Genomic DNA, 57671 nt, shown 5'->3' with positions numbered 1-57671 from the left:
TTCTGGAAGTAGGGCAGGCCGTACTTGGCGGTCATCGCGAACAACCGCTCGGCGTTCTCCGACTCCCACGGGAAATCCTCGGTGATGTTGTAAGTCGGGATGGGGAAGGTGAAGGCCCGGCCCCGCCGGTCGCCAGCTGTCATCACCTCGATGTAGGCGCGGTTGATCAGGTCCATCTCAGCCTGCAGCTCGCCGTAGGCGAAGGGCATCTCTTGGCCGCCGATAACCGGCACCTGTTCGCGCAGATCCTGCGGGCAAACCCAGTCGAAGGTCAGATTGGTGAAGGGCGTCTGCGTTCCCCAACGGGATGGCACGTTGAGGTTGTAGATGAACTCCTGCATGCCTTGGCGCACCTGCTCGAAGGACAGGCCATCCTTTCTGACGAAGGGCGCCAGATAGGTGTCGAAAGAACTGAAGGCCTGCGCACCGGCCCACTCGTTCTGCAAAGTGCCGAGGAAATTCACCATCTGCCCGAGGGCGCTGGAGAAGTGTTTCGGCGGGTCGGCTTCCGGTTTGCCGGGCACGCCGTTGAAACCCTCGTACAGCACCTGGCGCAGCGACCAGCCGGCACAGTAGCCGGACAGCATGTCGAGGTCGTGGATGTGGATGTCGGCATCACGGTGGGCTTGGCCGATTTCTGGTGGATAGACGTGGGACAGCCAGTAGTTGGCGACGACCTTGCCGGAGACGTTGAGGATCAGCCCGCCCAGCGAATAGCCCTGGTTGGCGTTGGCCCGCACCCGCCAGTCGGCGCGGTCGACGTACTCGTCGATGGCAGCCGCGACATCGACCAAGGTCCGCCGATCCTCGCGCAACCGGCGGTGCTGGTCGCGGTAGGCGACGTAGGCGCGGAAGGTGGCCAGGTGATTGGCATCGACCAATGTCTGCTCGACGATGTCCTGGATCTGCTCGATAGTCGGCGCCGAGCCGCCATGGCGATGGCGCAGCACCTTGAGGACGCGAGCGGCGAGGAGCTCGGCCTCGTCGTCGTCGAACTCGCTGCTGGCGGCTCCGGCGCGCGCCAGAGCCGAGGCAATTCGCCGTGCCTCGAAAGGCACATCGGAACCGTCGCGGCGGACGACGCGGGTCGGCAAGGCCGGCGCGAGCGGACGCAGCGCGGAAGGGAGGGATTCGGTCAGGTTCATTGGCAGGCCTCGCAGTCAGGATTGTCAATGGAGCAGAACTTGGGTTCTTCTTGAACCACCGAATCATCCCGCCCACCGGCCTTCTCGGCCTGGCTGGCACCGAGCGTGCGCAGGTAGTAGGTCGTCTTCAGGCCACGGACCCAGGCGAGCTTGTACAGTTCGTCGAGTTTCTTGCCGGACGGCAGCGCCAGGTAGAGGTTGAGCGACTGGGCCTGGTCAATCCATTTTTGACGGCGGGCAGCGGCCTCGATGAGCCATTTGGGGTCGATTTCAAAAGCTGTCGCGTAGCGCGCCTTCAACTGCTCCGGTACGCGATCGATGCGGGCCAGCGAGCCATCGAAATATTTGAGGTCGGCGACCATCACTTCATCCCACAGGTCGAGCGCTTTGAGATCGCGTACCAGCGCTTCGTTGACCACGGTAAATTCGCCGGACAGGTTCGATTTGACGTAGATGTTCTGATACGTTGGCTCGATGCTGGCCGATACGCCGATGATGTTGGAAATGGTCGCTGTCGGCGCGATAGCCACGCAGTTCGAGTTGCGCATGCCGTACTGCTTGATGCGTTTGCTCAGAGCGTCCCAGTCCAGGCGGCTGTCGGTGTTCAATTCGAGGTAACCGCCGCGCTCTTTCTGCAAGAGCGCAAGGGAATCCAAGGGCAAGATGTCCTGGTCCCACAAGCTGCCGGTGAAGCTCGAGTATCTGCCGCGTTCTTTCGCCAGTTCGGTCGAGGCCCAGTAGGCCTGGTAGCAGACGGCTTCCATGCTGCGGTCAGCGAAGTCGACGGCATCCTGCGAGGCGTAGGGCAAACCTAGGGCATACAGGCAGTCGGCGAAACCCATGATGCCCAGGCCAACCGGGCGGTGGCGCAGGTTGGCGTTGCGCGCCTTGGGCGTAGCGTAGAAGTTGATGTCGACGACGTTGTCCAGCATGCGCATAGCCGTCTGGATGGTCTTCGCCAGCTTGGCCTGGTCAAGTTCGCCATCTTTCAGGTGGGCGAGCAGGTTGACCGAGCCCAGGTTGCAGACGGCCGTTTCCGAATCCGAGGTGTTCAGGGTGATTTCGGTGCACAGGTTGGAGCTATGCACGACACCGACATGCTGCTGCGGGGAGCGCAGATTGCAGGCATCCTTGAAGGTAATCCACGGGTGCCCGGTTTCGAACAGCATGGTCAGCATCTTGCGCCACAGTTGCACCGCCGGAATCTTCTTGTGTAGCTTGAGCTGGCCGGCGGTGGCCTTAGCCTCGTAGGCGACATAGGCCGCTTCGAACTCGCCTCCGAACTTGTCGTGCAGGTCCGGCACATCGACTGGCGAGAACAGGGTCCACTCGGCATTCTCATGCACCCGCTTCATGAAGAGGTCGGGAATCCAGTTGGCGGTGTTCATGTCGTGCGTGCGACGGCGTTCGTCACCAGTGTTCTTCCGGAGATCGAGGAATTCCTCGATGTCGAGGTGCCAGGTTTCCAGGTAGGCGCAGACGGCGCCCTTGCGTTTGCCGCCCTGGTTCACCGCCACCGCCGTGTCGTTCACCACTTTCAGGAAGGGAATGACGCCCTGACTCTGCCCGTTGGTGCCCTTGATGCGGCTACCCAGGGCGCGTACTGGCGTCCAGTCGTTGCCGAGGCCGCCGGCGTATTTCTGTAGCAGCGCATTTTCCTTGATCGACTGATAGATGCCTTCCAGGTCGTCGGCTACCGTGGTCAGGTAGCACGACGAGAGCTGCGAGTGCAGCGTACCGCTGTTGAACAGGGTGGGCGTCGAGCACATGAAATCGAAGCTGGAAATCAGATCGTAGAACTCGATGGCACGGGCTTCTCGATCGATTTCGTTCAAAGCCAGGCCCATGGCGACGCGCATGAAGAAGATTTGCGGTAGCTCGATGCGCTTGCCTTCGATGTGCAGAAAATAGCGGTCATACAGCGTCTGCAAGCCGAGATAGCCGAACAGCTTATCTCGTTCGGGCTTCAGGGCCGCCGCCAAGCGCTCCAAGTCATAGCTCTTCAGGCGCGGGTCGAGCAGTTCGGCGCCGATCCCTTTCTGGATGAAGGTCGGCAGGTATTCTGCATAGGTTTGCTGTAGGGCCTCGGGTGCCACTGGGTGGCCGAAGATTTCGGTGACCAGGCTGGCCAGCAGCAAGCGAGCAGTGGCGAAATCGTAGCCCGGTTCGCGTTCAATCAGCGTGCGCGCTGAGAGAATCAGCGCCTGTTGCACATCGGCCATGCTCACGCCGTCGTAGAGGTTCTTCAGGGCGTGGTCGAGAATCAGTTGCGCGGAAATCTCGCCGGAGATGCCAGCACAAGCGGCTTCGCAGATTTTGAGCAAGGCTGCGGTGTCGAGTGGGCGGCGTTCGCCATGAATCATGACGTGCAGCGTTATTCCGTGCGCCTCAGCGAGTTGTGAGGACTGCTCTGCCCGCTCGGTCGCCCGCCGTTCCCGGTAAAGCACATAGGCGCGAGCCACGTCGTGTTCGCCGGAACGCATCAGCGCCAGTTCGACCTGATCCTGGATGTCCTCGATATGCACGGAGCCGCCGTCGGGTAGGCGACGGGTGAGAGAGCGGAGCACCGTATCGGTAAGTTGGGTCACCACTTCGCGCACCCGAGACGACACTGCGCTTTGGCTGCCTTCAACTGCCAGGAAGGCCTTAGTGAGGGCGACGGTAATTTTTTCCGGGTCGAAGGGAACGACGGCGCCGTTGCGGCGAATGACTTGCAGGGCTGCAATGGAAAAATCGAATTTGTCTCGGTCCATGGTTACGTCCTTAGGAGGGGAATTGCTAGAAAGAGGTTGAAGATTCCGGGGGTAAGGGAATTGGGTGGCCATCGTCATCGACGGCAACGAAGACGAAGTCGGTGCGGGTGCATAGGCGCTGCTCACCGGCCTGCGGGCATTCGGCGGTCATGGCGGTGGAAACCGTCAGCGAGGTCCGTCCGATCGCCGTGACGCGGGCCGTGGTTTCGACGATGTCCCCGACGCGCGCTGGCGCCACAAAATCGAGCGTCTTGCTCGACGCCATCACGACGGACTGCCGTGCCCGGCGGCTAGCGGCCACAAGTGCGGCCTTGCCCAGCCAGTCCAACGCGAAACCGCCGTGCAGAATGCCGCGATGATCGGTTTGTCCTGGAAACACGATTTCGACGACGCGAACAACACGAGGATCATCATCGGACTGAAGTAGCCGCACCGGCTCGGCAACCGCATCGCCTTCCTGCCCGACCATCACGAAACGACCGGATAGGCAGGAGGTGCGTTTCCCCGTCAGCATGTCTTCGGCCACCAGTTCGGCCTCGATCTCCACAGACCGGCGTCCGGCTTTAACGATTTTTCCGTCAACCTCGGCCAAGTGCCCGACGGGCACAGGTGCGCGAAAATCTGTTTCTGAGAGTGCCGCCGTCACCACTGTTCGTCGGAGAAAGCGGCTGGCCATGACAAAGGCAAACTTGTCCATCATGGCCAGCGCAGCCCCGCCAAAAAGCGTACCGTGGTGGTTCGCCTGGCCAGGAAAAACAACGTCAACGAGCCTGAACAGGCCGGAGAGTTGGGAAACGTCGTCTGCTACAGGAAGGGGGGTTTCGCTTGCCAACTGCCATCTCCGCTGTGACGAGCGGGGATGGCATACCCTGGCCCTAGAGCCAAGACAGCAGCGACAGTTTGCGGAACACGCATGTTCAACCTCACGTCAGGGACACCCCGCCCCAATTGAAAAAAAGACATATCGGGGCAGGTCTCCTGACTCTCGGGTCATCGCGCTTCTCCAGCCTTCCCGGAAAACCCAGTGGCATCGTTTGGCGAAGCGCTCGCCGATTACAGTTGCGGGGGCAGTCCCGGGTTTCCAGCCATCGGCCGGGCACCGGGTTCCCTTTTTAATCCCTCGTAGGGGAACCTTCGATGCTTGAAAGTCTAGTTTTTGGGGAATGCTCTGTCAAGGGGTATCTACTATATCTAGTCAACAAAAATTAGATTGGCACTACATATAGTATGTTGTGAACTTTGGCTTTAAGTGACTCCAAGCATGACCACGTACTCCTTCGCTCATTAACAGGAGCAGTGGGAGTTGGCGGCGGCAGGCTGTAATAATGTATAATTGATCCGTTTCAGGTGCTGCGGCCAACGTTCGTTGGTCGCGGTTAAACGGGAAAGCGGTGCGTCTCCTTGCGAGACTAACCCGCTGCTGCCCCCGCAACGGTAAGCGAGTGCGGGCGCGCCACAATGCCACTGGGTTCATCCTGGGAAGGCGGCGCGTCAAGACTTGCGAGCCCGGAGACCGGCCTGCGACAACAAGCGAAAGTGCTACGGGGAGGTGGCACCGGCTGTTGTTGTGGCCTGTTATTTCCCCTCGCACTGTTTATTCATATACGCCGGCATGCGGGGACGCCTGTCGGAGAGGGGAAAACAATGCATACCCGCCTAAAGCCTCTGGCAGCGTTGCTGCCGCTATTGTTTGTTGGTGATCTTTACGCTCAGCAGGCACTTGATCCAGTTGTTGTCACTGCCACCCGTCAGGAAACCCGTGTTTCCGAAGTTCTGGCAAACGTAACTGTCATCGACCGCGAAGAGATTGAGCGTAATGCGGCAAGTACGGTGATTGACCTGCTGTCCCGCCAGTCCGGTATCCAGGTTGCTACCAGCGGCGGACCTGGTACCACTGCCAGTCTCTATATGCGGGGGGCCCGTCCTGACCAAACCAAGATTCTGGTCGATGGTCTGCCCATCAACTCGATCGATTTGGCTGGGTCGCCCCTACGCTACATCCCCCTTGCCAACGTCGAGCGCATCGAAATTCTGCGCGGCCCCGGCTCCACTATGTACGGAGCCGATGCTATCGGCGGCGTCATCCAGATTTTTACGCGCCAAGGCACCCCGGGTCTGAAGGCTGATGGATTTATTGGTTACGGCACTCAAAACACTTTCCAAGCCAACGCCGGTGTTTCCGGCGGCAATGAACAATGGCGTTTCCGCCTTGAAGCCAACCAGGCATCTACCGACAGTGTTTCTGCACAGAAAAATGCCACCAATCGTGATGCCGACAAGGACCCCTATCGCAACACTGGCGGGGCCGCTTCTTTGTCCTTCCTCCCCGCGCAAGGCCATGAAATTGGGTTCGTTTATCGCCAAAACGAAGGGCGTACCCATTACGACAGCGGGAATGTCCCGGCGAACGGCACCTTTGATGATTACGTCGATTTCCGAACCGAGCAATGGCAGCTATTCTCCCGCAATCGCATCACGGAAAACTGGACCAGCAAGCTCCAGTATGGTCAGACGACTGATTGGCAAAAGAACTACGCATCCTGGGCTCCTCAGGGAAGTGTCCTGAAAACGGAAAACAGTCTGCTGAGTTGGCAAAACGATATTGCACTTCCTCTTGGCAAGGCTTTGCTGGGTGCTGAGCACTTGGCTCAAAAGGCTTCCCCGAAGGACAGTTTTACTGGCGATGACTCCATTACCAACAATGCTATTTTCGCCGGCTGGAATGCCAATTACGAGCAGCACCGCTGGCAAATCAGCGGACGTAACGACGATCATTCCCAGTTTGGCAACAAGGGGACTTATGCCTTGGCCTATGGCTACCAGTTGACTCAGCAATGGAGACTGCAAGGCAGCTATGGCACCTCATTCAAGGCACCGTCGCTTTACCAGCTTTATGACCAATGGTCTGGCAATGCGAAACTGAAGCCTGAAGAGGGTAAGAACGCCGAGGCCGCAGTGGTATGGGAAACTGGAAACCAGACAGCGTCGGCAACCTATTACCACAATCGTGTCGAAAACATGATCGACTGGTCAGCCTCTACCTTCAAGTACCAGAACGTCTCACGGGCAAAGCTGGAGGGCGTAACGCTTGACTACAACGCCAGGTTTGGCGATTGGGGCGTACACGCTGCCTATGACTGGTTGAATGCCATTGACGAGGACACTGGATTCCAGCTTGGGCGTCGAGCCAAGAACAAAGCGCTGGTCGGCCTCTCCAAGACCTGGGGGCCGCTGGAAACCGGCGTCGAACTGGTTGGTGCCGGGAGCCGGTACAACACCAATACCGAAACGGGACGGATGGGGGGCTATGGTTTAGTTAATTTGACCGCTCGCTATGCCATTAACAAGACGTTGTCCGTGGAAGGACGTGTCAACAACCTGTTCGACAAGAACTACGAACTGGCACAAGGCTATAACACCCTTGGGTTCAATGCCTTCGTCGGTATCCGCTACACGCCGCAGTAACAACAGGACAGTACCGGCTGAATGTCAGCCGGTACTCCCGTTGTTGGAGCCCCATCATGTTGCGGACGGTTTCCACTCTGTTCCTTTGGGCGTGGATCGAGATTTTCTCTTCGGGCAAGGTGTATTCAGCGCAACGTGTGATTTCGCTAGATCTTTGCACGGACTGGATGTTGGCTCGTTATGCCGATCGCAGCCAAGTCGCGGCGCTCTCGCCGATGCATCGCCAATACCCCGTGGCCTGGCTGGATAAAGGCTGGCCAACCCACGACGGTACGCTTGAGCGAATCGTCGAATTAAAGCCGGATCTGGTAATCACCGGCCAATATAACGCACCACAACTGCGCAGCCGCCTGAAAACCCTCGGATTTCGTGTCGAGATACTGCCTCTCCCAAGCAATCTGGAAGCTGTCAGCGAGTACGAAAAACAGCTTTTGTCCCTACTTGGCAAACCTCTTTCCCTTGCCAGTCTCCCGCCTTCTCCTGTGAAGTCGCATGTTCATCCGAAGCGATTGCTGTTGCTCGGAGCCAACGGCATCGGTACTGGCCGTGGCACATTTGAAGACGGTATCCTGGAGCGGGCAGGCTGGACCAACTACCTGCGCGATGAGGGCTATCTGCGCCTGGATCTGGAAAACATCGTGACCGATCCACCCGATGCCATCCTATGGGCGGCCCCCGCCAGCAAGGCCTTGGCGAATCGCTTTGCGGAACATCCTGTGTTGCGGCAAGCCGTGCCACGAGAACGCTGGCTGACCACCGACTACTGGCGCTGGCAGTGTCCGGGTCCCTGGACATGGGAACTGGTGGGGCAACTAAATCGGTGGCGCCAGTGATTTTCCCGCTTTCTCTCATGGCCTTAATTGGCGTGGCCTTCTTGTCCTTGGCGACCGGACCGACGCCAGTCGCCGTCCTCGCGGGATTGGGCGACTGGATGCAAGGAATCAATAGTCCTGCAGCCATGGTTATCGGGGAAATTCGCCTGCCGCGTACGCTACTGTCCCTGGCGGTTGGCGCTTCTCTGGGACTCAGCGGGGCGGCGCTGCAGGGACTGTTGCGCAACCCGCTTGCCGACCCCGGCCTGACCGGCGCCAGCCAGGGCGCTGCACTGGGGGCCGCTGCAGTTTTCTATTTCGGGCTGTTTCCCGCTGCTGGCGAAGTTGCGCCGGCCTTGGCCGGTCTGCTTGGGGCCGGAGTCGCGTTGCTCCTCATGCTTAGCCTTGCCGGTTCAGCCCGCTCGTCCATGGTCATCATGGCCGGGTTGGCCATATCGACCCTGACCGGCGCTGCGCTGGCCACCGTGCTGAATTTCGCACCCAATCCCTTCGCCATGCAGGAACTGGTGTTCTGGCTATTGGGCTCGGTTTCGGAACGTAGCCTGAAGCACCTGGGCTTCCTGTTGCCGGCGCTGCTGCTTGGCGGCATCCTGATCTGGCGACAACGTAACCTGCTGGTTGCCCTCAGCCTCGGCGAACAAGTCGCTCAGAGCATGGGACTGGCCTTCGCCCAAGGGAGTCGTCTCATCATCCTCGGTACCGCACTGCTGGTTGGAGCGTCGGTAGCGATTGCCGGCAATATAGGTTTCGTGGGTCTCCTCGTCCCGCATCTCATTCGTCCATTGGTTGGCCACCGCCCCGACCGCTTGCTGCTGCCTTCGGCGCTGTTTGGAGCAATGCTGGTCGGACTCGCCGACATCTGCGTTCGCCTGCTGCCCCCGGGGCGGGAGATCAAGTTGGGCGTGCTGACCTCACTGCTCGGCACACCGCTCTTCATCTGGTTGATCTGGAAGGAGCGACAACGATGGCTCTGATCGACGTTCGCAACCTGTCCCTGCCGCCACGGCTCGCCGACATTGATTTCTCACTGGATACCGGTGAAGTACTCGGCGTCATCGGCCCGAACGGCTCAGGGAAATCGACCCTGCTTCATTGCTTGGCAGGCCTGCTGCCGTACTCCGGTGAGTGCTTCTTTGAAGGTCAGGAAATTGGGGAGATGGCTCCTCGTCAGCGAGCAAGAAACATCGGACTGCTTCCCCAATCGTGCGACAGCGCGTGGTCGCTGAGCGTCGAAGATGTGGTCAGCCTTGGGCGGCTACCCTGGGGGGATTGCGAGGCCTCAGTGGTTAACGAGGCGATGAATCAGGCCGGCGTCAGCCAATTCCGCAAACGGAAAGTGGACTGTCTCTCCGGCGGTGAACAAGCTCGCGTTTGGCTGGCCAGGGTACTGGCAGGTTGCCCCCGCCTGCTGCTCGCCGACGAGCCGATTGCAAGCCTCGATCTGTTCTACCAGCGCAGCGTCATGGAAACGCTAAGGTCCTACGCAGACCTTGGTCATGGCGTTGTGCTGGCAATCCATGATTTCGGCCTGGCGGCTCGCTACTGCGACCGCCTCTGCTTGATGGCAAACGGCAGGATTTACGCTTTCGGTACGCCTGCGGAAGTGCTGACCGAAGATGGACTGACGGAAGTTTTTCAGGTGCCGGTCCATGTCGATTTGGCGGCCCAGCCTCCAGTCATCACCACGAAATGAGGAGAGAAATACATGAAACCTGGCCGCAACCGCGATGAACTCTGCTATCCCTTCATTTACGAAACCTCGAACCTCTGCGATTTCGAGGTAGTCACCGACGAACTCTGTGGCCACATCGGTGCAGCCTACTCCCTGCTACCCCCTGACATGCCCGACATTGCGGCGGACCTGGATCGGGTTCAGCCATTGGCGTTTCACGTTAATGGCTCGATTCGCGGTCGCCTCGCCATCGAGGAGGGCGACCTGGCGTGGCTACAAGAGCGTCTGCACCATTACCATGAGGAAGTGCGCGACAGGCTCGAAAGCTTCGTCCTGCCCCGGGGAATACAGCCAATTCCACAGTTACACCACGCCCGCTCGGCGGCCAAGAAAGCGGTTCGTCTCATGGTGCGTATCGAGCAGGAGGGAAAGGACATTCCCATGGTTCTGCCCAGGATGTGCAACCTGATGTGCAACTTTTTCTTCGTGCTGACACTGGTGATCAACAAGCGACGCGGCATCGACGAAATCCCGTTTGTCAGCAAGAGTTATGGCCGATAAACCTCTTCCCTTCGATGCACAGAAATTTTCGGAGACCGTCAGGGCGTCTCTGATTGCTGGTACGCCCACGGGCCGATTGGATGAAATGCTGAAGCAGATGGCCACAGAATCGGAAGAAATTCGGTTCCCGCGACTATGCCTGATTGTGGCCCAGACCTGCCTGTCCATGGGGAGAACCAAGCAGGTTCGCCATTGGCTTGAACAACTGCTCCAAGAGGTTGTGGACGAAGATCTCTTGGCAGCCATCGAAGTAGCGGTTGGTAGCAGCCAGGCTGAGCTGGCCGTCGATTTGTATCAGAAGTTGCTAAAGAGCAATGTCTTGCCTGCAGCAAAGAAAAGCCTTGCGGTCGCAGAAGCCACGATTGCCTTGGCGTTGCGCTTGCGGCTGCCGATGCGTGGTGAAGCCTGGGGGCTGCACCGAAAATTGTTAAAATCTACAGGCCAGCTTCTAGTTGGCGTCATGCCAGCTTTGGATACTGATGAAAAACGTGCTCAGGCTTGGTCTTGCCTCGCACAGATTTATCGCCTGCGGGGACTGGCGCAATCCCAAGTGGATCAGGCCCTGGCAGAGACCGCACGCTACGGTCGGGACGATTCAACGAGTCCTTAGGTAAAAATCAAGTTGCGTATCTCGGCGCTACAGTTCGCTGCGCGCAAGTGTCACCGCAACTGTAGCGGAATCCACATGGTGTGCCATGGGAGGGCTGACCTTCGAAACATGGACTTCGATAGTTTCGATAGCAGGATGTGCGACGAGCAAAGCCCGAGCGATCGTTTCCGCCAAGGCTTCGAGGGTGCGAAATTTCTTGGATTCAGAGATGCCCGATACGTCTCTCGCCAGAACGTCATAACCGACGGAGTGATCGAGCCGGTCATCCAGATGGCTCCGAACGTCGGCGAGTTGGCATCGGATGGTGAAAAGAAACTTTTGTCCCAGGCTTCGCTCTTCGTCACAGAGGCCGTGATAGCCATAGATTTGCAGGCCTTGGACTGAAACAACGGTGCGCATACAGGGATTCCGAAAAAGCATCCGACAACGTCAGCATTGCCGGATGCGGTTGATGCAACTCAACGGTAAACAGGAAATCGCCGCGTCAACTCGGCCACCTTGACGCGCACTGCCGCCAGGTTGCCTTCGTCGTACGGATTGTCGAGCACGTCGGCAATCAGGTGTGCGGTCTGGCAGGCTTCCTCGTTCCTAAACCCGCGCGTGGTCATGGCCGGGGTGCCGATACGCACGCCACTGGTGACCATGGGCTTTTCCGGATCGTTGGGAATGGCGTTCTTGTTGATGGTCATGTGCGCCTGTCCGAGGACAGCCTCGGCTTCCTTTCCGGTCAGACCCTTGCTGCGCAGATCGACCAGCATCACATGGCTCTCGGTGCGGCCGCTGACGATACGCAGGCCGCGCTGGGTCAAAGTTTCGGCGACGATCTGCGCATTCTTCACCACCTGCTGCTGGTAAGCCTTGAACTCGGGCGACAGCGCTTCCTTGAAGGCCATGGCCTTGGCGGCGATGACGTGCATCAGCGGGCCGCCCTGCAGGCCGGGGAAGATGGCGCTGTTGATGGCCTTTTCGTGCTCGGCCTTCATCAGGATGAAGCCGCCACGGGGGCCGCGCAGGCTCTTGTGCGTTGTGCTGGTGACCACGTCGGCATGCGGCACAGGGTTGGGATAGACGCCGGCCGCGATCAGACCGGCGTAATGCGCCATGTCCACCATGAAGATGGCGCCGATTTCCTTGGTGATACGAGCGAAGCGCGCGAAGTCGATGCGCAGCGCGTAGGCCGAGGCGCCAGCGATGATCAGCTTCGGCTTGTGCGTGCGAGCCTTGTCCTCCATCGCTTCGTAATCCAGTTCCTCCTGGGCATTGAGACCGTAGCTCACGACGTTGAACCACTTGCCGGACATGTTCAGCGCCATGCCGTGGGTCAGGTGGCCGCCTTCGGCCAGGTTCATGCCCATGATGGTATCGCCGGGCTTGAGGAAGGCGAGGAAAACGGCCTCGTTGGCGGAGGCGCCGCAGTGGGGCTGGACGTTGGCTGCGTAGTTGTGTTCATTCGCTCCGAATAGCTGCTTGACGCGGTCGATGGCCAACTGCTCGGCAACATCGACGAATTCGCAGCCGCCGTAGTAGCGCTTGCCGGGATAGCCTTCGGCGTACTTGTTGGTCAGTTGGGTTCCCTGGGCCCACATGACGGCCGGCGAGGCGTAGTTTTCGCTGGCGATCAGCTCGATGTGCTCTTCCTGGCGGCGATGCTCGGCCTGGATGGCGGCGAACAGATCAGGGTCGCTCTGTTCGACCAGAATGCTGCGGTGATACATGGCGTGTCCTCAAAGGAGCTATCCCGGGCTGTGCCGGGATAGTGGGATGAGTAGGTTTCCACAGCCGCCGCGCCGACAGATGCGGCGGCTGGGAATCAGGCAAGTTCGGCGCGCAAGGTCTTGGTGGCGTCGACCATGTTCCGCAGGGCGGCGGTGGTTTCCGGCCAGCCGCGGGTCTTCAGGCCGCAGTCCGGATTGACCCACAGGTTGCCGGCGGGAATCGTCTCCAAAGCCTTTTTCAGCAGGCGCAGCATTTCTTCGGTCGAAGGCACGCGCGGCGAGTGGATGTCGTAGACGCCGGGGCCAATCTCGTTCGGGTACTTGAATTTGCCGAAGGCGTCGAGCAATTCCATGTCGGAACGGCTGGTTTCGATGGTGATGACGTCGGCGTCCATGGCAGCGATTTCCGGCAGGATGTCGTTGAACTCCGAATAGCACATGTGGGTGTGGATCTGCGTGTCGTCGGCCACACCGGAGGCGGACAGACGGAAAGCGCGGGTCGCCCAGGCCAGGTAGTCGCGCCAGGCTTCGCGGCGCAGCGGCAGGCCTTCGCGGATCGCCGGCTCGTCGATCTGGATGATGCCGATGCCGGCCTTTTCCAGGTCGCAGACCTCGTCGCGGATGGCCAGCGCGATCTGCGCGGCGGTGGTCGAGCGTGGCTGGTCGTCGCGCACGAAGGACCATTGCAGGATGGTGATCGGACCGGTCAACATGCCCTTCATCGGCTTTTGCGTCAGGCTCTGGGCATAGGTGCTCCAGGCCACGGTCATCGGGGTCGGGCGCGACACGTCGCCGAAGATGATCGGCGGCTTGACGCAGCGAGAGCCGTAGGACTGGACCCAGCCATTGCCGGTGAAGCAGAAGCCAGCCAGTTGCTCGCCGAAATACTCGACCATGTCGTTGCGCTCGGCTTCGCCGTGCACCGGCACGTCGATGTCCAGTTTCTCCTGCTCGGCGACGGCATGAGCGATTTCCTTTTTCATCGCTTTTTCGTAGTCGACCGTGGAAAGTTCGCCGCGTTTGAAAGCGGCACGGGCAGCGCGGATTTCGGCGGTCTGCGGGAAGGACCCGATGGTCGTCGTCGGCAGCAGCGGCAGGCCAAAGCGCTGGCGCTGGGCAGCCTGACGGGCGGCGAAGGCCGAGTGACGGCGATCGGCGGCGGCCGGCAGGGCGGCCAGACGCTCGGCGACCGCCGGATTATTGACACGGGGGCTGGCGCGGCGCGACTGGATAGCCTGGCGGGACAATGCCAGGGCGTGCTCGGCAGTTGGCTCCCCGGCTAAGGCTTGCTTCAGAATGCTCAACTCCCCAATCTTCTCCATCGCAAAGGCCAGCCAGCTACGCAACTCCTCATCCAGGCCCTGTTCACCGGCTACGCTGAACGGGACATGTAACAAGGAGCATGACGGCGCCAGCCACAGGTCATGCCCACGCAGTTCGCGCAGGGCACGCAGCAGCTTCAATGTGGCATCGAGATCGGTGCGCCAGATATTCCGGCCATCGACGACGCCGAGCGACAGAACCTTGTGCGTCGGCAGCCAATCGGCAACCGCTGCCACCTCGCTCGCGGCGCGGATACCATCGACGTGCAAGCCTTGCACCGGCAAGCGGCAAGCCAGACCGAGGTTTTCCTGCAAGGGGGAAAAATAGGTGGCCAGCAGCAAGGAGACCCCGGCGCCCGCCAGTTGGGCATAGGTGGGCTCGAACGCCTGGCGCCAGTTCGAGGGGAGATCCAGGCCGAGGATCGGCTCGTCGATCTGAACCCACTGCACGCCTTGTGCTTTGAGACGGGCAAGAATCTGCCCATAGACCGGCAGCAGGCGCTCAAGCAGCCCGAGGCGTTCAAAGTCGGAGGTTTTTTCCTTGCCCAGCCAAAGGAAACTCAGCGGACCAAGAAGGACGGCCTTGACCGAATGGCCGAGGGACAGCGCTTCGTCGACTTCGGCGAACAGACGTTCATCGGCGAGCGAGAACGTGGTGTCCGCGGTGAATTCGGGGACCAGGTAGTGGTAGTTGGTGTCGAACCACTTGGTCATTTCCAGCGCCGGCACGCCTTCGCCCGAAGTCCCGGCTTCGCGTGCAATGCCGCGAGCCAGGGTGAAATAACGGGCCAGCGGGGCTTCTTGTCCGGAAAAGCCGAAGCGCGGGGGCTCGCAACCGAGCAACTGGATATGGTTGGCGACATGATCGTAGTAGGCGAAGTCGCCAACGGTAACGAAGTCGAGGCCGGCGTCGCGCTGGAGTTGCCAGTGGCGAGAACGCAACTGGCGGCCGACCGCCTCCAGTTCGTCCGAGGAAACCTCGCCGCGCCAATGGCGCTCAAGGGCGAACTTCAGTTCACGTTGCTCGCCCATGCGGGGAAAGCCGAGGGTATGTGTCTTGGTCATGGGTGACTCCATCAATAGCGAATAGGTGGCGGCATCGTAGCCACACGAATCAATGAGGTAAAATGATCTTATTTCAGAAATCAATGAACTACGATCATGGATACTTTGGAGCGAATCCACCTCTCGATCATTCAGGAAGTGGAAAAACAGGGCTCGATGACGGCTGCCGCCGATGTCCTTTGCCTGACTCAGTCGGCGCTCAGCCACAGCATCAAGAAGCTGGAACAGCAACTGGGTACGGACATATGGCTGCGCGAAGGGCGTAGCCTCCGCCTGACCCAGGCCGGTCAATATTTGTTGGCAATCGCCAAACGCGTCCTCCCTCAATTGGCATTGGCTGAAGAGCGACTGCGGCAATTCGCCCAAGGCGAACGCGGTACCCTGCGCATCGGCATGGAATGTCATCCCTGCTACCAGTGGCTACTCAAGGTTGTCGCTCCCTACCTTGCCGCTTGGCCCGACGTCGATGTCGATGTCAAACAGAAATTCCAGTTCGGCGGCATCGGCGCCTTGTTTGCCTATGAGATCGACTTGCTCGTGACGCCTGATCCGCTCTACAAGCCAGGCCTGTATTTCGAGCCCGTCTTTGATTACGAGCAGGTGCTGGTAGTCAGCAAGCAGCATCCTCTGGCGCGAAAGGCCTTCATCGAACCGTCCGACCTGACCTCTGAAGTGCTCATCACTTACCCGGTTGCCATCGAGCGTCTGGACATCTACAACCTGTTCCTGTTGCCGGCCGGCGTGGGCCCGAAACGTCACAAGACGATTGAAACCACCGACATATTGCTGCAGATGGTCGCCAGCGGCCGAGGTGTCAGTGCGCTACCGCGCTGGCTGGTCGAGGAATACGCCAGCAAGCTCGATGTCGTTGCGGTAAAACTAGGTAAGCAGGGGGTTGCCAAGCAGATATTTCTAGGCGTCCGAGAAAGCGAGCGCGGAATCGACTATTTGGCTGCGTTTATTCAACAGGCCAAGCAATTTGCGGAATTCCACACCCGTTTGCAGTGAATTTCAAATTAAAGCGGCCTTAAAAGTCTCGCTTTGTTCAGCTTGTTTTCTTTGCTTCTCAATCAGTGCGCTACCTCGCCTTTCCTGAAGCCTCTGATCTGCCCGCAGAAAAAATCCATAAGCAACGCCACGTCTTGACTCGCAGTGAGCGGATAGCTGATTCAGCGCATTCTCGACATCCGTTCCTGAGCTGATCGATTGGCTCAATTGTGCCCACAGTCTCTCGGAAGCCTGCATTTCCGGACTGTCGAACAAAGGGCCGAATGCGAGGCGGAGTTTTCCGACCAGGCGCTCAAACAGCTCCGGCAGATAGGCATTGCCTGCGGCGTCGCCCAGGCTCCGCTGAAGACTGTCGCCGATTTCAAAATGGGCACGCGCTTTGACTCCTTCGCGCAGGGCAAAGGTCTCCAGCAATTCGAGCAGATCGAACAGCTTGAGGACGTCTTCCCAAGTCAGGCGAGCGACGAAGCAGCCGCGCCGGGCTTGTAATTCGACAATACCTTCGCTGGCCAGAACCTTGAGCGCTTCGCGGATCGGGGTCCGGCTGACGACGAAGTGCTTCGCTAGCCGGAATTCGTCAAGCGGCTCACCCGGGGCGAGTTCGTGCTTGAAAATCTGTTCGCGGATCGCATCCGCCAGGGCTTCGTAAAGCATACGTGGGCGCAAGATTTCGATGGGGGTTTCCTGGTTCATGACAACTCCAACATAAGATCCTTGGCATCGACCCGGTCGCCCGGGGCCACATGGATACGCACAACGGTCGCATCCCGTTCGGCCGTAATCGCCGTTTCCATCTTCATGGCCTCGACCGACAGCAGCGGGCTGCCCTTGGTCACCTTCTGCCCGGCCTTGACGGCAACGGTCGCGATCATGCCGGGCATCGGTGCCGCGACATGGGCGGTGTTGCCTTCATCGGCCTTGGGCCGGGCACGTTTCGTCGCCTGTTGGCCGGCGCGTGCGATGCGCATCGGGCGCGGCTGACCGTTAAGTTCGAAGAACAGCTTCACATCGCCGTCGTCCGGCGCCTCGCTTTCGCCCAGCAGGCGTACGACGAGGGTCTTGCCGGCTTCGATCTCGACCGCCATCTCATCCTTCTCGCCCAGGCCGTAGAAGAACACCGACGTCGGCAGGACGGAGACGTCGCCGTACTTGCGCCGGTGCTCGGCAAATTCGGTATACACCTTGGGATACATCAGCCAACTGGCTAGATTGGTGTCGTCGATGTGGTGGCCGACGGCCTTCTCGGCCTTTTTCCGCTCGCTTTCCAGGTCGACCGCAGCAAGGTGGGCGCCGACACGGCCTTCGATGGGCGTCTTGCCCTTGAGGATGCGCGCCTGGATGGCGGGTGGAAAACCGTCGGCCGGGTAACCGAGTTCGCCGCGCATCATGGCGACGACAGACTCCGGGAAACTGATTTCCTTGTCCGGATTTGCGACGTCTTCCGGTGTCAGTTCGTTGGCCACCATACATAGCGCCAGATCGCCAACGACTTTGGAAGATGGCGTCACCTTGACGATATCGCCGAACAACTGGTTGGCGTCGGCGTAGGCTTGCGCCACTTCGTTCCAGCGGTGATCGAGCCCCATCGAGCGAGCCTGCTCGCGCAGGTTGGTGTATTGACCGCCGGGCATTTCGTGACGATAGACGTCGGAGGTGCCGGAACGGATGTCGGCTTCGAAGGGCGCGTAGTAGCGCCGTACACCTTCCCAGTAGCGCGAGAACGGGGCGATGCGGCCAGGCGTCAGGCCGCTGTCGCGCTCGGTATGCTCCAGGGCGGCAACGATGGCACCAAGGCTGGGCTGGGAGGTCAGGCCGCTCATGGCGTCCATCGCGCCATCCACGGCATCGACACCGGCCTCGACGGCTGCCAGCACCGTGGCGATGGCGCCGCCGCTGGTGTCGTGGGTATGGAAATGGATGGGCAGACCGATTTCATCCTTCAGCGCCTTGACCAACGCCCGGGCCGCCGCCGGGCGGCAGACGCCGGCCATGTCCTTGATACCAAGGATATGGGCGCCAGCCTTTTCCAGTTGCCGGGCCATGTCCACGTAGTATTTCAGGTGGTACTTGCTGCGGGCCGGGTCGTGCAGGTCGCCGGTATAGCAGAGGGTGCCTTCGCACAGGGCCCCGGTCTCGATGACCGCATCCATGGCGACGCGCATGTTCTCCACCCAGTTCAGGGAATCGAAGACGCGGAAAATGTCCATGCCGTGAGCGGCTGCCTGCTGCACGAAATGGCGCACGACGTTGTCGGCGTAATTGGTGTAGCCGACCGCGTTGGAGGCGCGCAGCAGCATCTGGAACAAGACGTTGGGGACGGCCTCGCGCAACCGATCGAGGCGCTGCCACGGGTCTTCCTTGAGAAAGCGCATGGCGACGTCGAAAGTCGCGCCGCCCCAGCATTCGAGCGAAAACAGGTCGGGCAGCAGGCGGGCGTAATGCGGCGCCACGGCCAACATATCGGCGCTGCGCATGCGGGTGGCGAAGAGGGATTGATGCGCGTCGCGCATCGTCGTATCGGTAAGCAGCACGCGTTTCTGCTCGCGCATCCAACGGGAGAAGCCGTCGGCGCCCAGTTCCTGCAGTCGGTCCCGACTGCCCGGCAGGGGCAGAATGCTCAGTTCGGCCTTGGGTAACTGCGGCTTGCTCAGCGGGTAGGCCGGTCTCGTACGTCCCTTCATTTCCGGATTGCCGTTGACCGTTACGTCACCGACGAAGCGCAGGAGGCGGGTCGCCCGGTCGCGGCGCGGCTTGAAATTGAAGAGTTCCGGCGTGGTGTCGATGAAGCGCGTGGTGCATTCGCCGTTCCTGAACGACGGGTGGCCGATGACGTTCTCCAGGAAGGCCAGGTTGGTCGACACGCCGCGGATGCGGAATTCGCGCAGCGCCCGGTCCATGCGGCGGATGGCTTCGTCGGCATCGTGGCCGCGGGCGGTGACCTTGACCAGCAAGGAGTCGTAATAAGGGGTGATGATGGCGCCCGTATAGGCGGTTCCGGCATCGAGGCGGATACCGGCGCCGGCGGCACTCCGGTAGGCACCCAGTTTGCCGTAGTCGGGCGTGAAACCCTTTTCCGGGTCTTCAGTGGTGACCCGGCATTGCAGGGCATGGCCGGCAAGGCGGATGTCCGCCTGGGCCGGCAAGAAGTCGCTCTGGCCGATGTGTCCCCCCTCGCTGACGACGATCTGCGCCTTGACGAGGTCCACGCCGGTGACTTCCTCGGTGACGGTATGCTCGACCTGGATGCGTGGATTGACTTCGATGAAGTAGAAGGCACCGGTGTCGGCATCCATCAGGAACTCGACCGTCCCGGCGTGCGTGTAATCGACACCGTCGGCGAGCTTCAAGGCGGCGGCGCACAAGGCGTCGCGCTGCTCCGCTGTCAGGTAGGGAGCCGGGGCGCGTTCGACCACTTTCTGGTTGCGCCGCTGCACCGAGCAATCGCGCTCGAAGAGGTGTACGCGGTTGCCATACAGGTCGCCGAGGATCTGCACCTCGACATGGCGGGCACGGACCACCATCCTTTCCAGGTAGACCTCGTCATTGCCAAAGGCGGCAGCGGCTTCGCGGCGAGCCACCTCGATGGCTGGTAGTAGTTCGCTCTCGTCGCTAATCGCCCGCATGCCACGGCCGCCACCGCCCCAACTGGCTTTCAGCATGATCGGGTAGCCGATGCCGGCAGCCAGCTTGCGGCAGGCTTCGTCATCGTAAGGCAGGGCACCGGTTGCCGGCACCACCGGCACGCCGACCTTTTCGGCCAGGGCACGGGCGGCGACCTTGTTGCCGAGTTCGCGCATCACCGCCGGCCGAGGGCCGATGAAGACAATGCCGGCCTGGGCACAGGCCTCGGCGAAATCCGGATTTTCCGACAGGAAGCCGTAGCCGGGGTGAATGGCATCCACCTTGGCCTGCTTGGCGATGCGGATGATGTCGGCGATGTCGAGATAGGCGGCGATCGGCTTCTTGCCGTCGCCGACCAGGTAGCTTTCGTCCGCCTTGAAACGATGGAGCGCGAAGCGGTCCTCGTTGGCGTAGATCGCCACCGTACGCATCCCCAGCTCAGCGGCCGCCCGCATGATGCGGATGGCGATTTCGCTGCGGTTGGCAACCAATATGCTTCGGATTTTCTTCATCGTAACCTCGCTTTCGGGACAAACGATCCCTGCCGGGGTGGTGTGCCATCCCGTTCATCTCATCAAAGGAAAGCCGGCCGCACTGGGCAGCCGGGGTCAATCAGCTATAGCGCTTGTCGAGGGCATCCCACTCGGGCTTGCCGACCAGACGCTGGCGCTCAGCGAACGGCGTGACCAGCCCACTCGACTCGGTCACTTCCTTCTCGTCGCGCAGCACGGTCAGGGCTTTTTGCATACCCATCACAGCCCCCTGCAAAGCGGCATTGGCATAGAGCACGATGCCGAAGCCCAGTTTGCCGAGTTCGTCGGCATTGAAAATCGGCGTCTTGCCGCCAATAACCATGTTCATCAGTTGGGGCGTCGCCAGGCGCTGAGGCAGCGCGCGGATTTCCTCGGCGGTGGTGACGGCTTCGACGAAGAGAATGTCGGCACCGGCCTCGGCAAACTTATGGGCGCGCTCGACGGCGGCCTCGAAGCCCTGGACGGCGGCGGCGTCGGTACGCGCCATGATCAGAAAGTCAGGATCGCGGCGGGCGTCGACCGCTGCCTTGATCTTGCTGACTGCTTCCTCAGTCGAAATCACATCCTTGCCGGCGAAGTGGCCGCAGCGCTTCGGCGCCACCTGGTCTTCCAACTGAATGCAATCTGCCCCGGCACGCTCCAGCGTGCGCACCGTGTGATAGACATTGAGCGCGTTGCCGAAGCCCGTATCGGCGTCCACCAGCAGCGGAACCTCGACCGCATCGCGGATGCGCGCCGTGTGGTCGGCAATTTCGGCGAGGCCCATGAAGCCCTGGTCGGGCATGCCGAACCACATGTTGGTCACACCGGCGCCGGTGATGTAGATCGCCTCGAATCCCAGATCGGCGATGACGCGGGCGGACAAGGCGTTGAACGCGCCGGGCACGATGACGCCGCGCTTGGCGGCGACCAGTTCTTTCAGTTTCTTGCGAGTAGACATATTGAATCCTTTAATTCTTGAAATTCTTGTGGCGTCAGGGCAATTCAATGGCTGTCGGACGCCCCTCGGCATCGATGGCGACCATTTCAAAGCTGCCGCCCAGCACTTCCGCTGCCGGTGAGCCCGGCTTTTCGGCCAGGCCGCTGACCTGCACCGTCAGCGAACTGCGCCCGACCCGAACGACCCGGCCTTGCAGCGTGAGCACATGGCCGATGGGAATGGGCGCGTGAAAGCTGATGCCGTTGGCGCCTGCCATCACCACCTCCTGCTTGGCCAGGCTACGCGCCGCCATAAAGGCCACCTTGGCCATCAGTTGCAGGCCCTGGCCCGCGAACAAGGTGCCATGGTGGTTGGCCAGCATCGGCAGCACCAGTTCGCGAATCTCGACGGTTTGCGCTGCTGGGGGCAGGGGCATGGTCGGCTGTCCTGGCATCAGAAAGCGTCGCCGGGGACACGAACCCAGCCTTCCATCAGGATGCGGGCGCTGCGGCTCATGATGGCCTTCGTCACCGTCCACTGGCCGTCCACGAGCTTGGCCTCGGCACCGACGCGCAAGGTGCCGGACGGGTGGCCAAAGCGCACGGACTGCCGCTCGCCACCGCCGGCGGCGAGGTTAACCAGCGTGCCGGGCACGGCTGCCGCGGTGCCGATGGCGACTGCCGCCGTCCCCATCATCGCGTGGTGCAGCTTGCCCATCGACAGGGCGCGCACCAGCAGGTCGACCTCGCTGGCCTTGACCGTCTTGCCGGCAGACGACACATAGTCGATCGGCGGCGCGACGAAGGCGATCTTCGGCGTGTGCTGGCGCTTTGGGGCATCTTCGAGCTTGGCGATCAGGCCCATTTTCAGGGCGCCGATGGCGCGCAGCGTCTCGAAGCCGGCCAGCGCCTCGGCGTCGCCGTTGATCGCGTCCTGCAACTCGGTGCCGGTGTAGCCGATGTCCTCGGCATTAACGAAGATAGTCGGAATGCCGGCGTTGATCAGCGTCGCTTTCAGCTTGCCGCCGGCAACCAGCGATTCGGGCGCGTCGAGTTCGTCGACCAGCTTGCCGGTCGGGAACATCGAACCGCCGTCCTCGCCCTCGTCAGCCGGGTCGAGGAATTCGAGCACGATTTCGGCAGCCGGGAAGGTCACGCCGTCGAGCTCGAAATCGCCGGTTTCCTGCACTTTTCCATCACGGATCGGCACATGGGCAATGATGGTCTTGCCGATGTTCGCCTGCCAGATACGTACGATGCACACCCCGTCCTGTGGGCTGCGGGCCGGATCGACATAGCCGGCATGGATGGCGAAGGCGGCGGCTGCCGTGGACAGGTTGCCGCAGTTGCCGGACCAGTCGACGAAGTCGCTATCAATGGCGACCTGGCCGTAAAGGTAATCGACGTCATGCCACGGCTGCGTGCTCTTGGAAATGATCACGCATTTGCTGGTGCTCGACGTCGCGCCGCCCATGCCGTCGATATGCTTGGCATAGGGGTCTGGGCTGCCAATGACGCGCTGGAACAGCTTGTTACGCGCTTCGCCCGGGACGCGACACGACTCCGGCAGGTCTTCCAGGCGGAAGAACACACCTTTGCTGGTGCCGCCCCGCAGGTAGGTGGCGGGGATGCGGATTTGGGGTACTTGCGACATCAGGCTGCTTCCTTTTCTGAGGCCAAAAAGTCTTGCGCAAAACGTTGCAAAACGCCGCCGGCTTCGTAGATCGACACTTCCTCGGCGGTATCCAGGCGGCAGGTCACAGGCACTTCCGATGTCTCGCCATTCTTGCGCTGGATGACCAGCGTCAGGTCAGCGCGCGGCTGGCGTTCGCCGATCACGTCGTAGGTCTCGCTGCCGTCCAGACCCAGTGTCAGGCGGGTGGTGCCCGGCTTGAATTCCAGCGGCAGGACGCCCATGCCGATCAGATTGGTGCGGTGAATGCGCTCGAAGCCCTCGGCAACGATGACTTCTACACCGGCCAGGCGAACACCCTTGGCCGCCCAGTCGCGGGATGAGCCCTGGCCGTAGTCGGCGCCGGCGATGATGATCAGCGGCTGCTTGCGCTCGAGATAGGTCTCGATCGCTTCCCACATGCGCATCACCTTGCCGTCCGGCTCGACGCGGGTTAGGGAACCCTTCTTCACCACGCCGTCGACAACGGCCATTTCATTGATCAACTGCGGATTGGCGAAGGTGGCGCGCATGGCGGTCAGGTGGTCGCCGCGATGCGTCGCGTAGGAATTGAAGTCCTCTTCCGGCAGGCCCATCCTGGCCAGGTATTCGCCGGCGGCGGAGTCCGGCAGGATGGCGTTGGACGGCGACAGGTGGTCGGTGGTGATGTTGTCCGGCAGCACGGCCAGCGGGCGCATGCCCTTGAGCGTGCGCGGATTGGCCGCCAGCGCGCCGACGCCTTCCGTGTCCCAGTACGGCGGACGGCGGATGTAGGTGGATTGCGGACGCCAGTCGTAGAGCGGGCTGATTTGTTCCGTTTTTTCGCGGTTGACCGCAAACATCGGTTCATAGACTTGGCGGAACTGCTCCGGCTTGACGCAGGCAGCGACGATGGCGTCGATTTCCTCGTCGCTGGGCCACAGGTCTTTCAGGCGGATTTCCTTGCCATCGACCACGCCCAGTACATCCTGTTCGATGTCGAAACGCACCGTGCCGGCAATCGCGTAAGCAACCACCAAGGGCGGCGAGGCCAGGAAGGCCTGCTTGGCGTAGGGATGGATACGGCCGTCGAAGTTGCGGTTGCCGGAGAGCACGGCAGTCGCGTACAGGTCGCGCTCGATGATTTCCTGCTGGATTTTCGGATCGAGGGCGCCGGACATGCCGTTGCAGGTGGTGCAGGCGTAAGCGACGATGCCGAAGCCGAGCTTTTCCAGTTCCGGCAGCAGGCCGGCTTCTTCGAGGTACAGCCTGGCCACCTTTGAACCCGGCGCGAAGGAGGTTTTGACCCAAGGCTTGCGCACCAGGCCGAGGGCGTTCGCCTTCTTGGCCAGCAGAGCGGCGGCGACGACGTTGCGCGGATTCGAGGTGTTGGTGCAACTGGTGATGGCAGCGATGATGACCGCACCGTCGGGCAAGCGACCGGCACGTTCGTCGATCCAGGCTTTGTTCAGTTCGGTTTGCGACTGGGCGGCAATGCCGCGCTCCTTCAAGGCCGCAGTCGGTAGCCGCTTGTGCGGATTGGACGGACCGGCCATGTTGCGCACGACGGTGGACAGGTCGAAACTGAGGACGCGCTCATACTCGGCGGTTTGCAGCGCTTCGCCCCACAGACCGGTAATCTTCGCATAGTGCTCGACCAACGCCACCTGCTCTGGCTCACGGCCGGTCAGCTTGAGATAGTCGATGGTCTGCTGGTCGATGTAGAACATTGCCGCCGTGGCACCGTATTCCGGGCACATGTTGGAGATGGTGGCGCGGTCGCCGATGGACAAGCTGTCGGCCCCTTCACCGAAAAATTCCACCCAGGCGCCGACGACGCGTTCCTTGCGCAGGAATTCGGTCAGCGCCAGGACGATGTCGGTGGCGGTGATGCCGGGTTGGCGCCGACCGCTCAGCTTGACGCCGACGATGTCCGGCAGACGCATCATGGAAGCGCGGCCGAGCATCACGGTTTCAGCCTCAAGGCCGCCGACGCCGATGGCGATGACGCCCAGCGCATCGACGTGCGGCGTGTGGCTGTCGGTGCCGACGCAGGTATCGGGGAAGGCCACGCCGTCACGGACCTGGACGACCGGCGACATCTTCTCCAGGTTGATCTGGTGCATGATTCCGTTGCCCGCCGGGATCACGTCGACATTGGCGAAGGCCTTCTTGGTCCACTCGATAAAATGAAAGCGGTCCTCGTTACGGCGGTCCTCGATGGCGCGGTTCTTGGCGAACGCATCGGGGTCGAAACCGCCGCACTCGACAGCCAGCGAGTGGTCGACGATCAACTGGGTCGGCACCACCGGGTTGACCTTGGCGGGGTCGCCGCCCTGGTCGGCGATGGCGTCACGCAGGCCGGCGAGATCCACCAGCGCGGTTTGGCCGAGGATGTCGTGGCAGACGACGCGAGCCGGGTACCACGGAAAATCGAGATCACGCTTGCGGTCGACGATTTGAGTCAATGCGGCCGTCAGCAGCCCCGGATCGCAGCGGCGAACCAGTTGTTCGGCCAGTACGCGGGAAACGTAAGGCAGCCCAGCGTAGGCACCGGGGCGGATGGCGTCGATGGCAGCGCGGGTGTCGAAATAATCGAGCGCGGTACCGGGAAGCGGTTTGCGGTATTGGGAGTTCATGGGCATCCCTGCTTATTGACGCTGCTCGATGGGGACGAACAGGCGGTCTTCCGGCCCGACATAATTGGCGCTCGGACGGATGATCTTGTTGTCGATGCGCTGCTCGATGATATGCGCAGCCCAGCCGGAGGTACGGGCGATGACAAAGAGCGGCGTGAACATCGCGGTCGGCACGCCCATCATGTGATAGCTGACGGCGCTGAACCAGTCGAGGTTGGGGAACATCTTCTTGACTTCCCACATCACGGCTTCGAGGCGGGCGGCGATGTCATACATCTTGGTCGAACCAGCTTCAACGGAAAGCTGATGGGCGACGCCCTTGATAACCTCGTTGCGTGGATCGGAAACGGTATAGACCGGGTGGCCGAAGCCGATAACCACTTCCTTGGCCTCGACGCGGCGACGGATGTCGGCCTCCGCCTCGTCCGGCGTGTCATAGCGTTTCTGGATTTCGAAAGCGACTTCGTTGGCACCGCCATGCTTCGGACCGCGCAGGGCGCCGATGGCACCGGTGATCGCCGAATACATGTCGGAACCGGTGCCGGCGATGACGCGGCCGGTAAAGGTCGAAGCGTTGAATTCGTGTTCGGCATAAAGGATCAGCGAGGTGTGCATGGCCCGCTCCCACAGGGCAGAGGGTTTCTGGCCGTGAAGCAGGTGCAGGAAATGGGCGCCGATGGAGTCATCATCGGTTTCGACCTCGATGCGCTTGCCGTTGGTCGACCAGTGATACCAATAAAGCAGCATCGAACCCAGGGAAGCCATCAGGCGATCGGCTATGTCGCGGGCGCCGGGGATGTTGTGATCGTCCTTTTCTGGCAGGGCGCAACCGAGCGCCGAGACACCGGTACGCATGACATCCATCGGATGGGCGGAGGCGGGCAGGCATTCCAGCGCCTCCTTGACGCTCGTCGGCAATCCGCGCATCGCCTTCAGCTTGGCCTTGTAAGCCTTCAATTCCGGGGTGGTCGGCAGCTTGCCGTGTACCAGAAGGTGTGCCACTTCCTCGAATTGGCAACGCTCGGCGATGTCGAGAATGTCGTAACCGCGGTAGTGGAGGTCATTGCCGGATTTGCCGACCGTACACAAGGCGGTATTGCCGGCAAAGACGCCGGACAGTGCGACGGATTTCTTGGGCTTGAAACTGGTTTCTTGGACAGCGCTCATGGTTTGCTCCTCGAATAGTTGGAAAAGCCGCTCGCCGAATTCCACTTGCCAGCGACGGCGGTTTTTCGCAATATACGCACCGAGAAAATACTGGATAGGCCTGAAATAGCGTAGGTTTGCGAATTCAATGTTGTGAATTTGCAAATGTTGCGAATAAACTGGAGCGGATTATGAAAAAGGCTTTTATGGGCGTTCGCCTGAAACGCCTGCGCGAAGAGCGCGGACTGACCCAAGTCGCCTTGGCGCGTGCGCTGGAGTTATCCGCCAGCTATTTGAACCAATTGGAGCAGAATCAGCGGCCGCTGACCGTACCGGTTCTGCTCAAGCTCAATGCGGTCTTCGGGGTCGATGTACAGCGCTTTTCGGAGGACGACGAGGCGCGCCTGATCACCGACCTGCGCGAACTACTGGGCGAGCAGCCTGAACGCGACGCCATTGCTCTCGCCGAAATCCGTGAATTGGCCGCCAACATGCCTGCTGTCGCCCGCACCTTGCTGCGCCTCGCCAAAAACCAGCGTGCCAGCCACGAGCGCGAGGAGGCCTGGGCAGCCCGTCTCGGCCTTGATCGCAGCGAACTGGGGGCAGCAAAGCCCATGCCGTTCGAGGAGGTTCGTGACTTCTTCTATGCCCGCCACAACCATATTACCGAACTCGACGAACTGGCCGAACGACTCGCTGGCGCCTGGCTGATACGCCCAGGGGAGGCGGCTGAGGCGTTGGAGAAACGACTGGAACATGCTCACGGGGTTCGCGTTGTGCGCAGCGCTTGGCAGGAGAGCGGTGCAGAAGTACAGCGGCGCTTCGATACCGTTCAGAAGATACTCACGCTATCGCCTCATCTAACCAATGGGCAAGCCGCCTTTCAGATGGCAACGCAAGTAGCCTTCCTCGAGGCGAGCCCTCAAATCGACTCGATCACCATGCAGGCCCGATTGTCCAGCGACGAAGCGCGACGCCTGGCTCGCATCGGCTTGGCCAACTACTTCGCCAGTGCCCTGATCCTGCCTTACGGGCAGTTTCTGGAACAGGCCGAGCAGTTGCGCTACGACATCGAGTTGCTTGGCCGGGCCTTCGGCGTTGAATTTGAAACGACCTGTCACCGCTTATCGACCTTACAACGCCCGGAGGCGCGCGGCATACCGTTTTTCTTCGTTCGGGTGGATCGCGCCGGCAATATCTCAAAGAGACAGTCGGCTACTGATTTCCATTTCTCACGTATTGGCGGCACCTGTCCGTTATGGAACGTCTATGAAGCCTTTGCACAACCGGGGCGTATCCTGACCCAGTTGGCCGCCATGCCCGATGAACGCGCCTACTTGTGGGTCGCCCGTACGGTCTCGCGAGGTTACGGAGGATTTGGCGCAGCCAGCAAAACGTTTTCCGTGGGCCTAGGGTGCGATCTGCGCCATGCTGAGCGCCTAGTATATAGCAAGGGGCTCGACCTTAAAGACAAGAGTGATTTCACGCCCATTGGCGCGGGGTGCAAGGTGTGTCCGCGAGGGAATTGTCCTCAAAGGGCATTTCCTGCGATTGGAAGCCACCTTGTTGTCGACGAAAACCAAAGTCGATTTGCCCCCTATCCCGTTGGATAAAGCTCGGTTTCATACCACTCCTAAAGCGGGACCCTGGTGAATACGGGAGTAAGAACAAATAATCAACCATTATCGCGTCTTATAATTACGATTTCTGCGGCCTTGAATTTCATTGAATTAGTATGTAATATCATATTACGTAATACAGTACGAAATTCGAGGATGCCATGGCCAGAGCCGGAATCTACAAGTCAGAAGTGGTGAGAGCGCGAGACAACCTGTTGGCGATGGGGCGTTACCCGTCGATCGATGCCATCCGTGGCGAATTGGGCAACACCGGCTCGAAAGGCACGATTCACCGCTACCTCAAGGAGATCGAGGAAGAGGAAGGCGGGAACACCGGCACCCAGGTCGCGGTCAGCGATGCCATTCAGGATCTGTCAGCCAGGCTGGCCGAACGTCTGCATCTGGAAGCCGATCAGCGCATGACCGCACTGACCGACAAACACAAAGCGGAAATCGCGTCTCTGAACGACGTCATGACTGCCTTGCGTAACGAGGTCGAATCGTTCCGTGGACAGGTCGAACGTCAAGCCCTCGATCTGTCCAATGAAAAAACCGCTCATGCGAACACCGTGGCGGCGCTTCAGGAAGAGCGGATTGCCCGTGCTCAAATGGCTCAGCGCATTCAGGACATGGAAGGACAACTAACCAAGGAGGAAACGCATCGTCTTTCCCTGGAAGAGAAGCATCAACACGCCCGCGAAGCGCTGGAGCATTTCCGTACTGCAGCCAAAGAACAACGGGAGCAGGATCAACGGCAATCCGAACAACAGATTCAGTTCCTGCAGGGCGAATTACGTTCTGCCAAGGACTCGGTGAATACCAAGCAGCAAGAATTGATCAGTAGCCACGAAAGCAATGCCAGGCTATCAAGTGAGCTTGGAAATGCACGCAGTGAACTTCATCGACAAGAGGGCGAGTTACGATCACTGCGTTCGGCCAAAGAGCAGTTGGCCGTTGCCGAGGTGAAAAACCAACAGTTGTTAGCGCAATTGGCGCAAGCCAATGCGCGGGTGACCGATCTGGACAAGGAAAACCAAGCGAACGTCAGCAAGCTACAGGAGACTGCGGAAACGGGGCAGCGGCTGGAATCCGAACTGATGGCGGCGAAAGCCGTTGTCGTCAGCCACGAGAAAATCTTTGAAAGGCTCGCGGCATTACAGGCGCCACAGGCAAAGAGCGTCAACGCAAAGAAGAATAGTGTTGACAGTCAAAATTCGCTTTTTAATTCAGACAAGTAGGCTATTTTCGGGGAATTTTTCATGATTCCCGGCCGACCCTCTCCTTGAAATGCGCGGCGAGCAGCCGCCGACCATTGTCAGATCATAGCCGCCGGGGCGCGTTTTATCAATGGGCTTTGTCCGCTGTCCGGTCAATTCTGTCCGCTATCCGTGACTTATTGATGATTACCCGATTAATGTTGAATAATACGGGCGAGGGTGCTAAATTGGGTTCAATTCGCGTATGTCAGCAAAATTAGGTCAAAACGCATGGTCGAACGAAAAGATCCAACCCCGGCGGCGGACGCCCCCGCACCACCTATTCAGGCCACTCCGCCAGCCGCGCCGGCCCCGGGGGTCGGCAGCGCCCGCGCAGTCATGTTCCAGCCGCGGCAGCTTATCGCCGCCGAGACCGACGAACAGGCCATCGAGGCCTGGCTGCTGCAATGCTCCTCCGCCGCGACGTCGGCGAATTACCGAAAGGATGCGGATCGCTTCCTCATGTGGATCAAGGCGCGCGGCCGCAATCTTCGGACGCTGGTGGTGGAAGACCTGGCTGCGTACAGCAGTTTCCTGAATGGCTTGGAGGAGCTGGCACCGGCCGACGCCGAGCGGTGGATTTCGTCTCGTCGGTGGCCGAAGACCGACATTCGCTGGCGCCCGTTTCAAGGGCCGCTATCAAAGGCCAGTCAGCGCCAAGCCCTGGTGGCCATCGGCGCACTGCTGCGCTGGCTGGAAAAGACCGGCTACGTTGACCGCTCGCCAGCGGCGCTGATGAAAATCGCCAAAGTCCGGAAACGCAAGGTCGATCGATACCTTCCCTGGAAAGCGGTGGATCTCTTGCTGAACGCTGCCGACCAGATGCCCGTGGACAACGCCGAACAACGTCGCTACAAGATTCGGACGCGCTTCCTGGTCTGCCTGTTCTCGCTGACCGGTGCACGCCTCTCAGATTTGCCCCTGGCCACCATGGCGAGCATCCACCGCAATCCAGACGGCCTGTGGTGGTGGTCGGTGACCGGCAAAGGGGACAAGGACGAGGAAGTGCCCGTCCCCCGAGATCTCCTCACGGAATTCAGGAAGTACCGCGCATCCATGGGGCTGTCGGAGCTACCATCAGCCAGCGATGAAAGCCCGCTGGTTCCTTCGCTCCGCGGCGGTGGTCCAGCGGCCGAGAGCACGATCTACGTCGCCCTCGAGAAGCTGTTCAAGCAGGCTTCTACCCTTGCCCGCGAATCCGATCCTGATCTCGGCGATCGCCTCGATGTCGCCTCACCTCACTGGCTGCGACACACGGCACTCACGCGCCAGGCCGATATGAAAATGGACCTACGCTGGATTCAGGCAAATGCCCGCCATGAGGACATCAACACCACCATGTGCTACCTTCACCAGGATGATCGCGATCGTCACCGTGAAACCGACCGCGTAATGAAACTGGAGACGAAATAGCAAAGCAGAGCTCACCGGGTTGAGGCGCAGCGACTGTCCGAAAAAAGTCGCCGAGCTGGGTTTCGACGTGCTTGATCTCATTGAGGCGGACGAACTGCCCGCCTCGCTATTCAGTCCGATAAAGTTGGTTGAATCAAAATCACGGAAATCGCAGTCGTTTCATCGGTGAAGCCAAATTCCGTATGGAACCGCGAGGCGTATAAGACCTTACCCATGACTAGGTGTGCCGCCAAGTGATCGATCAACTCGTTCCCAAAATCAATATGGACCACCTCAAGTCCATGGAACGCAATACCCATTTCATCGTGAATATTGAATACTTCATCCCGCCACTCATGACTTTCTTTGCAGAGCTTCGGGCTAAAGGTTCGATCGAGGCCGGGTGCTGCGAGTCGAGTCAACAAGGCGTCGAGTGGACGAAGCAGGCTTGGCAACTCATCATCGTAACAAGCAATCAGTTTATGAGCCTCGTCATGCCGGTCTTCGTCCGGAAATGTCTCGTAGAAATCCTCGTCATTCTTTGACCATCCACCGTTGGATAGGTTGATCAAGCGATCCACCGACCGCTGGATTATCGGAATATCCAATTCATCCTCTTCGAGGCCACTGAGTAACAAATCCAGCGCTTCACGGCTGCATTTAACCTGCTTGGCAGACCCCACGTGCGCAATGATGGCAGCGAAAAGCTCAGCCACTGTTGGAGCCGCCAACCCTGCCACTGGATTGACGGTGGCTCCAACACGGTGACTCAACGTGGTCAAAGAAGACATGACAAAGTTCATCATCAGTCCCTTGTCGTCGAACACCCGGTCGATAATCTGGCCACCGGCCTCGCCGGCTGCGTTGATGAGCACGAAGGGCGTGCTCCGGCCAAGGTCAGGTTTGCGCTGGCTCTGAAGGAACGTCAGAGCTTCATCCGGTGACAGTCGAAGTAGGTTCACCTGACATCGAGCCGGATCGTCCAGCCCTGCCAGGGCCTTTACCGAAACCTTCCGCCAGTCGTAGCCGTAAAAGGCAGCGATAGGATCATCTCTTTGGATGGGTTTTCTGCGCTGGGTTTCCAGGGCAATCCGCCAAGAAGGGTAGCCATTCAGGCCGGCGGTCAATTCTTGACACTCAGCCAAGCTATAGGGAGGTGGGTGCTGCTCGAAAAGTCCAGGCAGCAATCGCTTGGCGTTTTTCGCCTGCTTTTTTAGATGGTCCACTGACATAACGCGCTCCATGTTTTGGCTTCCAAACGCGAACGCCCGCTATTCGCATCAAAGCCCACGAAAGTGCGGTTATCGGGGATTTGAAGGGTTGTTGCCATGTCGAGGCCCTTTGGGCTTCGCCCTTGCGGGCGGCGCGGTGTCGATCCACCACAGAACACATCCTACATCTGTTTTGCCCAACGGGAAAACTGCTCTGTGGCGGGGAAGTCGAAGGGAGGATGATCGGATTTAACTTGCACGCTTGCTTGACCGTTTTCAACATTACTTCCCCGCCTGAATTTGTTATTCATCACTCACCCGCAGCGTCTTGCACCCATCTGATGGGAGCCTATCTATTCGGTTATCATCGAATTACCACGTAAAAAGCTTAAATCACCCCATGGCGCTAGTAGCGATCAGAGCCGCAAACGGCCAGGAAGTCGAATCATTCACCGCGAGTGCAGAAGAATGGCAACGGATGCAACTCGACCCTCCTGGCACATACCTTATGACTGGGTCCCGGTGGCCAGCTGTACTAAAGCGAAGCATCCGAGGGCTGCAATTTTTCGCGCATAGCCCCGGATTTCCGGGCGCCAAGTCGCAGCCAGAGTCCGAAGATCACCGTGCTGCCAAGTTGGCTGTGGTCAAGGCACTTCGGTCGGCAGGCTACTTTGCAAAAGTCGAACAATCAGGCCATTCCACCCATGGTGAGGAATGGCAGGCTGACGTCCTCTGTACTGCTGCGGGAAAAACAATCGCATTCGAGGTACAGCTATCACAGCAGACGCTTCAAGAATATCGGCGAAGGTCGCGCCGATATGCCGACTCGGACATAGCTGCTATTTGGATAGTGAAAGCCCCCGGGCATTTTGCCGCTCTATCGAAGGCCCTCTTCTACGAGTCCCACCAATCTCATCGAGCAATAGGTGACAGGCCGGTATTTGCGAACAGGGACTTGCCTTTGTTCCCTCTCGAGATTGGCCAGGTAGGGGCTTCAGATGGAGAAAGCATGATGATTGCTGTACCAAGCATCAATGGTGTGCGTCGTATGCCAATCGCAGAATTCGCGATAGGCGCCGTTGCGGGAAAACTTTCATTTGCTGGTGAATGGATGTGGCATGACAACATTTAAGAACGCCCCACCTCCGTGTAGTACCCTGAATTTGGCTCGTGATATGGGCCAGGCATGACAGACAAACTTCTCGGATTCGATTCCGTACCACCATCTGATTTACCGGCAGTCCACATGGATATAAACCCACAAGAGAGCAAAGCAGCGAGCGACGCTTTGCCAGCAAACAATCCCGCCGATTTCCGCCTCACCCGGCTGATTCTTATTGACTCGTATGCACGCGGGAAAACAGTGGAAATCGACCTGAGCGGCCATACAGCGCTCACCGGCGAAAACGCTTCTGGCAAAACCACCCTGCTTCGCCTCTTCCCCCTGTTTTTCGGCGAGGCTCCCTCTCGAGTGATCCAGAGCGACGAAAACAACCTGAAATTTGCGCGGCACTACCTTCCCCACACATCGTCCTATGTGGTCTTCGAATACGAGCGCCGCGGCCAGCGTGTCTTGTCTGTGATCCATGCTGATGGCCAAAGCGATGGGGCGAATTACCGCTTCATCAACCGTCCTTTCAGTCCCGAACTTTTCCGCGACATGAACGGCCTGGTGCAAAGCCAGGATCTGTCGCGTCACCTGACGAAACTTGGGGTCGAGTTCACCAAGCCGTTGTCCCTGACACTCTATCGTCAGATCCTCCAGAACGAGGCCGGCCGTGAGCATCGGCAGCTGGCCACGATGTACTCCTTCACCGGCAGTGGCGGTCGGCTGAAGCACATCGAGCGCATCATCACCAGCATCCTGCAGCGCGCCACCACCTTCTTCGATCTGAAGCGGATGATCGTCTCGTCTATCCAGGAGAACACCGACGCCTTCTCCATGCGAACGAGCAAACGCGAACTGACCCACTGGATCGGCGAATACGAAGCGCACAACGCTGTCATGGAGAAGGCATCCATCATGGACGAGCTGGAATTGCACGACCAGCAGCGCCGCCAGGCGGTCGATGAGTTCTCCATCCTCCATGCACGCTTCCAGTTGATGCAGGACCACTACCAGGCCCAGGTGATCGCCGGCGAAGCCGAGGAAGAACGCCTGAGCACCCTGCGGACTCAGGTGGTGAATGATTTCAACGCACGTTCGCTGACCCTACAAACCGCTGTCACGGCCGAGCAGGCCAAGATCAACAGCGCCAACTCCACATTGTCCGCACTGGACCGCCGCAAACAACAGTTCGAAGCGGATAAGGCTGACGAACGGGCACAGGCCGTCGACGCCTTGCCAGAAATGGAAACCCGCTTAAAGGAGCAAAGGACCCGGCTTCAGGAGCTGGAGGACTCATCCAAGTCGGTCGTGGAAATTTTCGACAAAATGGATGCCGCGGCGCGCAAGGACGCCGATGACGATACCCGCCAACTTGAAACCCGCAAGTCTGGAATGGTACAGGACTTCTCGAACCGTCAGGCGGCCATCTACAGTCGGCACGCCGAGCATCAGCGACAAGTCTCCGATCGGCACCGTACCGAACTGGTTGGGCTGAACACGAACGTCGCCACCCTCGGAGCAGATGTTGCAAAACTTGAGGTTGAGGCGCGCAACCCTCAGCCCGACCCCGAAGTCCAGCAAGCCTATGACCTCGAACTCGAAGCGGTTCAGGAAGCGATGCGCCGGATCGATGATCTCCGCGGTGGTCTTGAACCTCTTGAGCGCAAGCTGTCCCGCGCGCAGCAGCAAGTCGTCGACGAAGAGGCCATGATGAATGGCAGCCAGCAGTCGCTGGAGAAGGCCGAAGGCGAACTGCAGGACGTCATTGCCGCCGGCAATGCGGGAGAGGAAACCCTGCTCGGCTTTTTGCGGGTCAACAAGCCGGACTGGGCCCAGGACATCGGGCGTCTCGTTCCTGAAAAGACTCTGTTGCGAAGCGACTTGGCGCCGGCCCTCACCAGTGGCAGCGATCTCTTCGGGGTGACCATTGACCTTGATCAGCTGGATGCCTCCCGGCTCGCATCCGAAGAAAGCATCCAGCAGGAAATCGCGCGCCTGCGACAACTGGTCGACAAGCGCCAGAGGCAGTACGACGAAGACAAGACCAAGCTGAGCGAAGCATCGCGCCAACGCCAACTGGCCAAGGATGCCCGAGATGCGCAGCAAACACTGTTGAACCAGGCGATCTCTGCCAAGGGCCGCGCCGATCAGCGACTCATCACCGCACGAAGCCGGCTACAGGCGAGCAAAGACACTGCCCGCCGCGCGGCCGCTGCGGCGCTGCAAGTCTGCCGGACCAACCTCGAAGCAGCCAGAACATCCCTTGCGGACGCGGAAAAGCGGCACGCAACCGAATTGCGCGAGCAGGAACAGGCCAATGCTAAGGAATTGGTCGAGTTGAAGCAGGCCCATGAAAAGGAAGTCGTATCCATCGACAGCGCAATTCAAGGCATTGCAGGGCGACTCAAGGAACGGCTGGCTGAAATCGCCGCCCAGCGCAATGAAGCCCTGAAGGCCAACGGGGTCGACGTGTCTGTCCTGGACCCGATTCGTTCCAACATCCAGGAACTCGACCAAAGGATCGACCAGGCCAACAAGGACCGGCGCTACGTCGCGGAATACCGGGACTGGCTGGCGGTCTCTTGGTCACAGCGCCCGCAGCACGTCGAAAGCCATGCTGCCGCCAAGGCTGCCAAACAACAGTTCGAGGAGGCGCATCGCGAACTCATCCGTGACCGGGACACAAGGCTGACAGAACACGATCGGAGAGCCAAGGAGGTCGCGGACACGATAGACAAGGCCGAAAAATCGCGCCGCGAAGCCTACGGGCAGATAGGAAATCTGGCCTCCTGGCCCAAGGACAAGGCCACGTTCGAGGCAGGCTTCGACGATCGCGTTTCGCTTGAACTCCTCACCGCCCGCCGGCGGGAGTTGCAGCGAAATTATGCCGAACTACTGCAGCGCATTCACGAAGGCATCGACGACATCCGGAAGCAGATGATGAGCACGCCCGGTACCGGTCCGGAGCGATACCATGCAGCGGCTCAACAGCGTATTGGCTACCCACCTCCTGGGCATGAATACCTCTGGATCGAGGGGCTACGTGGCTGGTACCAACATGAGCACGCGCAGAACAAGGCCACTCTCATTCAACTTGGGAAGACCTTCGCCCAGAACATCTCCGCCTTCTGGAGCGGCCTGGGCAACTTCAAAAAACAGGTCGGAAATTTCTCGAGCGACCTCAAATCCCATCTTCACCAGGGGCAGGTTTTCGCCAACATCGCTGACGTCTCCGTGATCATCACGACCGACGTCGACAAGCAGAACTACTGGCAGGCCATCGAGGCACTTCACCATGAGTACGATTCATGGCACACCCAGGGCGATGCTCTGCCGCCGGCAAGTTTCATTTCGGCGGCACGGGAAGTTGCGATGGTCCTCAGCGACGACAAGGGGCTCGTAGCCGATCCGGTCGACTTGATCAACCTGCAGGTCACCGCCAACATCGACGGCGACGGCAGTAAGGTGGCAAAGAACGAAGCCTCTCTGGCCCGCATGAGCTCCAATGGCCTGTCCTACATCATTCTGGTGGTCATCTTGATCGGATTCATCAACCGCATCCGACGCAAGGAGCGGGTCGCTGTTCCGTTCGTTGTGGACGAGCTGAAAGACCTTTCCGTCGGCAACGCAACCGCCCTCCTCAACCTGCTTGCGCGCAACAACATCACCCTGGTATCTGCATTCCCCGACGTCGATCCCGACCTCGCCCCGCTTTTCACCAAGAACTACAAGATCCTGCCTGGCCGCACGCTGGCCACCGTGAAGTTGGAACATGAGGAGCACGTCCATGCTTGATCAAGTTGTTCCGAAGCTTCTCGAGGGCGAGTTCATCTGCGAGGCCACCGCTCCCTCCCTGTTCCGGGCGCTGGCGGATGAAGCCTTCCGGGCCGAAGTCGATGCCTTCCTCGGCAAGATCAAGCGCCGACTGACGATCACGCCAAATGGACAAGCCTATTACGCCTCGTGGGTAAAGGTAGGTAAGGAGCAGCGCACGGAAGCCAAACGCGTGATGGTCTCCATCAAGCAAACGATCCGGCCGGTCATCCAGTTCATAGAGCTGTGCATGGACAGCCAGAAAACTGATGTGGTGCCATCGCCCGGCGACCGTATCGACTACCCGGCCATCCTGAAATCTGTCACCGAGCATCCTCACCTTCAAGAAAAGCTTCGGGAATTCGCCAGCCTGGGTAAGGAATTCGCTGCAAACGAGGCCTCCTCCAACGCGATGCTCGGCAAGGTATTCCAGCAGCTCGAAAAGGCGGGCTACATCGTCTTCGCCTATCCAGAACAAGAGGCCTGGCGTTTCGCCGGGAAACTGGATTACTACCTGCAAGTGATTACCTTCCTCATGGAAAACGAGGGAATCCAACAGCAGGACGTGAAGGATGACGATCCGGAAACGGGGAGGCTATTTTGAGCGACCATACCGCGGTTGAGATATTCCTGTCCCGCCTCTTCAAGTGCGCAGGGACGGTCAGCACGACCTACTACAACACTCGGGTCGTCAAAACCCCTGATAACGCAGCTGACATTGAACTGCTCAAGCAGATTCGCCTGATCTCCCCGGACATCCGCGACACATTCCAACTCCGTTCATCGTTCCGCCAATTCCTGAACACTGCGCTCAGCACCGAACGGCTCTTTGCGATCGGCGCCAACGTCAGTGGATATTTCGCCAGCCTTGAGAAACTGCTTGCCGAACACTCGCTCGCCATCCAGGACGGACGTGATGCATCGGCCGAGCAGTACGAGATGGCAATCCGCGAAGCGATTTCGGACATCGCCGACTCCATCGATGATGAGCTGACTATCCTGTATGCGATGGTGGCCACCAAGTTCGCCGCAGTGTCGACCATCGCTGAGAAGCGCCGCCAGAACCTCCACTACCAGGACCGCACCAGCAAACTCGTCAGCCTCCTGGAGAATTTCCACTTTGCAGACTTCGCCGACCAACTGGCCGGCAACGAGGATCTGGCACTTTCGTTCCGCGCACTGCTTGAGGACCGAATTCCAACCTTCCGCGAAAAGCTAAAGGCTGTCCTGAAGCAGCTTCAGCAATACCTGTTCGAGTTCCGCAAGATCGAGGACCGGACCCGGCTCGTTCGCTCCTTTGCGCTGCACCTGAACCGGAATCCCGACTGGGCACCGAAGAACTGGGACGAGGCTGCGACACCGCCCGAGTGGGTCGGGTTGGCGGCGCCGATGGAGCTGGCCTGCCACCCGGATATCTCCCAACCTGAGTCAGAAGACGTTCTGCGGGAAATCGCCGCCGGCATCCCAGCTTCGGCCGAGATGCGCATAGAGCGCCGTCCTCCTGGCCAACTCGTTGAAGAAACCCCAGAAACAGTTGTCGTCGTAGCCCAATCCCCGCTGAAGAAAGCGGTCCGGGCATTCTTCACGGAGGCTGCAGAAAGTCCAGACTGGATCTCGGCGCGGCGCTGGTGGCTTGAGCACCCTTCGATGACCATCAGCATCGGCGAAGATGTCTGGTTGCTCCGCTTGGTTTCGGAAGATGAGCGTGAAGGCCGTGACAGTCTCTGGAGCTTCCGCCGCGTCGAGCACCCTCACCCGGTCTTCGATGGTAATGTTCTGATCCACGACGTCCTGGCCGCACGCAGGGGCCTTTGAGTCCATGCTAGATCAGACGCTGGCCCAGCTGATGCAGCGCCTTCTGGAGAGGGGCGCTCAATCGACTACACTGAACGCAACAGCACGCCGGCTGCCGGACGATCTGGGCATCGGCCGCGTTCAAGGCAAGACCCTGTACCTGAGTGAGCGCAATCACCAGGAAATGCGAGAACTTCTATTGGCCCGCGGTTACTCTGCAACTCCGGTACCCTTGAAAGAAATGTCTCGCAGTGACCGACTGGCCGCGGCGACCCCAAACGAAAAGGCCGGTGGCGGCGCGGTCAAGACAGGACGGATATCCCTCAAGGCCCTTCCTGGCAAGACGCTCAACATTGCCGGTCGAATGCTACCTCTGCCGGATGGGTGCCATGTCGATATCGATTGGCACAGGATTTCTGACGCGATTGAGCACGATGCCATCATCTTGGTCGAAAACTACGAGGTGTTCGACCAGGTGCATCGTCTGCACCTCGCCCTTCCTCCTGCGTACGCGAATGCGCTGGTCTTGTACCGCGGTGACAGAACAGAAAGCAGACAGGACAACGTTAAGGCATTTCTCTCTGCCACGAGCCTGCCTGTCATAGCGTTTCCGGATATGGACCCAATGGGTCTTCAGATAGCGGGTAAGTGCCCGCGCCTGGCTGGGATAATCGCACCTGAACAAACTGAACTGGAACGGGTTCTTTCTTCACCATCGACCGCCCGGCTTGATCTTTTCAGAGACCAACTTCCAGGGGTTGCCGGGTTCCTCCGGTCAGTACCATCAGCGTCCCCAGTATCGTCTTTGTGGGGGCTATTACAAAAGCATCGCTCTGCTGCTGTTCAAGAAAGATGGCTGGCCGACGCCACTCTCTGTGTTCTATGGACCAGCACCTTCGCTAACGCCGTGGGCGCAGACGTCAGCCTTTAGCGAGCTTTAATGGCGTGATATCCCGGAACATGATGATCTGGTTCCGACTGTCCTTCTTCTCCTGGAAAAGGGCATTCTCCGCCTGAAGGAATAGCCACAATGCTTCCCCGCATTTTGCCGGCTCTCCAAGGTCGCCACGCCTATGCTGACGGTAACCCGCGACGCTACAGAGGACGCCGCATGTGGACATCAACACCACGATAGGCTACCTGCATCAGGATGATCGCGATCGCCACCGCGAGACTGATCGTGTGATGAAGTTAATGCCTGAATAACAAACAACAGAACGGATTAGTTTGCACGTCAACGTGCAATATTAAATTCACACCCTTGACCATGCCGATGCCGCTTTGTTCTTGACAAATGGACGCAATGCGTCCAGCATCGCGTCATGAATTGACCTTTGAAAGACGCCTGTGAAGACCATCAAGACTGCTGCTGACATTGCTGCTTTGTCCGAACAAGACAAGGACGCCGTATTCGCCTTCGATACTGCCCGTGAACGCCTCAAGGGAGGCATGGTCCGCTCCTTCTTGATTCCCTGCCTGGTTGTTGCTGGATCTCTGCTGTCCATTTACTCCACGCAGTCGATTGAAGGTATGGATTGGGTCCGTCCCGCTTCCGAATGGGTTGCCTACATAGGAATCGCCTTGGGGCTACTTGGTATCCCGCTCTTCTCGCGAAACCTGAAAAGCGACTACCAAGCAATGCAGGCCACCAAGAAATTGCTGACCGAGCGAGGAATTGACGCCTCCAAGATGCGCAGCGACGATGTTTGGACAGGTCTGTTCACTCAGCCGAAGGCAGGGTGAGCTGTTATGGCGGAATTCACAATCCTCGTTGGCGATGAAGTTGTTCGCCTGACCAAGAAGGAGGTTGAGGCACTTCGCAAGTCGCTCAAGACTGACGTGCTGGTAACTCCGGAAGACTGGACGCGCAGTGAACTTCAATCGAGATCACAGGCTCGAAAGAAGCTGATGGATGCGCTTTATTCTGCCGAAAAAGACATCATCCTGCGGTAATCAAAGCCATGAATACGCTAGAAACACAAAACGCCAGCACGGTTATTGACATGGCTACAGCCGTTCGTGAGCGGGCATCCATCAAGGTCTACGCCAATGGCAATTTGGTTGGTGAGATTTCTATCGCCGAACATGAGGCGTTTAAGCTCGCGGCAAAGAATGACCGGAGCCTGTACCGCGAACAGGCACTGAATTACCTTGAGGCGACGTTTCGCCTAGTTGGCCGGATCGTTTTATCTATCCCGGAAAACTGGTTTGTCATCGCTGTTTTGTTGGCATTGATGATGCCCAGCGAGTTCAATTCACTGGTTTCGGCAATCATCGCCAACCCGTCTACATCCTCAACGGAATTTCTGAATACTGTGCGTTGGGCGCTTGCTGCCAGTATTGCTTCAACCGCATTGGTCGCGGTCATCAGTGGTGAGTCTTTCGGCTTGGCAAATGTCTTTGATGACCGAGTGGCAATGATGATCCGCGCAAAATTCAAGTTACCGCCCATGTGCAAGTTGTTTGTCGATGCTGAGCAGATTCTGGATGGGCTACCTTCTCACCAGGCTCCCACCCACTTTGGGAAATAGATATGGAATACCGTGATTTCTTGAAAGAGATTCCTGAAGGCCTTGGTGCTACCGAAAAGACCTTGCAGCTATGGTTCGTAATTTATCAGTGGATTCTTGAGCATGGTTACGCCGACTCTGCCGATTCGCCCGCATTTCTCCAACACATTAACGCATTCAGAAAATGCTCAACTCAAACTGTAGCTACCCATTTGCGGCGCATGTCAGACGCAAAGTTAATTAAGCGCTATGTACTTCGCAGAAAATTGTCTGGCGAGGCAAAAGAAGAGCTGTCGATTGGCTCCCTACTTTTTGCCCCGGGCGCTGAATCAATCCCAACAACATTTGTGCGGTATTGCCTGCCGGGACAGCAGTGCCCAACCGAATTCAAATCGTATGAAGCAGCGGTGTCCGCTTTAGACGGACGAATGAACGCGATTCGTGAAACTGTCCGCCCCTAAACAGCGAGGAAGAATCATGCGTACCATCGGCCGCCGCAAGGAACACCCCATCACCTTCTCGGCATCGGCCGAGTTGCTGGTTGAGGGGGCGCGGTTCAATGACGAAATTCACCGCCTTCCGACCGGTAATACGACCCACATTCCCAAGGGTCTGTACCGGTTCAAATCCTTTGAAGAAGCCAACCAGCACCAACAAGATTGCCTGGTCGCGGGCATGGCTAAAATCGCCCTGGAGCGCAAGTAATGGAAGAATACAGCCGACCGGCCACCCTTGACGACCTCAAGGCACTGATCGCATCCCTGAACGAACAGTGCGCAGATTACCTGCTGATCGGCGGGTATGCGCTGTTTGCCCATGGCTACCACCGTGCGACCACGGACATTGACGTTCTGGTGCCGGCGACCCAGGAAGCCGGGATCAAGATTCGCTCTGCATTGATGGTGCTGCCGGATCAAGCGGCCAAGAACATCGACCCGGCCTGGTTCGATGAAGGGGAGAACATCCGCGTGGCCGATGCCTTCATTGTCGACATCATGCTCAATGCCTGCGGCGAGACGTATGAGACGTTGAAGAAGTACGCTGAGACGCTCGATGTGGATGGCGTGCCTGTTCGCACGATCAACTTGGAGGGCTTGCTACTCACCAAGCAGACCATGCGAGAAAAGGACGTGTCCGACAGAATTATTCTGGAACGTGCCCTGGAAACGCTCAAGGAGCGTGTGAGCAAGCCCGAGTCGGATCATGGGCTTGGCTTGTAACGATGACGCCAAACTGGCAACCAATTGAGGCATTGCCGCTCATCGCCGGCATGCTCGATGACCAATTACACTCCCTCCACACGCAAGTAGGAAACCTGGAGCAGTGCCGTCATCGGCCGTGGGTTCTCGATGGAGAAACGGTCAATCGCCTGCAAGCGGTGTTCGGCGAACAGATGGACTCGCTGCCGGTCTTTCGCGAGCAGCTTGCGCGATGGCTTGAGTTGCCCCTGGATGAACATCAACGCCAGGAAATTAACCGGCTGAACGCTGTTCTCGACCAGATGAAAGCCGCCATTGAACGCATTCTCAGCTTGGCCGGAAATATACGTTGACCACAATGCAACTTATCACCGAAAGAATCGCCCAACCGTCCCCCGATGAGGTCAGGACTGCGCGTGAACGCGCTGGACTTAACCAAACGCAGGCCGCCGGGCTTGTGTCGCCAGCAACGGCTGCTGGCTACAAAACGTGGTCAGGTTATGAACAACCAGCAGGAACCCGTAACCATCGAGCCATTCCCTTGGCCGCATGGGAACTGTTTCTTTTACTGACAAAACAGCACCCGTCGATGCACCTAAAGAAGGGCGCGCCCCCCGGAAAATCCGGATGCCAGATCCTTTAAGTCATTCACCATGAAGATTGATCCGCATGAAGTGACTAGCCGAAGCATTGCTGTTGTCTCAGAGGTGCCGTTGATAGCTACCCAATGGCACAGACACGGTGATCACCCAAGGGTGCATGGGATGAACGGCTCCAACTGGGAGTTGTTCCCTGACGAGGACGATGTACGGTATGGCTTGCTGTCGGGCGGTCATTCGGGTTGCTTGCTGGTCGAGTCCGGCGACTGGATCGTCTGGAACGAGGTTTTCAAGACCTACGCCATCTTCAAGCCGGATCAGTTCGAGGCCTTGTTCTCGACTAGCGCCGCAGCCATTGCGCCAAGCGAAAGATAACCACGAGCTCAGCGAATGTGGTGCTTCTGGAGAGAGAGCAGCTTTCATCGGCGTGACGGCGCCTCTGTCGCTCGCCTGCACGATGAGCAGGATGTTCCTGTCTCAACGTATTGGCTTGCATGGCCACCATTCTTCGGCGATCCAGCGATCGATAAAGCAGTGATGCGACGCAGATTCAAGACGGCTGGCCGTGCTATGACGTTCGCAGACAAGACTTGGCCGGAAGAATCGTGATGGAATTTATTCGGCATAGAAATATCTCAAAAGCCCCCTGCTCTGCCAGCTAAAATTTCACCATCACGAAATCAAATGGTGAGCACATGACTCTGGCTTCCTGTATTGGCTGCGGCTGCGACGATCTGCATGCGTGCGTCGACGATCTTGGCCCATGCTCCTGGATTGTGGTCGATCGAGACGCCGGCCGCGGCGTATGTTCGTGCTGCGAATCCCACATGGAGCGTTGGAACGCTGGCGACCGTTCCGTGTTGATGCTGGTGGCCAAGATCACAAGAGACGGGGAAACGGAACCGTACTTCATCGAGAAGAACGGTATCGGATCCTTCCCCTACTTCCTTGAGGTTGAGGCCGGCGACAAATTCAGCATCGAGTGGGTCGAAATGTCCCAGGAACAATTCGAGGCCCTGCCGCAATTCGAGCACGTGCGCCTAGCGGAAAAGTGGCTCGAAGAAATCACCGCCGCCGGCGACGCCGAATCCGAAGGAAAGATGGATGAAGCAGGAACTCACCGGGCAGAGGCGCAGCGACTGTCCGAAAAAGTCGCCGAGCGGGGATTCGACGTACTTGATCTCATTGAGGCGGACGAACTGCCTGCCTCACTACTTTGACCTACCGACAATGAATAAAGCAGACCTCATTTGGTGGCCCGACAATAAGAAGGGAGTGATCATCAACGCCGTTGCGGCGCGTGATCGCGCCACAGCACGTTTCGTGGTTACCCGCGCCATTCGACTCGTTTTCCCCATGCCCATCATGGTGCTCGCGTCCTACTTGATCTCAACCACGCTGACGTTCCCAGACGATGCCCCTGGCTGGGTACTCACCTGGGTTGAATGGGGGCCAACGACGCTCGCCTGGGCATGCGCCACCATGACGCTGGTCGTTGTCGCGATGCTTCTCATCGACTGGCGGCGAGACCGAAGTGCAGCCGTGGCCCTCGCATGCGAGGCCAGTGCCCTCGGCGTGGACATCGCAAAATTGGATGGCGACTGGGTGTTCGAGGCTCTGGTCCTTCCGATGGTCAGACGCAAGGGGATCACGTTGCCTGACGGCTCGGTAGCCCATCTCACGGAGGAATAGCATGTCCAGCTTGCCGAAGATTGATCATCAGGAAAACGCGGAGAGAAATCTGGGGATCGCAATCGACCGCCTGGACGAGATGCGATGGGCTGTGGTGGGCGTGGATAGCCCGGATGCAGAATGCCTGGCCAAATTCGACGAAGGAGTGGCAAAGCTTAAAGAAGCCCTGACCGTGATCCGGCACTCCCCGTCGAAAACCACTGGCCGCTAAAATTCACCCCCCAGGGGTCCATCAAGCTGTGACGTACTCCTCTAGTGCGCTTTAACCACTCCAATGTTCAACATGGAGTGAAATAGAACTGGCTAATTCTCGTTGCGGACACCATTGAACCCATAACCACCCACCGTATATGGGGGGTGACGCCAGTACCGCCAGGAGTCGTTGACCCTTCTGTCGAGTTGTAACCACCCCCTAATGAGGGTGAATCCAGCGTAAACCTTGCGTTTCGCATCGCACGCTTGATTGTAACCACCCCTTCAACAAGGGTGCATCAAGTTGACCAGGTACCTGCCCTGTTTGTCAGCCTCCTGTAACCACCCCTCATCTGAGCGGTGCCTCCAACGGCCAATCTGCGACCGCAGAACCGATATTCCCTGTAACCACCCCTCATCTGAGCGGTGCCTCCAACCACGCTATGTAACGCCCGCCCCCGTCAATTCCTGTAACCACCCTCGGAATGGGGGTGTATCCAGCCGGAGCGTCAAAAACCGCTCAGTACATGTACCTAAAACCACCCATCAAATCTGTGGGTGCATCCAGCAAAGTGATGCGACGGGAGCGAGTGCTTGATGTTGTAACCACCCACGGATTGGGGTGCATCCAGTTGCACGCGGATTCAATCCATCGCTGGTCTAGCTGTAACCACCCCTCAATTGAGAAGAGCATCCAGCTGCATCACCAGCTAGCCGACATTTCACATCCCTGTAACCCCTCTTCGTGATAAAGGGCGCATCTTGTCACCTATTTGCGGCGAGTCTTGTCTGGCCACCTGTAACCACCCCTCGGCTTGGGGGTATATCCACCACCTTTCTCGGATGGTACTCATCCTTGCCTCCTCTTGTAATCACTCCCAGGATTAGGGGTGCATCCATGCATGGTGATTGTGAAGACACCGCATCCAGGCCCTGCAACCACCCCTCAGATGTGGGGTGCATCCAGCCAAGTTCATTGTCTGGCTGATACTCCTGACCCTGTAACCACCCCTCAGATGTGGGGTACATCCAGCCGACAACTGCCAAGGCCTTGTCAATATCAGCCTGTAACCACCCCCAGGATTAGGGGTGCATTCAGCCTCCCTTGAGGCAGGGCACTACCGCGAATCTCTGTAACCACCCACCCGGATTGGGGGTGCATCCAGCTCCAACGCATTTGAAACCCAAGCATGTGCACCTGTAACCACCCCGCAAATCTGGGGTGCATCCAGCAGTCAGCCGAATCCTAGAGCGGGTTGAGATCCTGTAACCACCCATCGAATGAGGGGTATATCCTGCTCTTTCCGAGCACCGGATTCCATATCTGACCCTGTAACCACCCATCGAACAGCGGGTGCATGAAATGTCATATCAACTGCGAACTGCAAAAAGCCGTTCCACGATTCTCTGGCGCCCAGTAGGGCGGTTTCCATGCTGCTCGAATCTCGAGATCATCATCGAGCAGCTTCCAAGGCCGCACTCTTAGTCGCCATTGGCTCATCGCCAAATTGTCCTCTTCAATGGCGATGGATTGGATTTTCCCGTGTCCACTACGACGCCGCGCACCGATGTGCGTAATCCTTCCGTTCAACAATCGATCCTCCACCCACCACTTTTCAGCGATGCACCACCCAACCAAAGTTAACAGGGCCCCGCTGCTTGTCGCAGACTGCTGGACGGGATAGAAACCAAGAAGATTCCGATGCACACCGCGCGCCGTTTCGAGCTGGATCTGGTAGCGTTCCATCGGCGACCCAGGCTTATGCCGTCCGTGTTGGATGTGCTCTCTTCCCACCCGGGCTGAATAGTCATCCTGGTTCATTCTTTGAGTGTAAAACCGTGCGTCGTTGAGAACAGGCCCTTCTGGCTGAACTGCGCTGGCCATATAACACCAGTCACCGTCCTTCTCGAACCGCTGTATCGGCATGTCATCAGCAAGAGCGCGCAACTGAGGTATTCCTGGTTCGTCGGCGACGTCCCCGAGGGCATCAAAGGTTTGTGCGTAGGCCAAGAGAGCATCGAGATGCAGAGGGTAAGGCGGTGGAACAAAACCACCGCTGACCTGAAAGGTGATTTTTAACGGTGTCATATCAAGCCTCGGCCGGTGCCGTCTTCTTGGCCTTGGCCTTCGCCTTGGCTTCCGCCTTCTTGCCCGCACTGAAGTCCTCGAAGAACGAGGCCATTTCAGCCGTCGTCAGGGAGCCAATTTCCTCCTGGGCTTGCGAGGTATAAACATTGGCCGCGTCAGGCAACTCGAAGTGGCTTGTGCCATAGAAATCGGACCAGGCTAAATCTTGATCGTCATAGGCGATCTTGATCTGATTAACCCGCACCTTGCCGAAACCACACCGGGTCCATCCACCGAAGGCGTTTTCCTGGAAAAGATCCCGCAGGGACAATAGCAACATGCCAACCTGTCCCGGCGTGACATCCTTGTCAAGGTCTATGCAGAAGTAGAAAGGAACGCCCGGAGCCACCGTCTCGATACCCATCATGTTGCTTACATCGGTCTTCGTATCGCCATCGGTTTTTCGGCCTTCCTTGTTCGCCAGCACGCCGTCTTGGTGCGCAGCTACCGTTTCGAGAGGGTTCTTCACGTAGGCCTTGATTTCCTCGGGACGCATCACCCGATAGAGATCATCCACCCGGATCGATGTCCGCTCGCTCATGACCTCCCACGGGCCTGCATGTTTCGCGGGCTCACCTTCCTTCTGGAACTTCGGCATCACCAATTCGGCCAGGTAATCCGGTACCGCCCCCGTCTCGATGGTCGCCTGAAGAACCGGCAGCATGTCCGATACTCGGTACATAGACGAAAGCAGGCGGGCGCCGCCCCCAAACAGCCCCATGTAGACGTTCCCGCGTCCGCGGATGATCTCTTCGACCGTCTTCGGCGTTTGATCCGGACTCGCACTCGACGCACCGCAGGTCAAGCCGAGATACAGGTCACCAGGCACAGGCCCCTCTTTGGCGCTCAATGCCTCAACGACCCGGGCAGCAGCTGCCCGCCGCAGGCCACCACGAAAACCATTCGCAGGATAGATCGGCAAGTCGTACAGCCGGCCATTGTTCATGAGCCGCAGCTTGGTCGTGCGACTCACATTGGCAGTCTTGTCCACATTGTCGGGATATGCGATGTAGAGAGGGGAAGTCAGATTCAGTTGAATTTGGATGCTGTTCATGATTTGTCCTTAAAAATTGAGGGGATCCGGCTTAGTGATCGTCGCGCTCAGAAATGCAGTAAGTGCCCAGGCCTCGCCACCATTCAGGGTGGTCAGCTCCATGAAATCCTCTGGGGCTATTTTTTGCTCGGCCTGGAGTTTCCATACCCAGCTCTTCAGTCTTCCGCCTTCGGCAGACTGAAATTTCCAGTCATTAACGAATGGATTTTCGATCGCGTCCTTCACCGGTCGGCCTGGCGTAATTCTGGCCGCATCGATGCGCTTTGCTATCTCCACGCAATTCAAGAGCTTCTGCCGGCGCAGGCGGAAAATCTGCTCACCTAAGCGAACCATGATCAAATCCTTCGATAGGGAGACCGGTGCCCGCCAGATAACGTGTTGCTGCTTGGCATTCTGGATGGCGATCACGAATGGAGGTTTTGGTGGAGTCAGGAATGCCCACGCACGATGCTCTTTTCGCACAATGGGGAACACCCCTTCGCTGCAAACCAAAATTGTGGACGCTCCCATCTGGAATTCCGAATTCCCCATGATTGCGTTGCATGCCCCACACCGCCACTTTCCATTCGGTATGGCCAGGGAAGATTGATTCGTAAAGGTCCTCGGAAGATCGAGCTTATCGATCGGATCGCCTGGGTTGATATCTGCACCACAAACGGCGCATCGTTGCCCAACATGGTCGGGACCGGCCAAGACGGCACCAATCGCTTTGATGCCGGCCGCCTGAATCGTCAGGTGTGACGCTGTGATTTGTCTCACGACCACACCCCTCCTGGCTTGGCGCGGTAGATCAATCCGTGGCCTCGCGCCTGCAGATTGCCAATCTGCCACATACCATGCAATTCCAGGTACATGCTGAAGTTGGCATCAACCAAAGACACGTACTCGTTGGATAAGCCCGTGTTGAGGTTAAGGCGCATCCCCATTTCTTTGGCGTGGTGAACCTGGATCTTCAGCGCGCTATCCGGCGGGAGGTCGAATCCGAAGCGCTCTGCCTCGTCATTGAGTTGTCGAAGGAGATATTCCTTGATGATTTCCTCGGTGGACAACGCTCGGCGTTTCGCTGAACGACGCTTGAATGCCGCTCTGGACAGGTTGTAAAAGACTGGCATCGCTGCGGCCTCAAGCCCGTATTCGAGCTCCATAACCTCCATCTTTGCTGGCGAACCGTAGTGGTTTGCTGCAACACGGGTTGCAATGCCTACGCACGGGTCGAACAACTCAGCGTTGCCGGTTTTTGAAAGGACGCCAACCCAGTTTTTGCTGCCGATCGTTCGGATTTCGGCTTCGCCGGTCGAAAGAGGTTTTCCATCTTCGCCGTAATGGAAAAATTGCGGCGGAAGGATGGCCCTCCCATCCGCAGCCTTCGCCAACATCTCTCGGAACTTGTCCCGATAGATCGTCTGACACCCGGGCGGGGTGTTTATTCTGAGTAAGAGTTGAGTCAAAAGAGCCTCCTTTTGTGGGCTGATGCGATGCAATATATCACTCTCACTATCGATTTATTTTTTATTTATTCGGTTTTAGAGTCATTGCGTAATTTTTAGCGACCCACCGTATAATCACCTCATGCCTACACTCAACGTCCCCAAATCCGCTTGCTCCCTTTTGCATGCTGGATTTCATCCGAATGACGTCAGCGACGAGATTCGACTTTTCATTCGAGGTGCCATCCAGGGCCTGATCTGCCAGGCAATCGACGACGGCATCCCACCTGCAGAATTGCCAGCCGCGGCAGAAACTGGCATCCCAATGAACATCTCGTTCACAAAGGGCCACGACCGGGCAATCCGAAATCTGTCGAAGGAGAAGAAGATTCGAGAAGGCGACGCAGCGCTTTCCTATCTCTACGCAGCTATCGCTCGAGGAGATGCCATCGAGCGTAGGAAATCCGTATCGGAATCTCCCCTCCACCCTTACGTAGCCGCACTTGGACTCACAGACCGCCAACACCAAAATGTCTTCGGCGAGGCCTTGATCGAAACCCTCTCCGGCAAAAGCATCGGAATGGTCGAGGGGGCCACTGGCATAGGCAAGACTCTCGGTATGGTGGCGGCCGCAGCACATGTCCTCGAAGGACGGTCATTTGGGCGATCGCTAATTGCGGTTCCAACCCTAACGCTACTGCGCCAGTTTGCGCGCCAGCATCAGGCGTTGGCAGATGCCATCCCTGAGTTTCCTAGCGCACGATTCATCCTTGGCAAGAACGAGTTCGTGAGCGTCGGAGAATTGCGAATCCTGCTTGATAGTGGGACCTTCAGCGAATACTCAAGCACCATCCTTGGATGGCTTGGGCAAAACGGTCCGTCCCCTAGCAGCGATCAGGCCATTGATCACCGATTCCTGATATCAAGTCTGATCGCTATTGCTCCGCAGTTCCCGGTCGATGCGGTTCGATGTGGCAACCTGACAGACGATGGCGATCCGGGCATGGCCTCGTATCGAGCTCAATTCGAGGTTGACGAGTCAGAGAGGCTTGAATGCGAGATCATCTATTGCACCCATGCCATGCTGGCAGCCGACATCCGCCGGCGGATGTTTGGAGCCCGGTCCTCTGAAGAAGGGCTTGAGATTCGGCAGCGGCACCGAACAATTCGCCAGGAAGCTATGGGGCTACGCGCAGCACTCGATGATGCTGGCAATGAAGCCTATCGTGATGCCGGCATGGACATCAAAAACAGTATTGACGGAGAACTCTTCGAGTTGGCGGCACAGGCCGTAGCGCTTGATGCAGGGATTCTTCCGTCATGGCAATACCTTCTGATAGACGAGGCCCATTTATTCGAGAGCAACCTGGCGAATACCTTCGCCTTCAATCTTTCCCTTGGGCGCCTCTTGCAGCATATCAATGCTGCCCAAGCCGAAGGCGCAGTTTCGGCAGCGGCCGCCAAACGGGCCAGTAAGGCCATGACAATCATTCGGCACGCCGGCGAGAACAACGATGACATCAACCTGAAAAGCACTTCCCCCCAAGCCCGCGACGTATGCGCAGCACTCAACGAGTTGCTGTCCATCGTAACCGGCGTGAAGCCATCGAAAACGTCACCGACCATCACCACGCTCAAGGGGCAAGCTTCCGTGATCCGGACTGCCTTGCGCTTGGCCACAACGTCGGTGCTTGGCCGCTCCATGCTGTGCTATTCACCGATACGCGCATTTCCGCAACTTTCCGTAGGCAGAGCGTCTGTCAGTTCTGAACTGGCGTTTCTCTGGCACTCCTGCGAGGCGGGGGCGTGCGTCTCAGCAACCCTATATCTCCGGCGCCTTGATAAAGACTCTGCCTCTTACATGGCCGGAATCCTTAACATACCGACCAACCGCATGAGGGAATATCCGGTTATTCGGCCACACTGGGTAACGGCCCCGGTGGCGGGCCTGTGGATACCGGAGAGCACGAAAAATCCTTCCGGACGGCTTTGGCTTAGGCCGCCGACCAGGAGTGACAAGCTGGACACGGAACAGTATCGATTGCGGGAGGAAGAATGGCTGGAAGACCTCTCCGCCGAGATCCGGAAAATCCAAGTATCAGCTGCCGGCGGAACATTGGTCCTCATGACCAGCTATACCAGCGCGAAAGGGCTCGCCGAGCGCCTGGCTGATATCGACGGCCTCGTTGTTGCTGAACAGGGTGTTTCCATCTCAAGACAAGTCGAAGGTTTCGTCAATCAGCACTCGGCAGGGAAAAAGCCCCTGTGGATCGCGGTTGGCGGTGCTTGGACTGGCGTCGACATCAACGGTAAAGACTATGGTCTTGCCACACCTGGCGAAGACAATTTACTCACCGATCTGGTCATCCCTCGCTTTCCCTTTGGGACAAATATGTCCATGACGCACAGGCACCGAGCCGAGCAAGCGTCAAATGTGCCGTGGGATCTTCTCGATGCTGCCATGCGGTTCAAGCAAGGGCTAGGTCGCCTCGTCCGTCGCGAGGGACTGCCACCCAACCGTCGGATATATGTTCTGGATGGGCGCATGAACGAACCGACGTTCGATTTCTTCATGTCCCACTTACGGCGGATCATCGGGATTTACCCTGTGAAAACTCTCAAGAGATCCGCTGCGATTGACGACTAGCTCAGGTTTTTCGAGAGGACATCGAAGAACCGTCTTTTCGACCAATCCTTCCGATCGCCAACGACATAGAACCGTGCTTTTGCGCGGCTGGCCGCCACGTTGAGGAGATTCGGTCGGGACGAGGCCCAGTCCCGTGCTCCCGCGGTACCGCCGCCCAGCACCATGATCACGACGTCGGCTTCCTTGCCTTGTGTCGTATGGACGGTACCAACTCGGCGGTAGTCCAGGCCGAAAGCTTTTCCCATCCCCTTGAGCTCGCGCACTACATCGCGAAATGGCGAGATCAGGAAGATGTCATCAGCTGGAACTTGCGCTTGACCAAGCAGATTCTGAATGAGCCCTCGAAGCGCCTCACCCTCAGCAGGAATCCAGTTCCCATTTCCCTGTCCTCCAGGGACGTCGAGCCAGTAGCTGGCTGGCCAGGTCAAAGCCGCCGGCTTCTTGTGGTGGACCATCAGTCCATCGTAGGCGACTTCATTGGAAATAGAGAACATCGGCTCGTCGCACCTTCGGTGCACTCTCAGCGGAGCCCCAACCCAGATTGCATCGTCGCCCTCACCCACCGTTGTCCCGATCGCAGTCGTCTGGTCTGCGAGCTTCTGAACAGACGTCCTGGATGGGTGCAAACGGCTATTCACTCCCCCATTGCAGGCGGCAAGGGATGCCTCTACAGAACGTGGCAGCGTTACCACGGGCTCAAGTTGCAGAGGGTCGCCGACGACGACGACGCGACGGGCACGCCAAATCGCCCCCGCTGCTGCCTGCGGGGTGGCCTGTCCGGCCTCATCGATGAGCAGCCACCCAATGCCTTCTGAGGACATCGACCCACAGAGGGACGGAACAGAGGCAAATGTTGTCGAAATGACGGGGCACGCGATCGCCAGGCTGTCGAGCGCCTGAACGCGGACCTTCGGATCCGGAATGCCTCCTTGGAGCATGTCCATCGCGATACCGAGGTTGGCCATCATCTTGGAGGCGTTCTCCTCGATAAAAGCCTGATGCAGATTCAGTGCGGCGAGGAAGACTCGAATTCGAGCAGCCCGCCACTCTGGATGCGCCCAGGGACTCGATCGCTCCTGGTCGTGATCGTCCGCAGCCAGGTCGGGCCAGTATCCAGCAAGTCTGTCCTTTGCCTTGCGCAATTTCTCCTCCGCAGTGCAGCCGGCGGCGGCCAAGTCATCCAGGTGCCGCCGTAAGCCGTCAATCCTCGACTTCAGCTTTCCCAAATCCTCTTCGCTGGTCCTCCGCTCTCCCTTCAATGAAGCCTCATCGTCCTCGAGGGCCTGCAACTCGTGCATCACCTTGCGCAGATCTTCGCGCCATTGCTGGTGCGATTTGCCCAACGACGATATCCACTCCAGGATGCCAGGCTTGGTGCCGCGGATCGTCTCGAGGCGCTTTTTTATTTCACCATGACTCCAGCACCGAAATTCGCTGGACTACGCTACAGCCCGATACAGCAGGTTTATCAATGACTTAAGCGAGTTCAACATATGCCGGTGCTTTCCGAAACCTGACCTGACTTCCGACCGCCTGACTCCTATCCGGCCCTTGGAATCCAGGTCTTTCCAAGGAGTCATCATGGCTAAGATCAAACTCACTAAGTCCGCTGTCGATGCGGCGCAACCCCAGGCAGAGGCCGTCGAACTCCGGGACACGCTGGTCCCCGGCTTCCTGTGCAAGATTACCCCGGCGGGTCGCAAGGTGTTCATGCTCCAGTACCGGACGAACGCTGGCGAGCGCCGCAAGCCCTCGCTAGGACTGTACGGGGAGCTGACCGTCGAACAGGCGCGGTCGCTGGCGCAGGAATGGCTGGCCCAAGTCCGCCGAGGCGGAGATCCCGCCGCAGAGAAGGCGGAGGCGCGCCAGGCACCTACGGTCAAGGAGCTATGCACGAAGTTCATGGAGGACTACTCCAAGAAGCGCAACAAGCTCAGCACCCAAGCCGGCTATCAGGCTGTCATCAATCGCAACATTATTCCGCTGCTGGGACGCAAGAAAGTTCAGGACGTGAAGCGTCCTGAAATCGCCGGACTGATGGAAAAGCTTTCGTACAAGCAGACCGAGGCGAACAAGGTATTCAGCGTCTTGCGCAAGATGTTCAACATGGCCGAGGTATGGGGCTATCGGCCCGACGGTACCAACCCTTGCCGTCACGTCCCGATGTTCCCTGCCGGCAAATCGACTCACCTCATCAGCGACGAAGAAATGGGCAACCTGTTCCGACAGCTCGACAAGATCGAGTCGGAGGGGCTGGAGAACTACGTCATCCCTTTGGGAATCCGCCTGCAGTTCGAGTTCGCCGGCCGCCGCTCGGAAATCATCGCGCTGGAATGGAACTGGGTTGACTTGCAGAACCGGCGCGTCGTCTGGCCTGACAGCAAGACAGGCGGCATGTCTAAGCCCATGAGCGAGGAAGCCTATCGGCTACTCTCGACGGCACCCCGGCAGGAGGGTAGCCGCTATGTGCTGCCTTCTCCTAGCCACGCTGGCAAGCATCTAACCACGGGCGAGTATTACGGTGGCTGGAGCCGTGCGCTCAAGGCGGCTGGCGCTACGCACGTGGGCACGCACGGCATCCGCCACCGTTCGGCGACCGACATTGCCAATTCGGGCATCCCGGTCAAGGTCGGCATGGCGCTAACGGCGCACAAGACCGTCGTCATGTTCATGCGCTACGTCCACACCGAGGATAAGCCGGTGCGAGAGGCGGCCGAACTGGTGGCGAATCGGCGTAAGACGATCACCGGGATGCAGGGAGCCAAGGAGGTGGCCGCATGACCCGGCGCAAGGCATCCGTCTCAGCGCCAGCAGCGCCGCCCGCGCTGCTGGGCGACATCCGGGCACTGATCGAAGCGTCGCGCCAGCGCGTCGCCTCGGCGGTCAATGCCGAGCTGACATTGCTGTTCTGGCGCATTGGCCAGCGCATCCATACGGAAGTGCTTGCCGGGCAGCGGGCCGGGTACGGCGACGAAATCCTGCCGACCCTGGCGGCGCAGCTTGTCCGCGACTACGGACGTAGCTTCGCGGACAAGAACCTGCGCCGGATGGTGCAGTTCGCCGCCACCTTCTCGGACGAGCCAATTGTCGTGACGCTGTCACGACAATTGAGCTGGTCGCATTTCGTGGCGCTGCTGCCGCTAAAAGACCCGCTCCAGCGGGACTACTACGTGCAAATGGCCAGCGCCGAACGCTGGAGCGTGCGGACGCTACGCGAGCGCATCGACTCGATGCTATACGAGCGCACGGCGCTGTCCAAGAAGCCGGACGAGACGATCACGCAAGAGCTGGCGGCGATGCGCGATGCGCAGCGCATGTCGCCGGCGCTGGTCATGCGCGACCCGTACATCCTCGACTTCCTGGGCCTGCGCGATACCTGGCAGGAAGGCGACCTGGAAGCCGCGATCATCCGCGAAATGGAGTCTTTTTTGCTGGAGTTGGGCGCGGGCTTCTCTTTCCTAGCCCGGCAGAAACGCATCCAGATCGACGACGAGGATTTCCACCTGGACCTGCTGTTCTATAACCGCAAGCTGCGGCGGCTGGTGGCGGTGGAGTTGAAGATCGGCGAGTTCAAGGCAGCATACAAGGGGCAGATGGAGCTTTATTTGCGTTGGCTCGACAAGCACGAACGCGAACCGGAGGAAGCCTCGCCGCTGGGCATCATTCTTTGTACCGGCAAGAAGTCAGAGCAGATCGAGTTGCTGGAGCTGGACAAGTCGGGCATCCACGTAGCCGAATACCTGACGACCCTGCCGCCGCGTGCGGTGCTGGGGGAGCGGTTGCAGCAGGCGACCGAACGGGCGCGGTTGCAGATCGAGCAGCGGCAGCCTGGCGAGAAGTCCTGACAGCAGCATCTGTCCAACCGTACACCCAAACCACAGCACGAGCATGTGGCAACGGATCTCTTGCTCTATCGAGGCTCCATGCTAGTGTGGAATCGCCATAGGCCGATAAGGAACTGGCCTGCGGCTCAAGGATGCGCTGGGGCTAGTGGGCGCGAGCGCCCAATCACATGATTATCGCGGGCAGCAGCGCCATGTTCTATGCCGATCGCTGTTTTAATTAAATATCTCAAACTATAAAGTCAGTTAATTTTTTCAAAATATTCACGAATCAAGTCATCATTTTTTAAATACGAATCGAGAACCTGAAACAGAAAAAGATCCCCGCTAATATTTATATCAAACGGGATCATTGAGTTATCTATTTTGAATGTCTTTATTTTTCTATGCCCCTTGATGTTGGCATTGCTCAATCTTTCTTGATAGCTATCCAACGTATATACGATAAATTCGTGATCCAAGTGAGTTATAAAAAAATCATCGCCTTTTGAACTGTATTCAAGATGGATGACTTGCGTTACGACGTCGTCGCCTGCCACCTCAAAGTCCTCCATCAATTCTTCAAAAGTCAAACTTAGCTTCTCTGCGTCATGGTGAATCCATAGATTGTTCTCATATTTATCGGTGGAGTAGAACTTTGACAATCTAGGAAGGGAAGATATTTTCAATCGCAACGGAGCGCCAAACTCCATCTCCTCCATTGCAGGGACATAATCGGAGACGTAATCAATCCTGAATGCTATTTCGGACAGCATTCCTTTTTCAATGAGTTCCTCGATAGAGGTAAGCAGCTTCCTCGGAACTTTTATCCAGAAGTGTCGCCCTATGCGTTCATCGCGTATTGTCTGACTATCCTTGTCGTTGAATATCTGAATATTCTCGTTCAGGCTGACAAGACTATATTTAGAGAACTGAGCATCTTCCTTTCTTATGTCAATTCCAATTTTCTCGTACTCACGTTCAACTACCTTGGAATATTTTAGCTCCAGCATCTCAGCCCTCCCCATGATTGATTGGTGCTTGGAATAAAAAATGCAGCCAATGCGATAATTTGCGTAATTTTCTTTTATGTACGAAACACCATCTTCGTCATGGATATGCTTGTAGGAATTGTTGAGAATTTCTAGCGATCCCGGATACTCGTTGAGATAATTATTTAAGTAGTCCATTAAATGCTGGATTGTCTTTATAGCCAATCGCTTGTCCACTAGATCAAGCTGTGGCCCATAAAACTTGGCTGCGTTTGGATGGTCGCGTTTGGCTTCAAATTCTTTCAGAATGGCCGCCTTTTCATTCATGCAGCCCTCCGTATAAGCACGCATTACGTCTGCCTGAAAGCTCTCATTTGCCAGAGAGGTTTGGATGAGGGGAAGCAATTTCTTGACAAAGATCGGGTCTTTATTAAGAAAGACGTAGCAAAATTTCCCAAAGCTGAATAACGCGATTTTTTCCGAAGAAAATTCATTGATTTCTTCAAAGATATTTTTCATATTTTTTACTCAACTCGCCGTAGTCCAAATAGTAAGCGACG

The 57671-nt window shown here is 58.4% G+C and carries 49 protein-coding genes, 1 pseudogene and 2 riboswitches (1 of these 52 running past the window's edge); of the genes and pseudogenes, 30 read left to right on the top strand and 20 right to left on the bottom strand.

The window, feature by feature from the left end; translation table 11 throughout:
- The 3 genes in view from AZSP09_RS17920 to AZSP09_RS17910 are tightly spaced (at most 25 nt apart) and all read right to left on the bottom strand, a layout consistent with a single transcriptional unit that may run on beyond the window.
- Positions 1-1145 carry the 5' portion of a ribonucleoside triphosphate reductase gene (locus tag AZSP09_RS17920; protein WP_152090977.1) on the bottom strand. It extends 895 nt beyond the left edge of the window, so the window shows 1145 of its 2040 coding nt (coding positions 1-1145); the start codon lies at positions 1143-1145; its stop codon lies beyond the left edge, outside the window.
- Positions 1142-3898, bottom strand: coding sequence for a ribonucleoside-diphosphate reductase subunit alpha (locus AZSP09_RS17915; RefSeq protein ID WP_152090976.1), 2757 nt, complete (start codon positions 3896-3898; stop codon positions 1142-1144). The genes AZSP09_RS17920 and AZSP09_RS17915 overlap by 4 nt, the downstream gene beginning before the upstream one ends.
- A 25-nt stretch (positions 3899-3923) precedes the next feature.
- Positions 3924-4730 carry an acyl-CoA thioesterase gene (locus AZSP09_RS17910; RefSeq protein ID WP_232058922.1) on the bottom strand — a complete coding sequence of 269 codons (807 nt, stop codon included), beginning with the start codon at positions 4728-4730 and terminating at the stop codon, positions 3924-3926.
- Positions 4731-4849: 119 nt separating this feature from the next.
- Positions 4850-5050, bottom strand: a riboswitch (cobalamin riboswitch).
- A 176-nt stretch (positions 5051-5226) separates the two neighbouring features.
- Positions 5227-5434: riboswitch (cobalamin riboswitch) on the top strand.
- A 108-nt stretch (positions 5435-5542) separates the two neighbouring features.
- On the opposite strand from AZSP09_RS17910, the gene AZSP09_RS17905 reads away from it, so the two are divergent.
- From AZSP09_RS17905 to AZSP09_RS17880, 6 genes are read left to right on the top strand one after another with little or no spacing between them, the layout of a single operon-like run.
- Positions 5543-7363, top strand: a complete 1821-nt coding sequence (locus tag AZSP09_RS17905) for a TonB-dependent receptor domain-containing protein (RefSeq protein ID WP_152090975.1) — start codon at positions 5543-5545, stop codon at positions 7361-7363.
- A 56-nt stretch (positions 7364-7419) separates the two neighbouring features.
- Positions 7420-8196, top strand: a complete 777-nt coding sequence (locus AZSP09_RS17900) for an ABC transporter substrate-binding protein (RefSeq protein ID WP_152090974.1) — start codon at positions 7420-7422, stop codon at positions 8194-8196.
- 17 nt (positions 8197-8213) lie between these two features.
- On the top strand, positions 8214-9170 hold the full coding sequence (locus AZSP09_RS17895) for a FecCD family ABC transporter permease (RefSeq protein ID WP_442858688.1): 957 nt from the start codon (positions 8214-8216) through the stop codon (positions 9168-9170).
- On the top strand, positions 9161-9889 hold the full coding sequence (locus tag AZSP09_RS17890) for an ABC transporter ATP-binding protein (RefSeq protein ID WP_152090972.1): 729 nt from the start codon (positions 9161-9163) through the stop codon (positions 9887-9889). Before AZSP09_RS17895 ends, AZSP09_RS17890 begins: the two co-directional genes overlap by 10 nt.
- A gap of 12 nt (positions 9890-9901) precedes the next feature.
- Positions 9902-10429 (top strand): ATP--cob(I)alamin adenosyltransferase, encoded by a 528-nt coding sequence (locus tag AZSP09_RS17885; RefSeq protein ID WP_152090971.1) that lies wholly within the window; start codon positions 9902-9904, stop codon positions 10427-10429.
- Complete coding sequence (locus tag AZSP09_RS17880) at positions 10419-11039, top strand: hypothetical protein (protein ID WP_152090970.1); 621 nt, start codon at positions 10419-10421, stop codon at positions 11037-11039. Before AZSP09_RS17885 ends, AZSP09_RS17880 begins: the two co-directional genes overlap by 11 nt.
- 27 nt (positions 11040-11066) lie before the next feature.
- Here the strand turns inward: AZSP09_RS17880 and folB are convergent, their stop codons facing one another.
- The 3 genes from folB to metE form a co-directional block, all read right to left on the bottom strand.
- Entirely contained in the window at positions 11067-11438 is a 372-nt protein-coding gene (gene folB / locus AZSP09_RS17875) for a dihydroneopterin aldolase (protein WP_172974824.1), read from the bottom strand.
- 59 nt (positions 11439-11497) lie between these two features.
- Entirely contained in the window at positions 11498-12754 is a 1257-nt protein-coding gene (gene glyA, locus AZSP09_RS17870) for a serine hydroxymethyltransferase (protein ID WP_152090968.1), read from the bottom strand.
- Positions 12755-12849: 95 nt separating this feature from the next.
- Positions 12850-15153 carry a 5-methyltetrahydropteroyltriglutamate--homocysteine S-methyltransferase gene (metE, locus tag AZSP09_RS17865; protein WP_442858687.1) on the bottom strand — a complete coding sequence of 768 codons (2304 nt, stop codon included), beginning with the start codon at positions 15151-15153 and terminating at the stop codon, positions 12850-12852.
- Between the two features lie 84 nt (positions 15154-15237).
- Here metE and AZSP09_RS17860 point away from each other — a divergent pair, with 84 nt between their 5' ends.
- Positions 15238-16149, top strand: coding sequence for a LysR family transcriptional regulator (locus AZSP09_RS17860; RefSeq protein ID WP_152090967.1), 912 nt, complete (start codon positions 15238-15240; stop codon positions 16147-16149).
- A 3-nt stretch (positions 16150-16152) separates the two neighbouring features.
- On the opposite strand, the gene AZSP09_RS17855 is transcribed toward AZSP09_RS17860, so the two are convergent.
- From AZSP09_RS17855 to prpC, 7 genes are all read right to left on the bottom strand, one after another.
- Positions 16153-16842 carry a GntR family transcriptional regulator gene (locus tag AZSP09_RS17855; RefSeq protein ID WP_152090966.1) on the bottom strand — a complete coding sequence of 230 codons (690 nt, stop codon included), beginning with the start codon at positions 16840-16842 and terminating at the stop codon, positions 16153-16155.
- Positions 16839-20282: a pyruvate carboxylase gene (locus AZSP09_RS17850; protein WP_152090965.1), complete on the bottom strand. Its 3444-nt coding sequence runs from the start codon at positions 20280-20282 to the stop codon at positions 16839-16841. Before AZSP09_RS17850 ends, AZSP09_RS17855 begins: the two co-directional genes overlap by 4 nt.
- A 100-nt stretch (positions 20283-20382) precedes the next feature.
- Positions 20383-21243 carry an isocitrate lyase/PEP mutase family protein gene (locus tag AZSP09_RS17845; protein WP_152090964.1) on the bottom strand — a complete coding sequence of 287 codons (861 nt, stop codon included), beginning with the start codon at positions 21241-21243 and terminating at the stop codon, positions 20383-20385.
- 34 nt (positions 21244-21277) lie between these two features.
- The gene (locus AZSP09_RS17840) at positions 21278-21658 is read right to left on the bottom strand and encodes an acyl-CoA thioesterase (RefSeq protein ID WP_152090963.1); all 381 of its coding nucleotides are present in this window, start codon (positions 21656-21658) and stop codon (positions 21278-21280) included.
- Between the two features lie 17 nt (positions 21659-21675).
- The gene (gene prpF / locus AZSP09_RS17835) at positions 21676-22875 is read right to left on the bottom strand and encodes a 2-methylaconitate cis-trans isomerase PrpF (RefSeq protein WP_152090962.1); all 1200 of its coding nucleotides are present in this window, start codon (positions 22873-22875) and stop codon (positions 21676-21678) included.
- Positions 22875-25511: a Fe/S-dependent 2-methylisocitrate dehydratase AcnD gene (gene acnD / locus AZSP09_RS17830; RefSeq protein ID WP_152090961.1), complete on the bottom strand. Its 2637-nt coding sequence runs from the start codon at positions 25509-25511 to the stop codon at positions 22875-22877. Before acnD ends, prpF begins: the two co-directional genes overlap by 1 nt.
- 12 nt (positions 25512-25523) lie before the next feature.
- Positions 25524-26678: a bifunctional 2-methylcitrate synthase/citrate synthase gene (gene prpC / locus AZSP09_RS17825; RefSeq protein WP_152090960.1), complete on the bottom strand. Its 1155-nt coding sequence runs from the start codon at positions 26676-26678 to the stop codon at positions 25524-25526.
- A gap of 170 nt (positions 26679-26848) precedes the next feature.
- On the opposite strand from prpC, the gene AZSP09_RS17820 reads away from it, so the two are divergent.
- The 3 genes from AZSP09_RS17820 to AZSP09_RS17810 all read left to right on the top strand — a co-directional run bounded on the left by AZSP09_RS17820 (position 26849) and on the right by AZSP09_RS17810 (position 30945).
- Positions 26849-28270: a short-chain fatty acyl-CoA regulator family protein gene (locus tag AZSP09_RS17820; protein WP_152090959.1), complete on the top strand. Its 1422-nt coding sequence runs from the start codon at positions 26849-26851 to the stop codon at positions 28268-28270.
- 167 nt (positions 28271-28437) lie between these two features.
- Positions 28438-29514 (top strand): DNA-binding protein, encoded by a 1077-nt coding sequence (locus tag AZSP09_RS17815; protein WP_152090958.1) that lies wholly within the window; start codon positions 28438-28440, stop codon positions 29512-29514.
- A 249-nt stretch (positions 29515-29763) separates the two neighbouring features.
- The gene (locus tag AZSP09_RS17810; protein ID WP_152090957.1) at positions 29764-30945 is read left to right on the top strand and encodes a tyrosine-type recombinase/integrase; all 1182 of its coding nucleotides are present in this window, start codon (positions 29764-29766) and stop codon (positions 30943-30945) included.
- Between the two features lie 110 nt (positions 30946-31055).
- Here AZSP09_RS17810 and AZSP09_RS17805 read toward each other — a convergent pair whose 3' ends face one another.
- The gene (locus tag AZSP09_RS17805; RefSeq protein WP_152090956.1) at positions 31056-32156 is read right to left on the bottom strand and encodes a hypothetical protein; all 1101 of its coding nucleotides are present in this window, start codon (positions 32154-32156) and stop codon (positions 31056-31058) included.
- 379 nt (positions 32157-32535) lie between these two features.
- Here AZSP09_RS17805 and AZSP09_RS20775 point away from each other — a divergent pair.
- The 17 genes and pseudogenes from AZSP09_RS20775 to AZSP09_RS17720 form a co-directional block, all read left to right on the top strand.
- Positions 32536-32982, top strand: a pseudogene (locus AZSP09_RS20775) (competence protein CoiA family protein); the annotation flags it as partial.
- A gap of 162 nt (positions 32983-33144) precedes the next feature.
- Entirely contained in the window at positions 33145-33267 is a 123-nt protein-coding gene (locus tag AZSP09_RS20695) for a hypothetical protein (protein WP_269473835.1), read from the top strand.
- Between the two features lie 54 nt (positions 33268-33321).
- Positions 33322-37038 (top strand): ATP-binding protein, encoded by a 3717-nt coding sequence (locus tag AZSP09_RS17795; RefSeq protein WP_152090954.1) that lies wholly within the window; start codon positions 33322-33324, stop codon positions 37036-37038.
- Positions 37031-37660: a condensin complex protein MksE gene (locus tag AZSP09_RS17790; protein WP_152090953.1), complete on the top strand. Its 630-nt coding sequence runs from the start codon at positions 37031-37033 to the stop codon at positions 37658-37660. The genes AZSP09_RS17795 and AZSP09_RS17790 overlap by 8 nt, the downstream gene beginning before the upstream one ends.
- Positions 37657-38871, top strand: coding sequence for a hypothetical protein (locus AZSP09_RS17785; RefSeq protein ID WP_152090952.1), 1215 nt, complete (start codon positions 37657-37659; stop codon positions 38869-38871). The genes AZSP09_RS17790 and AZSP09_RS17785 overlap by 4 nt, the downstream gene beginning before the upstream one ends.
- A 4-nt stretch (positions 38872-38875) precedes the next feature.
- On the top strand, positions 38876-39781 hold the full coding sequence (locus AZSP09_RS17780) for a DUF7281 domain-containing protein (RefSeq protein WP_152090951.1): 906 nt from the start codon (positions 38876-38878) through the stop codon (positions 39779-39781).
- A 416-nt stretch (positions 39782-40197) separates the two neighbouring features.
- The gene (locus AZSP09_RS17775; protein WP_152090950.1) at positions 40198-40593 is read left to right on the top strand and encodes a hypothetical protein; all 396 of its coding nucleotides are present in this window, start codon (positions 40198-40200) and stop codon (positions 40591-40593) included.
- Between the two features lie 6 nt (positions 40594-40599).
- A complete protein-coding gene (locus AZSP09_RS17770; protein WP_152090949.1) occupies positions 40600-40803 on the top strand; it encodes a hypothetical protein in 204 nt (67 codons plus the stop codon).
- Between the two features lie 8 nt (positions 40804-40811).
- Positions 40812-41381 (top strand): hypothetical protein, encoded by a 570-nt coding sequence (locus AZSP09_RS17765; RefSeq protein WP_152090948.1) that lies wholly within the window; start codon positions 40812-40814, stop codon positions 41379-41381.
- 2 nt (positions 41382-41383) lie between these two features.
- Positions 41384-41821, top strand: coding sequence for a hypothetical protein (locus AZSP09_RS17760; protein WP_152090947.1), 438 nt, complete (start codon positions 41384-41386; stop codon positions 41819-41821).
- Positions 41822-41837: 16 nt separating this feature from the next.
- Positions 41838-42065 (top strand): hypothetical protein, encoded by a 228-nt coding sequence (locus AZSP09_RS17755; RefSeq protein WP_152090946.1) that lies wholly within the window; start codon positions 41838-41840, stop codon positions 42063-42065.
- Positions 42065-42580: a hypothetical protein gene (locus AZSP09_RS17750; protein WP_152090945.1), complete on the top strand. Its 516-nt coding sequence runs from the start codon at positions 42065-42067 to the stop codon at positions 42578-42580. Before AZSP09_RS17755 ends, AZSP09_RS17750 begins: the two co-directional genes overlap by 1 nt.
- A 2-nt stretch (positions 42581-42582) precedes the next feature.
- Complete coding sequence (locus AZSP09_RS17745; RefSeq protein ID WP_152090944.1) at positions 42583-42912, top strand: hypothetical protein; 330 nt, start codon at positions 42583-42585, stop codon at positions 42910-42912.
- 300 nt (positions 42913-43212) lie between these two features.
- A complete protein-coding gene (locus AZSP09_RS17735; RefSeq protein WP_152090943.1) occupies positions 43213-43533 on the top strand; it encodes a hypothetical protein in 321 nt (106 codons plus the stop codon).
- A 320-nt stretch (positions 43534-43853) separates the two neighbouring features.
- Positions 43854-44378 carry a hypothetical protein gene (locus tag AZSP09_RS17730; protein ID WP_152090942.1) on the top strand — a complete coding sequence of 175 codons (525 nt, stop codon included), beginning with the start codon at positions 43854-43856 and terminating at the stop codon, positions 44376-44378.
- A gap of 10 nt (positions 44379-44388) precedes the next feature.
- Positions 44389-44850: a hypothetical protein gene (locus AZSP09_RS17725; RefSeq protein ID WP_152090941.1), complete on the top strand. Its 462-nt coding sequence runs from the start codon at positions 44389-44391 to the stop codon at positions 44848-44850.
- Position 44851: 1 nt separating this feature from the next.
- Positions 44852-45061: a hypothetical protein gene (locus AZSP09_RS17720; protein WP_152090940.1), complete on the top strand. Its 210-nt coding sequence runs from the start codon at positions 44852-44854 to the stop codon at positions 45059-45061.
- 1347 nt (positions 45062-46408) lie between these two features.
- Here the strand turns inward: AZSP09_RS17720 and csf3 are convergent.
- The 4 genes from csf3 to csf5 are packed head-to-tail and all read right to left on the bottom strand — an operon-like array spanning position 46409 to position 49672.
- Positions 46409-47131, bottom strand: a complete 723-nt coding sequence (gene csf3 / locus AZSP09_RS17715) for a type IV CRISPR-associated protein Csf3 (protein WP_152090939.1) — start codon at positions 47129-47131, stop codon at positions 46409-46411.
- A gap of 1 nt (position 47132) precedes the next feature.
- Positions 47133-48224: a type IV CRISPR-associated protein Csf2 gene (gene csf2 / locus AZSP09_RS17710; RefSeq protein WP_152090938.1), complete on the bottom strand. Its 1092-nt coding sequence runs from the start codon at positions 48222-48224 to the stop codon at positions 47133-47135.
- Positions 48225-48233: 9 nt separating this feature from the next.
- Positions 48234-48983 carry a type IV CRISPR-associated protein Csf1 gene (csf1, locus tag AZSP09_RS17705; RefSeq protein ID WP_152090937.1) on the bottom strand — a complete coding sequence of 250 codons (750 nt, stop codon included), beginning with the start codon at positions 48981-48983 and terminating at the stop codon, positions 48234-48236.
- Complete coding sequence (gene csf5 / locus AZSP09_RS17700) at positions 48980-49672, bottom strand: type IV CRISPR-associated endonuclease Csf5 (RefSeq protein ID WP_332066834.1); 693 nt, start codon at positions 49670-49672, stop codon at positions 48980-48982. Before csf5 ends, csf1 begins: the two co-directional genes overlap by 4 nt.
- A 121-nt stretch (positions 49673-49793) precedes the next feature.
- Here csf5 and csf4 point away from each other — a divergent pair, with 121 nt between their 5' ends.
- Positions 49794-52298 (top strand): type IV CRISPR-associated DEAD/DEAH-box helicase Csf4, encoded by a 2505-nt coding sequence (gene csf4 / locus AZSP09_RS17695; RefSeq protein WP_152090935.1) that lies wholly within the window; start codon positions 49794-49796, stop codon positions 52296-52298.
- Here csf4 and AZSP09_RS17690 read toward each other — a convergent pair.
- Positions 52295-53641: a DEAD/DEAH box helicase gene (locus tag AZSP09_RS17690; protein WP_152090934.1), complete on the bottom strand. Its 1347-nt coding sequence runs from the start codon at positions 53639-53641 to the stop codon at positions 52295-52297. The two genes, csf4 and AZSP09_RS17690, sit on opposite strands and share 4 nt — an antisense overlap.
- A 238-nt stretch (positions 53642-53879) precedes the next feature.
- Here AZSP09_RS17690 and AZSP09_RS17685 point away from each other — a divergent pair, with 238 nt between their 5' ends.
- Both AZSP09_RS17685 and AZSP09_RS17680 read left to right on the top strand, forming a co-directional pair.
- Positions 53880-55079, top strand: coding sequence for a tyrosine-type recombinase/integrase (locus AZSP09_RS17685; protein WP_004883034.1), 1200 nt, complete (start codon positions 53880-53882; stop codon positions 55077-55079).
- Complete coding sequence (locus AZSP09_RS17680) at positions 55076-56143, top strand: PDDEXK nuclease domain-containing protein (protein ID WP_004883035.1); 1068 nt, start codon at positions 55076-55078, stop codon at positions 56141-56143. Before AZSP09_RS17685 ends, AZSP09_RS17680 begins: the two co-directional genes overlap by 4 nt.
- 239 nt (positions 56144-56382) lie before the next feature.
- Here the strand turns inward: AZSP09_RS17680 and AZSP09_RS17675 are convergent, their stop codons facing one another.
- Positions 56383-57630: a hypothetical protein gene (locus AZSP09_RS17675; protein WP_004883036.1), complete on the bottom strand. Its 1248-nt coding sequence runs from the start codon at positions 57628-57630 to the stop codon at positions 56383-56385.
- Positions 57631-57671: the final 41 nt, after the last annotated feature.

Source organism: Azospira sp. I09 (assembly GCF_009177135.1).
GTDB lineage: Bacteria > Pseudomonadota > Gammaproteobacteria > Burkholderiales > Rhodocyclaceae > Azospira > Azospira oryzae.
Note: the sequence above shows the minus strand (reverse complement) of the source record. Positions and strands in the feature narration are given on the sequence as shown.

What these genes read in the sequence shown, in the direction of transcription:
- AZSP09_RS17755 (WP_152090946.1), top strand. Translation starts at nt 41,838, where the DNA reads ATGCGTACCATCGGCCGCCGCAAGGAACACCCCATCACCTTCTCGGCA.
- csf3 (WP_152090939.1), bottom strand. Translation starts at nt 47,131, where the DNA reads ATGACACCGTTAAAAATCACCTTTCAGGTCAGCGGTGGTTTTGTTCCA.
- AZSP09_RS17845 (WP_152090964.1), bottom strand. Translation starts at nt 21,243, where the DNA reads ATGTCTACTCGCAAGAAACTGAAAGAACTGGTCGCCGCCAAGCGCGGC.
- glyA (WP_152090968.1), bottom strand. Translation starts at nt 12,754, where the DNA reads ATGTATCACCGCAGCATTCTGGTCGAACAGAGCGACCCTGATCTGTTC.
- AZSP09_RS17885 (WP_152090971.1), top strand. Translation starts at nt 9,902, where the DNA reads ATGAAACCTGGCCGCAACCGCGATGAACTCTGCTATCCCTTCATTTAC.
- AZSP09_RS17685 (WP_004883034.1), top strand. Translation starts at nt 53,880, where the DNA reads ATGGCTAAGATCAAACTCACTAAGTCCGCTGTCGATGCGGCGCAACCC.
- AZSP09_RS17855 (WP_152090966.1), bottom strand. Translation starts at nt 16,842, where the DNA reads ATGAACCAGGAAACCCCCATCGAAATCTTGCGCCCACGTATGCTTTAC.
- AZSP09_RS17815 (WP_152090958.1), top strand. Translation starts at nt 28,438, where the DNA reads ATGGCCAGAGCCGGAATCTACAAGTCAGAAGTGGTGAGAGCGCGAGAC.
- AZSP09_RS17805 (WP_152090956.1), bottom strand. Translation starts at nt 32,156, where the DNA reads ATGTCAGTGGACCATCTAAAAAAGCAGGCGAAAAACGCCAAGCGATTG.
- AZSP09_RS17915 (WP_152090976.1), bottom strand. Translation starts at nt 3,898, where the DNA reads ATGGACCGAGACAAATTCGATTTTTCCATTGCAGCCCTGCAAGTCATT.
- prpC (WP_152090960.1), bottom strand. Translation starts at nt 26,678, where the DNA reads ATGAGCGCTGTCCAAGAAACCAGTTTCAAGCCCAAGAAATCCGTCGCA.
- AZSP09_RS17895 (WP_442858688.1), top strand. Translation starts at nt 8,214, where the DNA reads ATGGCCTTAATTGGCGTGGCCTTCTTGTCCTTGGCGACCGGACCGACG.
- AZSP09_RS17905 (WP_152090975.1), top strand. Translation starts at nt 5,543, where the DNA reads ATGCATACCCGCCTAAAGCCTCTGGCAGCGTTGCTGCCGCTATTGTTT.
- AZSP09_RS17850 (WP_152090965.1), bottom strand. Translation starts at nt 20,282, where the DNA reads ATGAAGAAAATCCGAAGCATATTGGTTGCCAACCGCAGCGAAATCGCC.
- AZSP09_RS17880 (WP_152090970.1), top strand. Translation starts at nt 10,419, where the DNA reads ATGGCCGATAAACCTCTTCCCTTCGATGCACAGAAATTTTCGGAGACC.
- AZSP09_RS17725 (WP_152090941.1), top strand. Translation starts at nt 44,389, where the DNA reads ATGAATAAAGCAGACCTCATTTGGTGGCCCGACAATAAGAAGGGAGTG.
- AZSP09_RS17900 (WP_152090974.1), top strand. Translation starts at nt 7,420, where the DNA reads ATGTTGCGGACGGTTTCCACTCTGTTCCTTTGGGCGTGGATCGAGATT.
- csf4 (WP_152090935.1), top strand. Translation starts at nt 49,794, where the DNA reads ATGCCTACACTCAACGTCCCCAAATCCGCTTGCTCCCTTTTGCATGCT.
- AZSP09_RS17730 (WP_152090942.1), top strand. Translation starts at nt 43,854, where the DNA reads ATGACTCTGGCTTCCTGTATTGGCTGCGGCTGCGACGATCTGCATGCG.
- AZSP09_RS17795 (WP_152090954.1), top strand. Translation starts at nt 33,322, where the DNA reads ATGACAGACAAACTTCTCGGATTCGATTCCGTACCACCATCTGATTTA.
- AZSP09_RS17890 (WP_152090972.1), top strand. Translation starts at nt 9,161, where the DNA reads ATGGCTCTGATCGACGTTCGCAACCTGTCCCTGCCGCCACGGCTCGCC.
- AZSP09_RS17765 (WP_152090948.1), top strand. Translation starts at nt 40,812, where the DNA reads ATGAATACGCTAGAAACACAAAACGCCAGCACGGTTATTGACATGGCT.
- csf2 (WP_152090938.1), bottom strand. Translation starts at nt 48,224, where the DNA reads ATGAACAGCATCCAAATTCAACTGAATCTGACTTCCCCTCTCTACATC.
- AZSP09_RS20695 (WP_269473835.1), top strand. Translation starts at nt 33,145, where the DNA reads ATGATGATTGCTGTACCAAGCATCAATGGTGTGCGTCGTATGCCAATC.
- AZSP09_RS17840 (WP_152090963.1), bottom strand. Translation starts at nt 21,658, where the DNA reads ATGCCCCTGCCCCCAGCAGCGCAAACCGTCGAGATTCGCGAACTGGTG.
- AZSP09_RS17820 (WP_152090959.1), top strand. Translation starts at nt 26,849, where the DNA reads ATGAAAAAGGCTTTTATGGGCGTTCGCCTGAAACGCCTGCGCGAAGAG.
- AZSP09_RS17735 (WP_152090943.1), top strand. Translation starts at nt 43,213, where the DNA reads ATGAAGATTGATCCGCATGAAGTGACTAGCCGAAGCATTGCTGTTGTC.
- AZSP09_RS17675 (WP_004883036.1), bottom strand. Translation starts at nt 57,630, where the DNA reads ATGAAAAATATCTTTGAAGAAATCAATGAATTTTCTTCGGAAAAAATC.
- AZSP09_RS17750 (WP_152090945.1), top strand. Translation starts at nt 42,065, where the DNA reads ATGGAAGAATACAGCCGACCGGCCACCCTTGACGACCTCAAGGCACTG.
- AZSP09_RS17790 (WP_152090953.1), top strand. Translation starts at nt 37,031, where the DNA reads ATGCTTGATCAAGTTGTTCCGAAGCTTCTCGAGGGCGAGTTCATCTGC.
- prpF (WP_152090962.1), bottom strand. Translation starts at nt 22,875, where the DNA reads ATGTCGCAAGTACCCCAAATCCGCATCCCCGCCACCTACCTGCGGGGC.
- AZSP09_RS17860 (WP_152090967.1), top strand. Translation starts at nt 15,238, where the DNA reads ATGGATACTTTGGAGCGAATCCACCTCTCGATCATTCAGGAAGTGGAA.
- AZSP09_RS17745 (WP_152090944.1), top strand. Translation starts at nt 42,583, where the DNA reads ATGACGCCAAACTGGCAACCAATTGAGGCATTGCCGCTCATCGCCGGC.
- AZSP09_RS17810 (WP_152090957.1), top strand. Translation starts at nt 29,764, where the DNA reads ATGGTCGAACGAAAAGATCCAACCCCGGCGGCGGACGCCCCCGCACCA.
- metE (WP_442858687.1), bottom strand. Translation starts at nt 15,153, where the DNA reads ATGGAGTCACCCATGACCAAGACACATACCCTCGGCTTTCCCCGCATG.
- AZSP09_RS17720 (WP_152090940.1), top strand. Translation starts at nt 44,852, where the DNA reads ATGTCCAGCTTGCCGAAGATTGATCATCAGGAAAACGCGGAGAGAAAT.
- folB (WP_172974824.1), bottom strand. Translation starts at nt 11,438, where the DNA reads ATGCGCACCGTTGTTTCAGTCCAAGGCCTGCAAATCTATGGCTATCAC.
- acnD (WP_152090961.1), bottom strand. Translation starts at nt 25,511, where the DNA reads ATGAACTCCCAATACCGCAAACCGCTTCCCGGTACCGCGCTCGATTAT.
- AZSP09_RS17680 (WP_004883035.1), top strand. Translation starts at nt 55,076, where the DNA reads ATGACCCGGCGCAAGGCATCCGTCTCAGCGCCAGCAGCGCCGCCCGCG.
- AZSP09_RS17780 (WP_152090951.1), top strand. Translation starts at nt 38,876, where the DNA reads ATGCTAGATCAGACGCTGGCCCAGCTGATGCAGCGCCTTCTGGAGAGG.
- AZSP09_RS17760 (WP_152090947.1), top strand. Translation starts at nt 41,384, where the DNA reads ATGGAATACCGTGATTTCTTGAAAGAGATTCCTGAAGGCCTTGGTGCT.
- AZSP09_RS17770 (WP_152090949.1), top strand. Translation starts at nt 40,600, where the DNA reads ATGGCGGAATTCACAATCCTCGTTGGCGATGAAGTTGTTCGCCTGACC.